The sequence below is a fragment of the Rhodoferax sp. RT4P68 genome (assembly GCF_056521305.1).
This window is the reverse complement of sequence record NZ_JBWMBB010000014.1, coordinates 1-57,671: the sequence shown is the minus strand read 5'-3', so window position 1 is coordinate 57,671 and position 57,671 is coordinate 1. Positions and strand designations below refer to the sequence as shown.

43 protein-coding genes, 3 tRNA genes and 2 pseudogenes (1 of these 48 running past the window's edge) are annotated in these 57,671 nt (G+C 68.4%); 30 read left to right on the top strand and 18 right to left on the bottom strand.

Annotated elements, in window-relative coordinates; all coding sequences use genetic code 11:
• Both AC099J_RS25285 and AC099J_RS25280 read right to left on the bottom strand, forming a co-directional pair.
• On the bottom strand, positions 1-991 hold the start of the coding sequence (locus AC099J_RS25285) for a circularly permuted type 2 ATP-grasp protein (protein ID WP_479618060.1). 1,628 nt of this gene lie to the left of the window's left edge; the window shows 991 of its 2,619 coding nt (coding positions 1-991); it begins with the start codon at positions 989-991; the stop codon falls past the left edge of the window.
• A gap of 44 nt (positions 992-1,035) precedes the next feature.
• A complete protein-coding gene (locus AC099J_RS25280; RefSeq protein ID WP_479618059.1) occupies positions 1,036-4,647 on the bottom strand; it encodes a transglutaminase family protein in 3,612 nt (1,203 codons plus the stop codon).
• Positions 4,648-4,832: 185 nt separating this feature from the next.
• On the opposite strand from AC099J_RS25280, the pseudogene AC099J_RS25275 reads away from it, so the two are divergent.
• The 4 genes and pseudogenes from AC099J_RS25275 (at position 4,833) to AC099J_RS25260 (ending at position 11,149) form a co-directional block, all read left to right on the top strand.
• A pseudogene (locus tag AC099J_RS25275) lies at positions 4,833-7,270 on the top strand (DNA internalization-related competence protein ComEC/Rec2).
• A 103-nt stretch (positions 7,271-7,373) separates the two neighbouring features.
• Positions 7,374-8,546 (top strand): polyphosphate kinase 2, encoded by a 1,173-nt coding sequence (gene ppk2, locus AC099J_RS25270; protein ID WP_479618058.1) that lies wholly within the window; start codon positions 7,374-7,376, stop codon positions 8,544-8,546.
• 120 nt (positions 8,547-8,666) lie between these two features.
• The gene (locus AC099J_RS25265; protein WP_479618057.1) at positions 8,667-10,187 is read left to right on the top strand and encodes a circularly permuted type 2 ATP-grasp protein; all 1,521 of its coding nucleotides are present in this window, start codon (positions 8,667-8,669) and stop codon (positions 10,185-10,187) included.
• 2 nt (positions 10,188-10,189) lie between these two features.
• Positions 10,190-11,149 (top strand): alpha-E domain-containing protein, encoded by a 960-nt coding sequence (locus AC099J_RS25260; RefSeq protein WP_479618056.1) that lies wholly within the window; start codon positions 10,190-10,192, stop codon positions 11,147-11,149.
• Between the two features lie 84 nt (positions 11,150-11,233).
• Here AC099J_RS25260 and AC099J_RS25255 read toward each other — a convergent pair whose 3' ends face one another.
• The 3 genes from AC099J_RS25255 to AC099J_RS25245 form a co-directional block, all read right to left on the bottom strand.
• Positions 11,234-11,479, bottom strand: a complete 246-nt coding sequence (locus AC099J_RS25255) for a hypothetical protein (protein WP_479618055.1) — start codon at positions 11,477-11,479, stop codon at positions 11,234-11,236.
• 77 nt (positions 11,480-11,556) lie between these two features.
• Positions 11,557-11,895, bottom strand: coding sequence for a hypothetical protein (locus AC099J_RS25250; protein ID WP_479618054.1), 339 nt, complete (start codon positions 11,893-11,895; stop codon positions 11,557-11,559).
• 53 nt (positions 11,896-11,948) lie between these two features.
• Positions 11,949-12,086, bottom strand: a complete 138-nt coding sequence (locus AC099J_RS25245) for a hypothetical protein (RefSeq protein WP_479618053.1) — start codon at positions 12,084-12,086, stop codon at positions 11,949-11,951.
• Between the two features lie 180 nt (positions 12,087-12,266).
• On the opposite strand from AC099J_RS25245, the gene AC099J_RS25240 reads away from it, so the two are divergent.
• The gene (locus tag AC099J_RS25240) at positions 12,267-12,602 is read left to right on the top strand and encodes an I78 family peptidase inhibitor (protein ID WP_479618052.1); all 336 of its coding nucleotides are present in this window, start codon (positions 12,267-12,269) and stop codon (positions 12,600-12,602) included.
• A gap of 22 nt (positions 12,603-12,624) precedes the next feature.
• Here AC099J_RS25240 and AC099J_RS25235 read toward each other — a convergent pair whose 3' ends face one another.
• Positions 12,625-12,750, bottom strand: coding sequence for a hypothetical protein (locus AC099J_RS25235; protein WP_479618051.1), 126 nt, complete (start codon positions 12,748-12,750; stop codon positions 12,625-12,627).
• Positions 12,751-12,783: 33 nt separating this feature from the next.
• Positions 12,784-13,197, bottom strand: coding sequence for an RNA-binding S4 domain-containing protein (locus tag AC099J_RS25230; RefSeq protein WP_479618050.1), 414 nt, complete (start codon positions 13,195-13,197; stop codon positions 12,784-12,786).
• Positions 13,198-13,273: 76 nt separating this feature from the next.
• On the opposite strand from AC099J_RS25230, the gene AC099J_RS25225 reads away from it, so the two are divergent.
• Complete coding sequence (locus AC099J_RS25225; RefSeq protein ID WP_479618049.1) at positions 13,274-14,779, top strand: sigma-54 interaction domain-containing protein; 1,506 nt, start codon at positions 13,274-13,276, stop codon at positions 14,777-14,779.
• A gap of 115 nt (positions 14,780-14,894) precedes the next feature.
• Complete coding sequence (locus AC099J_RS25220; protein ID WP_479618048.1) at positions 14,895-18,791, top strand: hypothetical protein; 3,897 nt, start codon at positions 14,895-14,897, stop codon at positions 18,789-18,791.
• A 1-nt stretch (position 18,792) separates the two neighbouring features.
• Here the strand turns inward: AC099J_RS25220 and AC099J_RS25215 are convergent, their stop codons facing one another.
• Positions 18,793-21,756, bottom strand: a complete 2,964-nt coding sequence (locus tag AC099J_RS25215) for an ATP-binding protein (RefSeq protein WP_479618047.1) — start codon at positions 21,754-21,756, stop codon at positions 18,793-18,795.
• A 281-nt stretch (positions 21,757-22,037) separates the two neighbouring features.
• Between AC099J_RS25215 and AC099J_RS25210 the strand changes: the two genes are divergently transcribed.
• From AC099J_RS25210 to AC099J_RS25175, 8 genes are all read left to right on the top strand, one after another.
• Positions 22,038-23,222 carry a substrate-binding domain-containing protein gene (locus tag AC099J_RS25210; RefSeq protein ID WP_479618046.1) on the top strand — a complete coding sequence of 395 codons (1,185 nt, stop codon included), beginning with the start codon at positions 22,038-22,040 and terminating at the stop codon, positions 23,220-23,222.
• 75 nt (positions 23,223-23,297) lie between these two features.
• Entirely contained in the window at positions 23,298-24,773 is a 1,476-nt protein-coding gene (locus tag AC099J_RS25205; RefSeq protein WP_479618045.1) for an extracellular catalytic domain type 2 short-chain-length polyhydroxyalkanoate depolymerase, read from the top strand.
• A 1-nt stretch (position 24,774) separates the two neighbouring features.
• Entirely contained in the window at positions 24,775-25,533 is a 759-nt protein-coding gene (locus AC099J_RS25200; protein ID WP_479618044.1) for an ABC transporter ATP-binding protein, read from the top strand.
• Positions 25,530-26,249, top strand: a complete 720-nt coding sequence (locus AC099J_RS25195) for an ABC transporter ATP-binding protein (protein WP_479618043.1) — start codon at positions 25,530-25,532, stop codon at positions 26,247-26,249. Before AC099J_RS25200 ends, AC099J_RS25195 begins: the two co-directional genes overlap by 4 nt.
• The gene (locus tag AC099J_RS25190; RefSeq protein ID WP_479618042.1) at positions 26,246-27,229 is read left to right on the top strand and encodes a branched-chain amino acid ABC transporter permease; all 984 of its coding nucleotides are present in this window, start codon (positions 26,246-26,248) and stop codon (positions 27,227-27,229) included. Before AC099J_RS25195 ends, AC099J_RS25190 begins: the two co-directional genes overlap by 4 nt.
• Before the next feature lie 196 nt (positions 27,230-27,425).
• Positions 27,426-28,499: a branched-chain amino acid ABC transporter permease gene (locus AC099J_RS25185; RefSeq protein ID WP_479618041.1), complete on the top strand. Its 1,074-nt coding sequence runs from the start codon at positions 27,426-27,428 to the stop codon at positions 28,497-28,499.
• A 23-nt stretch (positions 28,500-28,522) separates the two neighbouring features.
• The gene (locus AC099J_RS25180) at positions 28,523-30,664 is read left to right on the top strand and encodes a 3-hydroxybutyrate oligomer hydrolase family protein (protein ID WP_479618040.1); all 2,142 of its coding nucleotides are present in this window, start codon (positions 28,523-28,525) and stop codon (positions 30,662-30,664) included.
• Position 30,665: 1 nt separating this feature from the next.
• Complete coding sequence (locus AC099J_RS25175; protein WP_479618039.1) at positions 30,666-31,538, top strand: alpha/beta fold hydrolase; 873 nt, start codon at positions 30,666-30,668, stop codon at positions 31,536-31,538.
• Positions 31,539-31,547: 9 nt separating this feature from the next.
• Here the strand turns inward: AC099J_RS25175 and hemH are convergent, their stop codons facing one another.
• Positions 31,548-32,582, bottom strand: a complete 1,035-nt coding sequence (gene hemH, locus AC099J_RS25170) for a ferrochelatase (protein WP_479618038.1) — start codon at positions 32,580-32,582, stop codon at positions 31,548-31,550.
• A gap of 19 nt (positions 32,583-32,601) precedes the next feature.
• Between hemH and AC099J_RS25165 the strand changes: the two genes are divergently transcribed.
• Entirely contained in the window at positions 32,602-33,300 is a 699-nt protein-coding gene (locus AC099J_RS25165; protein WP_479618037.1) for an HAD family hydrolase, read from the top strand.
• 57 nt (positions 33,301-33,357) lie between these two features.
• Here AC099J_RS25165 and hpnE read toward each other — a convergent pair whose 3' ends face one another.
• The 3 genes from hpnE to hpnC all read right to left on the bottom strand — a co-directional run bounded on the left by hpnE (position 33,358) and on the right by hpnC (position 36,508).
• Positions 33,358-34,677, bottom strand: a complete 1,320-nt coding sequence (gene hpnE / locus AC099J_RS25160) for a hydroxysqualene dehydroxylase HpnE (RefSeq protein WP_479618036.1) — start codon at positions 34,675-34,677, stop codon at positions 33,358-33,360.
• A 100-nt stretch (positions 34,678-34,777) separates the two neighbouring features.
• A complete protein-coding gene (gene hpnD / locus AC099J_RS25155) occupies positions 34,778-35,617 on the bottom strand; it encodes a presqualene diphosphate synthase HpnD (protein WP_479618035.1) in 840 nt (279 codons plus the stop codon).
• A gap of 48 nt (positions 35,618-35,665) precedes the next feature.
• Positions 35,666-36,508: a squalene synthase HpnC gene (gene hpnC / locus AC099J_RS25150; protein WP_479618034.1), complete on the bottom strand. Its 843-nt coding sequence runs from the start codon at positions 36,506-36,508 to the stop codon at positions 35,666-35,668.
• Positions 36,509-36,644: 136 nt separating this feature from the next.
• Between hpnC and AC099J_RS25145 the strand changes: the two genes are divergently transcribed.
• The 9 genes from AC099J_RS25145 to AC099J_RS25105 all read left to right on the top strand — a co-directional run bounded on the left by AC099J_RS25145 (position 36,645) and on the right by AC099J_RS25105 (position 47,381).
• Complete coding sequence (locus AC099J_RS25145) at positions 36,645-37,811, top strand: efflux RND transporter periplasmic adaptor subunit (protein WP_479618033.1); 1,167 nt, start codon at positions 36,645-36,647, stop codon at positions 37,809-37,811.
• A gap of 7 nt (positions 37,812-37,818) precedes the next feature.
• A complete protein-coding gene (locus tag AC099J_RS25140; RefSeq protein ID WP_479618032.1) occupies positions 37,819-41,016 on the top strand; it encodes an efflux RND transporter permease subunit in 3,198 nt (1,065 codons plus the stop codon).
• A 65-nt stretch (positions 41,017-41,081) separates the two neighbouring features.
• Positions 41,082-41,168 (top strand) — tRNA-Leu (locus AC099J_RS25135).
• A 24-nt stretch (positions 41,169-41,192) separates the two neighbouring features.
• Positions 41,193-42,506 (top strand): trigger factor, encoded by a 1,314-nt coding sequence (tig, locus tag AC099J_RS25130; RefSeq protein ID WP_479618031.1) that lies wholly within the window; start codon positions 41,193-41,195, stop codon positions 42,504-42,506.
• 75 nt (positions 42,507-42,581) lie between these two features.
• Positions 42,582-43,202 carry an ATP-dependent Clp endopeptidase proteolytic subunit ClpP gene (gene clpP, locus AC099J_RS25125; protein ID WP_479618030.1) on the top strand — a complete coding sequence of 207 codons (621 nt, stop codon included), beginning with the start codon at positions 42,582-42,584 and terminating at the stop codon, positions 43,200-43,202.
• Positions 43,203-43,304: 102 nt separating this feature from the next.
• Positions 43,305-44,570: an ATP-dependent Clp protease ATP-binding subunit ClpX gene (gene clpX, locus AC099J_RS25120; protein ID WP_479618029.1), complete on the top strand. Its 1,266-nt coding sequence runs from the start codon at positions 43,305-43,307 to the stop codon at positions 44,568-44,570.
• Positions 44,571-44,689: 119 nt separating this feature from the next.
• A complete protein-coding gene (gene lon / locus AC099J_RS25115) occupies positions 44,690-47,119 on the top strand; it encodes an endopeptidase La (RefSeq protein WP_479618028.1) in 2,430 nt (809 codons plus the stop codon).
• 70 nt (positions 47,120-47,189) lie between these two features.
• Positions 47,190-47,265, top strand: a tRNA-Gly gene (locus AC099J_RS25110).
• Positions 47,266-47,305: 40 nt separating this feature from the next.
• Positions 47,306-47,381: transfer RNA gene (locus AC099J_RS25105), tRNA-Gly, on the top strand.
• A gap of 97 nt (positions 47,382-47,478) precedes the next feature.
• Here AC099J_RS25105 and mltB read toward each other — a convergent pair.
• From mltB to AC099J_RS25085, 4 genes are read right to left on the bottom strand one after another with little or no spacing between them, the layout of a single operon-like run.
• A complete protein-coding gene (mltB, locus tag AC099J_RS25100) occupies positions 47,479-48,555 on the bottom strand; it encodes a lytic murein transglycosylase B (protein ID WP_479618027.1) in 1,077 nt (358 codons plus the stop codon).
• On the bottom strand, positions 48,552-50,582 hold the full coding sequence (locus tag AC099J_RS25095; RefSeq protein ID WP_479618026.1) for a transglutaminase TgpA family protein: 2,031 nt from the start codon (positions 50,580-50,582) through the stop codon (positions 48,552-48,554). The genes mltB and AC099J_RS25095 overlap by 4 nt, the downstream gene beginning before the upstream one ends.
• Entirely contained in the window at positions 50,576-51,520 is a 945-nt protein-coding gene (locus AC099J_RS25090) for a DUF58 domain-containing protein (RefSeq protein WP_479618200.1), read from the bottom strand. The genes AC099J_RS25095 and AC099J_RS25090 overlap by 7 nt, the downstream gene beginning before the upstream one ends.
• Positions 51,521-51,567: 47 nt before the next feature.
• Positions 51,568-52,488: an AAA family ATPase gene (locus AC099J_RS25085; RefSeq protein ID WP_479618025.1), complete on the bottom strand. Its 921-nt coding sequence runs from the start codon at positions 52,486-52,488 to the stop codon at positions 51,568-51,570.
• 43 nt (positions 52,489-52,531) lie between these two features.
• On the opposite strand from AC099J_RS25085, the gene AC099J_RS25080 reads away from it, so the two are divergent.
• The 3 genes from AC099J_RS25080 (at position 52,532) to AC099J_RS25070 (ending at position 54,967) form a co-directional block, all read left to right on the top strand.
• Positions 52,532-53,485: a histone deacetylase family protein gene (locus tag AC099J_RS25080; RefSeq protein WP_479618024.1), complete on the top strand. Its 954-nt coding sequence runs from the start codon at positions 52,532-52,534 to the stop codon at positions 53,483-53,485.
• 176 nt (positions 53,486-53,661) lie between these two features.
• Entirely contained in the window at positions 53,662-54,345 is a 684-nt protein-coding gene (locus AC099J_RS25075) for a nucleotide-binding protein (RefSeq protein ID WP_479618023.1), read from the top strand.
• Positions 54,338-54,967 carry an ABC transporter ATP-binding protein gene (locus AC099J_RS25070; RefSeq protein ID WP_479618022.1) on the top strand — a complete coding sequence of 210 codons (630 nt, stop codon included), beginning with the start codon at positions 54,338-54,340 and terminating at the stop codon, positions 54,965-54,967. Before AC099J_RS25075 ends, AC099J_RS25070 begins: the two co-directional genes overlap by 8 nt.
• A gap of 25 nt (positions 54,968-54,992) precedes the next feature.
• On the opposite strand, the gene AC099J_RS25065 is transcribed toward AC099J_RS25070, so the two are convergent.
• Entirely contained in the window at positions 54,993-55,973 is a 981-nt protein-coding gene (locus AC099J_RS25065; RefSeq protein ID WP_479618021.1) for an SDR family oxidoreductase, read from the bottom strand.
• 189 nt (positions 55,974-56,162) lie between these two features.
• A complete protein-coding gene (locus tag AC099J_RS25060; protein WP_479618020.1) occupies positions 56,163-56,309 on the bottom strand; it encodes a hypothetical protein in 147 nt (48 codons plus the stop codon).
• Positions 56,310-56,545: 236 nt separating this feature from the next.
• Here AC099J_RS25060 and AC099J_RS25055 point away from each other — a divergent pair, with 236 nt between their 5' ends.
• Together AC099J_RS25055 and AC099J_RS25050 are read left to right on the top strand one after the other, a co-directional pair.
• Positions 56,546-57,295, top strand: coding sequence for an electron transfer flavoprotein subunit beta/FixA family protein (locus AC099J_RS25055; protein WP_479618019.1), 750 nt, complete (start codon positions 56,546-56,548; stop codon positions 57,293-57,295).
• A gap of 13 nt (positions 57,296-57,308) precedes the next feature.
• Positions 57,309-57,671 (top strand): annotated as a pseudogene (locus AC099J_RS25050) (electron transfer flavoprotein subunit alpha/FixB family protein); the annotation flags it as partial.

The following is a 57,671-nucleotide window of genomic DNA, read 5'->3' as shown; positions in this document are numbered from 1 at the left end:
CCAGGCGCGAATCGGGCCGCAGCTCGAGCGGGTCCAGGTACTGGTCGTCCAGCCGCTTGAGCAGGCCGTGCACCGGCTCCAGGCCCTTGAGCGTCTTCAGGTACAGGCGCTGGTCGCGCACGGTCAGGTCGCTGCCTTCGACCAGGGTCAGGCCCAGATAGCGGGCCAGATAGGCGTGCTCGAAGTAGGTCTCGTTGTAGGGGCCGGGCGTCAACAGGGCGATGTGGGCATCTGCACCGGCCGGGCTCATGCGCTTCAAGCCCTGCACCAGCGCGCTGTAGGTGCCGGCCAGCCGCTGCACCTGCAGCGATTCGAAGGCCTGCGGGAACAGGCGCGAAATGGCGAGCCGGTTCTCCAGCAGATACCCCAGGCCGGAGGGTGCCTGCGTGCGCTGCGACACGACCCACCAGTTGCCGTCGGCCCCGTGGGCCAGGTCGAACGCGGCGATGTGCAGGTGCGTCTCGGCACGCGGTGTCCAGCCGTGCATGGAGCGCAGGTAGCCGGGGTGGCCCTGCACCAGCGCGGGCGGCAGCAGCCCCTTGGCGAGCAAACGCTGCGGGCCGTAAACGTCGGCCATGACGCTGTCGAGCACGCGCACGCGCTGCAGCACGCCAGTCTCGATCTGGCGCCAGCTCTCCGGCGTGACGATCAGCGGAAACAGGTCCAGCGACCAGGGCCGCTGCGGGTTGCCGGCATCGGCATAGACGTTGTAGGTGACGCCGTTGTCGCGCAGCTGGCGCTGCAGCTGCGCGGCCCGACGGTCCAGGTCGGCAAAGCCCTCGCGGCCGAGCAGCTCGAAGAACTCGCCCCAGCTTGGGGTCAGGGGCGGGCGCGCTTCGGTGCTGCGGGGCGCGCTGGCGTTGGCAGGTCGCGCCACGCCCCGCAACTCGTCGAAATGCCCGGGCATTGCCTGACGGGCCAGCGCGGAGGCGAACCCTGCAGGGCTCTCCTGCGCTTGGGTATCGAATAGGTTGTTGTTGTACTTGTCCACGTGGCCCGCATTGTCACATCACGGACACCGTCGCTCGTTGCTTCCTACCGACGCAAGTCCAGCGTGAAGGGGAACTCGCGGCTGCCGGCCACGTTGATCGTGGCCGGGGGCACCAACATCGTGCCCGGTGTGTGCCCGATGCGCAGGAAGCGCGACAGGCGCCGGCTTTCGGCTTCGTAGGAGTTGACCGGGAAGGTGTCGTAGTTGCGCCCGCCGGGGTGGGCGACGTGGTACTGGCCACCGCCCAGCGAGCGCTTCATCCAGGTGTCGACGATGTCGAACACCAGGGGGGCGTGCACGCCGATGCTGGGGTGCAGTGCCGATGGCGGGTTCCACGCGCGGTAGCGCACACCACCGACGAATTCGCCCTTGATGCCGGTCGGCTGCAACGACATCGCGCGGCCGTTGCAGGTGACGACGTAGCGGCTCTCGTTCAGGCCGGTCACGCGCACTTCGACGCGCTCCAGTGAAGAATCCACATACCGCGCGGTGCCGCCCGACGTGCCTTCCTCGCCCATCACGTGCCAGGGCTCCAGGGCATTGCGAACGGTCAGCTCCATGCCGCTGGCCTGCACCTGGCCGACGATGGGGAAGCGGAACTCCAGGTGCGGCGCGAACCAGGCGGTGTCGAACGCGTAGCCGGCCTCGCGCATCTCGCGCATGATGTCGGCGAAGTCCATCTGCACGAAGGTGGGCAGCAGAAACTTGTCGTGCAGCTCTGTGCCCCAACGCGTGGCCGGCGCTTTGTACGGGGCGTTCCAGAAGCGGGCGATCAGCGCGCGCAGCAGCAGCTGTTGCACGATGCTCATGCGCGCGTGCGGCGGCATCTCGAAGGCGCGCAGCTCCAACAGGCCCAGGCGGCCGGTGGCCGAATCGGGCGAGTACATCTTGTCGATGCAGAACTCGCTGCGGTGCGTGTTGCCGGTGACGTCGATCAGGATGTTGCGCAGCGTGCGGTCCACCAGCCATGGCGGCATGTCGTTGCCGTAGACCTCACGGTTGCGCGTGATCTCGCGCAGCGCGATCTCCAGCTCGTACAGCTGGTCGTTGCGCGCCTCGTCCACGCGCGGTGCCTGGCTGGTCGGCCCGATGAACATGCCGCTGAACAGGTAGGACAGCGAGGGGTGGTTGTGCCAGTACAGGATCAGGCTGCCCAACAGCTCGGGGCGGCGCAGGAACGGGCTGTCGATCGGCGTGGCCCCGCCCAGCACGAAGTGGTTGCCGCCGCCGGTGCCGGTGTGGCGGCCGTCGGTCATGAACTTTTCGGCCGACAGGCGCGTCTCGAACGCGGCCTGGTAGAGGAACTCGGTGTGCTCCACGAGTTCTGTGAAGTTGTGGGCCGGGTGGATGTTGACTTCGATGACGCCCGGGTCGGGCGTGACCTGCAGCATCTTCAGGCGCGGATCGCGCGGCGGCGGGTAGCCTTCCATGACGATCTTGACGCCCAGATCCTGCGCCGTGGCTTCGATCGCGGCGACCAGCTCCAGGTAGTCCTCCAGGCGCTCCAAAGGCGGCATAAAGATGTAGAGCTGGCCGGACTTGGTGCCGACCTGCTCGGCCTTGGCGCCATTGGCGCGGCGTGGGTCACGGGCTTCCACGCACAGGGCCGTGCGCTTGGTCCAGTGGGCGGATTCGAAGCGGTTGGGCGCCCGGCTGGACGCGGCCGATTCGCCCTGCGACAGGGCTGCAGCACCGGCACGCGTGCCCGTGCCGCCCGCACCAGTGCCGGCGGTGCCACCAACGGCGCCGCCACCAACATCAGCGCCTCCAGCACCGATTCCACCAGCGATGGTTCCACCAGCGAGTCCAGCAACGGCAGCATCGCCGCCTGCGGCCCCGCCGACCCTGGACTGCATGCGTCGCGCCGATTCGTCCGATGCGGGCTGACCCACCAGCATCGCCGGGTCCCGGCCGGCACTCAGCGCGGCCACGTAGCGGGCGCGGATAGCATCGGCCGCCGGCAATGCGTCACGCGGGGCTGTGGGGTCGCGCTCGATCATGTAGGGGAAGTCGCTCTTGCTGATCCAGGGCAGCGAATCGAGCGGCAATCGGTAGCCCATCGGCGAATCGCCCGGCATGAGGTACATGCGCTCGTCACGCAGGAACCACGGGCCGGTGGTCCACTTCGGGCCGGCCAGCGACGGGCCTTCGTCTACCGCAATGGGCAGCACGTAGCCGACCACGGCATCGAGCTTCTGCTCGAACACCCGGCGCAAACGCACACGCTCCATCTCATCGTCCAGCCGCGAATCGAAGGGGTCAACGTTGACGGGCAGGCGGCGCTCGCGCCACAGGTAGTACCAGGTGTCCTCGTAGCCGGGCTCGATGTGTTCGGCGGAGATGTGCAGCTTCCTGGTCAGCAGCTCGGTGAAGCGGCGGGCGTCCTCGCTGCTGTACTGCGCGGGCACACGCTCATCGGCGAACAGGTCGGGGTTGCGCCACACGGGCTGGCCATCGGCACGCCAGAAGATCGACAGCGCCCAGCGCGGCAACTGCTCGCCGGGGTACCACTTGCCCTGGCCGAAATGCAGGAAGCCGCCATCGCCGTATTCCGCGCGCAGCTTCTGCACCAGTTCGGTGGCGTAGCCGCGTTTCGTCGGGCCGAGCGCGTCGGTGTTCCACTCGCCGGCGTCGCGGTCGGTGGTGGCGACGAAGGTGGGCTCGCCGCCCATGGTCAGGCGCACGTCGCCGGCCACCAGCTCGGCGTCCACCTGCTGGCCCAGTGCCAGCACGTCGGCCCATTGCTCTTCGGTGTAGGGCTTGGTGACACGCGGCGATTCGTAGATGCGCGTGACGCCCATGTGGTGCTCGAAGGTGACTTCGGCATCGTCGACCAGGCCCTCGATGGGCGCGGCGCCCGAGGGCTGGGGCGTGCAGGCCAGCGGGATGTGGCCTTCGCCGGCGAGCAGGCCCGAGGTCGCATCCAGGCCGACCCAGCCGGCGCCGGGCAGGTACACCTCACACCAGGCGTGCAGGTCGGTGAAGTCGTGGTCGGTGCCGCTGGGGCCGTCCAGCGCCTTGACGTCGGGCGTCAGCTGGATCAGGTAGCCCGAGACGAAGCGCGCCGCCAGGCCGCAGCGGCGCAACAGTTGCACCAGCAGCCAGCCCGAATCGCGGCACGAGCCGCTGGCGTTGGCAAGCGTCTCCTCGGGCGACTGCACGCCAGGCTCCATGCGGATCAGGTAGCGGATGTCCTTGGCCACCTGCTGGTTGATCGCCACCAGAAAGTCGATGGTGCGGCGCTCGGTGAGGTCGATGGTCTTCAGGTACTTCTCGACCAGCGGCGTCATGGGCTCGAGCGCCAGGTACGGCGCCAGTTCTTCCTTGACCAGTGGCTCGTACTTGAACGGGAAGTTCTCGGCCGCCGGCTCCAGGAAGAAGTCGAACGGGTTGTAGACCGCCATCTCGACGACCAGATCCACCGTGATCTTGAACTCGGTGGACTTTTCCGGGAACACCAGGCGCGCCTGGTAATTGGCAAACGGGTCCTGCTGCCAGTTGATGAAGTGGTTGGCCGGCTCGACCGTCAGCGAGTAGGAGATGACATTGCTGCGGCAATGTGGCGCAGGCCGCAGACGGATGACCTGGGGTCCCAGTTGCACGGGCCGGTCGTAGCGGTAGTGGGTGATGTGGTTCAGCGCTGCGTGTGTGGACATGTGTTGTCTCTTTTGATGCCGAAGAAAGGTTGTGGCCCTCGCCAGCGGTGCTGGATACTAGCTGGAGGATTGCTAAGCAAGAGCCGAGCCAGTGAGCGATGCGGCGTGTGCAACGTGCGCATCCGGCTTGGGGCAAGCCAGTGTAGTGGGGACTCATGTTGGGGCAGACGGAGGGCTGGCGACAAATGCGGGCCGGCGACGTGCGCGCCGGTCTCTGGCTGCCCTCGTGCCTGGGCCTGCCGGCGGGCACGGCCCTGCAGTTGCAGCAGGCCGGGCTGGGGCCGGGTTGGGGCTACGCCGCCTTGCTGCTGGCGGGTGCCGCGGTGGTCGCCTGGGCGGTGTTGGCGGGGCGGGCCAGGCCCGGCATGCGGCAGCTGGCGATGGGCGCGGGCGTGGCGGCGGTTGCCTTCGGTCTGTGCGGCCTGCGCGCGCTGTGGTACCTGGGCTCGGCGCTGGATCCGGCGCTCGAAGGCCGCGATCTGGTGGTGATCGGCACCGTGGCGGCCATGCCGCAGCCTGGTGAGATCGCCACGCGGCTGCGGCTGGATGTCGAGACCGCGCAGCTCGATGGCCGGCCGGTGGCGGTGCCGCCGCGCATCGAACTGTCGTGGTACCACGGCACCCTGTGGACCGCCGCACCGGATGGCTCACCCGATGCGGCGGTGCAGCGCACGGCCGACTGGCGCGCAGGCGACCGCTGGCAGTTGCAGGTTCGCCTGCGTGCGCCGCACGGCCACCGCAACCCGCACGGCTTCGACTACGAACTGCTGCTGTGGGAGCGCGGTGTGCAGGCCACCGGCTATGTGCGGGCCGGCCCGCGCGACCTGCCGCCGCAGCTGCTGGCCCGCAGCTGGCGCCACCCGGTCGAGCGTGCCCGCCACGCGATGCGCGAGGCGATCTTCGCGCGCGTGGCCGACCGTGCGCAGGCCGGCGTGGTGGCCGCGCTGGTCATGGGCGACCAGGGCGCCGTGGAGCGCGCCGATTGGGAGCTGTTCCGCGCGACCGGTGTGGCCCACCTGCTCAGCGTCTCAGGTTTGCACATCACCATGTTCGCCTGGCTGGCCGGGGCGCTGGTGCGGGCCGCATGGCGCCGCCTGGCGTGGCGCGGCTCGCCGGTCAGTCTGTGGTGCCCGGCCCAGCACGCGGGGCTGGTGGGCGGCGTCGTGCTGGCCGGCGCCTATGCGATGTTCAGCGGTTGGGGCGTGCCCGCCCAGCGCACGCTCTGATGTTGGCCACGGTGGCGCTGCTGCGGCTGTCGGGCCGCGCCTGGCCTTGGCCCCTGGTCTGGGCGCTGGCCTGCAGCGCGGTGCTGGTGCTGGACCCGTGGGCGCTGCTGCAGCCCGGCTTCTGGCTCAGCTTCGTCGCAGTGGGCGTCTTGTTCGCCACCGATGCCGGGCGTTCGCACGCGACCGCTGCGGACCTGGCACGGCGCACGGCGGGCGCTTTCTTGCGCATGTTGCGCGAGCAGTGGATCGTGACGCTGGCGCTGGCGCCGCTGTCCCTGCTGCTGTTCCAGCAGGTGTCGCTGGTGGGGCTGGTGGCCAACCTGCTGGCCATTCCCTGGGTCACGCTGGTGCTGACGCCGCTGGCCATTCTCGGTGCGGTGTGGCCGGCCCTGTGGGAAGTGGCGGGCATCGCCGTTGGCCTGCTGGCCGCGGTGCTGCGCGTGATGGCGGGCTGGCCGCTGGCCAGCGTCAGCGCTGCGGCGGTGCCGCTGGCCGTGGGTGCGGCCGCAGTGCTCGGGGCCGTGCTGCTGGTGGTGCGGGCGCCGCTGGCGCTGCGGCTGATCGGTCTGCCCCTGTTGCTGCCGGCGCTGTGGTGGCAGCCGCAGCGGCCATCGCACGGCAGCTTCGAGTTGCTGGCCGTCGACATCGGCCAGGGCAACGCCGTGTTGGTGCGCACGGCACGGCACAGCCTGCTCTACGACACCGGGCCGCGTTACGGTCAGGACAGCGATGCCGGTCACCGTGTGCTGGTGCCACTCCTGCGCGCGCTGGGCGAGCGCCTGGACACGGTGGTCGTGAGCCACAGCGACAGCGACCACAGCGGTGGGGCGCAGGCCGTCCTCGCCATGCAGCCGCAGGCAGCGCTGTTGGCGTCGCTGCCACCGGACCACGCGCTCTTGGCCTTGCGTCCGGGCGCGCCCTGCGCGGCCGGGCAGCACTGGGAGTGGGATGGCGTGGCGTTCACCGTGCTGCATCCGCCTGCAGGCGGCCCACGCAGCGCAAAGGCCAACGCCGACAGCTGCGTGCTGCGCATCGCCACCACGGGCCAGGCGGCGCTGCTGGCGGGGGACATCGAGCAGCCGCAAGAGGCCCGGTTGGTTGCAGCCGGCGAACTGCTGCAGGCCGACGTGCTGCTGGTCCCTCATCACGGCAGCAAAACGTCGTCCAGTGCCGCGTTCCTCAAGCGCGTGGCGCCGCGCATCGCCCTGGTGCAGGCCGGCTACCGCAACCGCTTTGGCCACCCGGCGGCCGACGTGGTGCAGCGCATCGAGGCGCACGGCGCGGCTGTGGTCGGCTCCTCGCGTTGCGGGGCCATCACCTGGTACAGCCAGGCGCCCGATCGCGTGCACTGCGAACGTGCGCAGCGACCGCGCTATTGGCAGCACCGCCCGCCGTGAGCGATGCGGTGTACGTTTGATGTCGATCAACTTGCGGCGCGGCTGGCGCTGCAAGATGGCGGTGTCACCGCACTGTCATCTTCCCGCAGACGCGTACAACAACATGGCCAAAGACAACCCAACCCCAGCACCTTTCCCCCCTACCCGCAATCCGCGCCGCGCAGGCGCCAGACCGCGTCCGGTCAACGCCGGCGACACGCTGGCGCGCCCGGGCCGGCGCGCGGCCGAGGCCGACCGCGTGGCGCGTGGCACCAGTACGGCCGAGACGGTGCAGACTCTGGTCGTCTCCGATCTGCTGGCGCAGGCGGGGAACGGCGCCTCGCAGTCACAGGTGCTGCAGCAACTGCAGACCCTGGCGCGCGGCGCATCACCCGACGAGCTGAAGGCGCTGCGCAGCGCGCTGTTCGCCCCGGCGGCAGATGCGCCCGGCCGCGGCGTCGACCCGGACGCCGAGCTCAGCGCCGGCTGGCGTGAGGGGGCCTACCCCTACAAGAATCTGCTGTCACGCAAAAGTTACGAGCGGCAGAAGTACCGGTTGCAGGTCGAGCTGCTGAAGCTGCAGTCCTGGGTCAAGGAGACCGGCCAGCGCGTCGTCATCGTCTTCGAGGGGCGCGATGCCGCCGGCAAGGGCGGGGCGATCAAGCGTTTCATGGAGCATCTGAACCCGCGTGGCGCGCGCGTCGTGGCGCTCGAGAAACCTAGCGATGTCGAGCGCGGCCAGTGGTACTTCCAGCGTTACATCCAGCACCTTCCCACGCGCGGCGAGATCGTGCTGTTCGATCGCAGCTGGTACAACCGTTCGGGCGTGGAGCGGGTCATGGGCTTCTGCTCCGAACACGAGTACCAGGAGTTTCTGCGCCAGGCGCCGGAGTTCGAGCGCCAGCTGGTGCGTGCGGGCGTGCATGTCGTGAAGTTCTGGTTCTCCGTCAGCCAGGCCGAGCAGCGCCGCCGCTTCAAGGAGCGCGAACTGCACCCGCTCAAGCACTGGAAGCTCAGCCCCATCGACAAGGCCTCGCTCGACAAATGGGACGACTACACGCGTGCCAAGGAGGCCATGTTCGTGCAGTGCGATACCTCGGACGCACCATGGACGGTGATCAAGAGCGACTGCAAGAAGCGAGCGCGGCTCAACGCCATGCGCTATCTGCTGCACCGGCTGCCCTACACCCAGCGCGACCTCGCCACCATTGGTTCGACCGACCCGCTGATCGTCGGCCGACCGGCCCTGGTGCCAGTGCTCGGCGAGGACGCACTGGCCTCCATCGGCGCGACCTAAGCGCGCCCATTTACACCATGCCGCGAGGTCTGTCTTGCGGCTTTTTTTTGCGCCGATGGCGGTGGATGTCGTGAGAAGCTGGCTTGCAACTTGCTATCCTAGCTGTCAGGAGAAGCCCGCATGTTGAAATACGACGAGATGTACACCAAGCTCCCTTACGAATTCTTTTCGAAGGGCGCGCAAATCCGGGATCACTACAAGATCTACGATGACTGGCTCGCACGCCAGCCCGGCGACATGATGGCCAAGCGCAGGTCAGAGGCGGAGATGATCTTCCGCCGTGTCGGCATCACCTTCGCGGTGTATGGCGCCAAGGACGAGGACGGCTCCGGCACCGAGCGCCTGATCCCGTTCGACCTGATCCCACGCATCATCCCGGCCGCCGAATGGGCCGCCATGGAAAAGGGCCTGGTGCAGCGCGTCACGGCGCTGAACCGGTTCATCCACGACGTCTACCACGACCAGGACATCATCAAGGCCGGTCTGATTCCCAGAGAACAGATCGTGAACAACGCCCAGTTCCGCCCGGAGATGGTGGGTGTGGACGTGCCGAACCATGTCTATTCGCACATCGCGGGCGTCGACATCGTGCGTGCGCCCGATGCCCAGGGCAATGGCGAGTACTACGTGCTCGAAGACAACCTGCGCGTGCCCAGCGGCGTGAGCTACATGCTGGAAGACCGCAAGATGATGATGCGGTTGTTCCCCGACCTGTTCAGCCACCACCACGTCGCACCGGTTGCGCACTACCCCGATCTGCTGCTCGAAACGTTGCGCGCCTCGGCGCCGCCGGCCACTGCCGACCCGACGGTGATCGTGCTCACCCCCGGTATGTACAACAGCGCCTATTTCGAGCACGCCTTCCTGGCCCAGCAGATGGGCATCGAGCTGGTCGAGGGCCAGGACCTGATGGTCAAGGACAACTTCGTCTACATGCGCACCACGCGCGGCCCCAAGCGCGTGGACGTGATCTACCGGCGCGTGGACGACGACTTCCTCGACCCCAAGGTGTTCCGCCCCACGTCCACGCTGGGCTGCGCCGGGCTGATGGAGGCGTACAAGGCCGGCAACGTGGTGATCTGCAATGCCGTTGGCACCGGTGTGGCCGACGACAAGTCGATCTACCCCTATGTGCCCAAGATGATCGAGTTCTACCTGGGTGAAAAACCCATTCTGAACAACGTACCGACTTACATGTGCCGCAATGCGGATGACCTGAAGTACGTGCTCGACAACTTGAAGGACCTGGTCGTCAAGGAGGTGCACGGCGCCGGCGGCTACGGCATGCTGGTCGGCCCGGCCGCCACCAAGGCCGAGATCGAAGACTTCCGCAAGGCCGTGCTGGCCAACCCCAGCGGTTACATCGCGCAGCCCACGCTGTCGCTGTCCAGCTGCCCGACCTTCGTCGAATCGGGCATCGCGCCGCGCCACATCGACCTGCGGCCATTCGTGTTGTCGGGCAAAGAGGTGCAGATGGTGCCCGGCGGCCTGACCCGCGTGGCGCTGAAGGATGGTTCGCTGGTGGTCAACTCCTCGCAGGGCGGGGGCACCAAGGACACCTGGATCCTCGAAGAAGACAGCCCCAAGCCACCGCCTGCTGCTGCGCCGGCGCCAAGCCAAAAACAAAGCCAAGGGAAGTAAGCATGCTGAGCCGCACCGCCGACCATTTGTTCTGGATGTCGCGTTACACCGAGCGCGCGGAGAACACCGCCCGCATGTTGGACGTCAACTACCAGTCCTCGCTCTTGCCGCAGTCCGCCGCCGTGGCCCAGCTGGGCTGGCAAGGGCTGCTGTCCATCAGCGAACTGCGTGAAGCCTACGCCAGCAACCACGACGCCATCACCTCGCGCGAGGTCATGGAGTTCATGGTCAAGGACGAGAGCAACCCCTCGTCCATCATCTCGTGCCTGCGCGCTGCGCGCGAGAACGCCCGTGCCGTGCGCGGCAGCCTGACGACGGAAGTCTGGGAGACCGCCAATTCCACCTGGCTGGACGTCAACCGCATGCTGCGCGCCGGCGAATTCGAGTCCGATCCGGCGCAGTTCTTCGAGTGGGTCAAGTTCCGCTCGCACCTGTCGCGCGGCGTCACGCTGGGCACCATGCTGCAGGACGAGGCTTTCTACTTCCTGCGCCTGGGCACGTTCCTGGAGCGGGCCGACAACACGGCGCGCCTGGTCGACGTGAAGTTCCACGCGGTCGAGAGCGACTTCTACGGCGCCGCGAGCGAAAAGGACCAGGAATACGACTTCTACCACTGGAGTGCGATCCTGCGTTCCGTATCGGCGTTCGAGGTCTACCGCAAGGTCTACCGCGATGTGATTCGCCCCGAGCGCGTGGCCGAGTTGCTGATCCTGCGGGCCGACATGCCGCGCTCGCTGCACGCCAGCCTGAACGATGTGCTGATCAACCTGGAGATGGTGACCGCCGACCCGAACAGCGAGACGCTGCGCCGCGCCGGCAAGCTGCGGGCCGACCTGAAGTTCGGCCGCATCGACGAGATCCTGGCGACCGGCCTGCATGCCTTCCTGACGCAGTTTCTGGACCGCGTGAACGAGCTGGGCAGCCACATCAGCCGCGAGTTCCTGGTGCCGGTGACCACCTGACCCTGGCCCGCCGCAAGGCGGGTGCAGCTCAGGCGCGTCGGCGTCTTGTCCCGAGCGCGGTGCACTGTGTGCACCGCGCTCGTTTCATTTCAGATCACCGATGACCGAGTCTGCGGCGTCGCCGTACTTCTCGGTGAACCAGGCCACGCGCGCGGCAGCGCTCGAATCGTAGGGGCAGGCTTCCTGCAGGATCTGCCGCACCTCCAGGGCCGCCTGCCAGCGGCCCATTTCCAGCGCCGTGGCACGGGCCGGCTCGGCGGGACGCGCGCCCCGGATGAAGTGCGCCAGGCGCCGATCGACTTCCAGGATGACGGTGGGCTCAGCTCGCATGGGATGCAAATAGCAATTCCCGGGCCGATGTGATGCGGACCCGGCAGTACCCATCGTGGCGATGCCGGGGCGGTTGGTCAAGCGCTGTCGTCCTTGCTGGCCGGCGGGTTCTGCAGGAACGACCGGATGACGTCGTCGGCCTCGTCGAATTGCGATGGCACCGGCTCGGTCAGCGTCTGATGCAACAAATTGGTGAATTGCTCCAGCACCATTTGGGTGCGCTCGGAAACGCCGTGGTCCTGCGTGGCTTGGCGCACGCCGGGCGCGGCGCGGACCAACGCTTCGAGCAGGACAGCGCGCTGCGGATGCGTCGCGGCCAGCGCCGTGGTGATGGCGCTGAGCGCCGTCACCAGGCCCATGAGGTCTTCGTTGCTGCGTTCGAGCTGGCGCAGGCGTTCTTCGGTGCTGGGTGGCAAGGGGTTCCGTCAGAGGCGATGACCCGGCCGCACCGTGCAATGGGCCTGCACGGTCAGGAGGCCGCCCGCTCGATCAGCGCCGTGATGGCGCCGAGCGCCCCGAGCATGGCCATTGCGTAGAGCGCAAACGCCAGGCGGCTGCCGATGCCGGTCGACAGAAAAGGGCGGGTGTTGGAGGGGGTGGATTTCACGGGTAGGAGGTGTTTCGGGTCCGGGGCGAGGGATTGCACGGGGTGGCGGGTCATGGGCATGCATCAAAAGTGCCAGACCTGCCGTGCAGGCCCCACGGGCAGAGCGTACCAGCCAGCCAGCGTGTGGGGCCTGCTGCACAGCGTCGCCGGTGCGGCCGGCCGCTGGCATAGCATGGCGCCATGCACATGACATCAACCGACAAGACCCACCGGGCGCCGCGCCCGGCCCCGTGGCTGGCAGCAGCGGGCGCCGCGCTGCTGTTGGCAGGCTGCGCCGGCCTGCAGGCACCGGCCACTCCGCCGGCACCCCAGGCCAGCTGTGACGGGGCCGCCGCGCAGTTTGCGTTGGGGCAGTCGTTCAGCCCGCAACTCGAACGCCAGGCTCGCACGCGCTCGGGCGCCAGTGTCGTGCGCTGGCTCAGCCCGGGCCAGGTGGTCACCAAGGAGTTCAATGCCGCGCGGCTCAGCCTGACGCTGGACGGCAACGCGAAGGTGGTTCGGGCGGCCTGCGGCTGAGGCCGGCTGCGGCTGCACGCGCTCAGGACACCGGCCCTGCAGCTTCGGCCTTGGGTGTCGGCAGCGTGGTCGGGTCCTTGGGCGGCCGGGCATCGGGGCACGCGCTCAGCAGCGCCAGAGCGGCCAGCGCGGCGACGAGAGTTTTCATCACGGGTTCTCCTGATGGGGTGCTGCGCGGTGGTCAGCCATCGACCGAGGCGCTCCACCGGTTGCCCCATTGGTCGCTGGCCTCGTCGAGCGAGCGTCGCTGCCGCTTGGTGGGGCGACCGTGGGATTGGGCCAGTGCCGGTTCGGGCGCCAGGCGGTGCTGTTCGGCCGAGCGCTCCCTGGCCGCCAGGCTGTCCGCAGTCTCCGCGTACAAGCCCTGCGCCACCGGTGCCGGCCCCCGGATGCCGCTGACGCCCAGCACCACCACAGTGCGCATGACCGCTCCCTGCCGCACCGAAATGGTGTCCCCGGCCTTGACCTCGCGCGCGGGCTTGACGTCCTGGCCGTTGACCTGCACGCGGCCCCGCCCGACCTCGTCGGCGGACAACGTGCGCGTCTTGTAGAAGCGGGCGGCCCACAGCCACTTGTCGATCCTGACTTTTTCCATCGACGGCCATTGTGCTCCGACTTGCGCGCAATCCGCGCATACCAGATCCACCATCTGCGCCAGCTACTATCCGCCGATGCTGCCCGACCCAAGCCCGAACGCGCTGCCGCTGGAGGCCCAGGGCATCCTGGCGCTGGCGGCGCGCTCGATGTTTCATTTGTTCTCCAGCATGAGCCAGGGCATGTTCTTGGTCGACCGGGCCGGCACCATCGTCTGGGTCAACGAGGGCTACCGCCGCTTCCTTCCGGCGCTGGGCTTCTCGTCGATCGATGAGTTCCAGGGCCACCCGGTCGAAGAGGTGATCCCCAACACGCTGATGCGGCGCGTGCTGGAAACCGGCGAGCCGATCCTGGTCGACCTGTTGACCAACAAGGCCGGCACCTTCGTCGTCAGCCGGCTGCCGCTGCGCGGCGAGGGCGATGCCGTGATCGGCGCCATCGGCATCGTGCTGTTCGACCACCCGGAGACCACGCTCAAGCCGCTGATCGAGAAATTCGCGTTGCTGCAGCGCGACCTGGACGAGGCCCGGCGCGAACTGGCCAGCCAGCGCAGCCGCGCGCTGCTGCAGGGCGATGGCCAGCGCCGCGCCAAGTACACGTTTGCCAGCTTCGTCGGCAGCAGCCCGGCCACGCTGGAGGTCAAGCGCCACGCGCGCCGGGCGGCGCGTTCGTCCAGCCCGGTGCTGCTGCTGGGCGAGACCGGCACCGGCAAAGAATTGCTGGCCCACGCCATCCACACCGCCTCGGCCCGGGCCGACGGCCCGTTCGTCAGCCTGAACATCGCCGCCGTGCCCGACACGCTGCTGGAGGCCGAGTTCTTCGGCGTCGCGCCCGGCGCCTACACCGGGGCCGAGCGGCGCGGGCGCGACGGCAAATTCAAGCTGGCCGATGGCGGCACGCTGTTCCTGGACGAAATCGGCGACATGCCGGTGGGCCTGCAGGCCAAGCTGCTGCGCGCGCTGCAGGAGGGCGAGATCGAGCCACTCGGTTCGAACCGGCTGGTGGCCTTCGATGCGCGCGTTGTCGCCGCCACATCGCGCGACCTGGCGGCGCTGGTGCGCGATGGGCGCTTTCGCGAAGACCTGTACTACCGCCTCAACGTGCTGCCGCTCAAGGTGCCGCCGCTGCGCGAGCGGCGCGGCGACATCCCGGCGCTGATCGAAACCTTGAGCGAAGACCTGGCCCAGCGCAGCGGCGAGGCGCCGCCCGAGCTGCTCCCCGACGCGCTGGCGCTGCTGGCCGGCCAGCACTGGCGCGGCAACATTCGAGAACTGCGCAACGTGCTGGAGCAGCTGGCCATGCGCAGCGACACCGCGCGCGTGGACGCCGACGAGGTGCGCCGCGTGCTGGCCGAGACCGGGCTGCAGACCATCGCCTCGGCCCAGCCGCTGCCGTCTGTCGAAGGGGGCGGTGGCGCAGGGCGCGCCGAGTGCTTGCGGCCGCTGGCCGAACAGGTGGCCGCGCTGGAGGCGCGGGCGATTGCCGCCGCCATGGCCGAGACCGGCGGCAACAAGCTGGCGGCCGCACGCCTGCTGGGCATCTCGCGCGCCACGCTGTATGAGCGGCTGCAGGGCGCGGCCTGACCAGCTGCACCGCCGCGCCGGCGCACTTCATCACTTCAGAGGAGGCGCGATCGTCGCCGACAGGCGGGGCCTGCTAACTTCGCCGACGGGCAAGTGGCCCACACAAGGATCGGCGATGCACCAGGAGCACAGCGGAAACGAGCGCGAGAACGAGCGCGGAAACAAGAGCCCCGGCAGGAGCGGAAACGCGCCGCGTGGCAGCTCGCTGGCAGGAACGACGAACCTCGCATTGCTGGCTCCGGTGCGCGAGGGCGTCCTGGCTGCGGGCTTCGAGCCGATCAGCCACCTGGAGCGCCTGCGTCGCCTGCTCGATGCCATGCATGCCTCGCGCCGCAACGCGCGTGAGTCCGAACTGCGCCCCTCGCCATTTCCCGACCCGATCGGGCGCTTCGGCATCATCAGCAGCTTCCGTTATGCGCTGGTACCGCCAGGGCTGGTCGATTCCACGCGCTGGCACCTGTCGCTGAACGTCAGCTTCGACGGCGGGTGGGAACCCTACATGCGGGTGATCTACCGCGACATCGGCGCGCTGCTCGACGCGCTGCTGTGCCACTGCGTGGGCTACCCGGGTTCGAGCAGCCCGTTTGACGAGTACTGCCGCTGGGTGCGGGGCGCCGAGCTGAACGCCGGCATTTTCTATACCGATTCGGGGGCCTCGCTCGGCGACCAGCGTTACCTGGCCAGCGTGGAGCGGCTGCAGCGTGAGATCCCTGGACCGAGCGTCAAGGCCGGCAAGGCGGCCAACGCGTACCAGGTGGTCAAGGCATCGAAGTCATCGAAGTCGTCGAAGTCGGCCAAGGTGTCCAAGGCGGCCAGGGCCGGCACAGCGGCCGTTGCGCAAGAAGCGCTCGCCGCACTGGCAGCCGCAGTCGCGGTGGCCCGCCACGCCGAGCGCGACGACCAGACCGCGCTGAACATCGGGCTGGACAAGATGCTGGCCAGCCCGAAGGACCATCTGGCGCTGCAGCTGCGCACGCTCAAGGGCTTGTACCGCCTGACCAGTTTCTGGTCCGGCGACGACGGCGAGATCCTGCGGCGCTTTGCCAAGCTGGTGCTCAAGGGCTTCGAGGTCACGTGGGGTGTGCTCCAGGCCCAGGCCCGGTCCCAACCCCAGGGGGATCTCGCGGAGGCGGTTCGGCAGCTGCAGGAGAGGTTCGGCGACGAGCTCGCCTGGTTGAAGCCGCCGCTACAGCCGCGACCCGACGTGCCCGACCCCGCCTGGGAGCCGAGCAAGCTGCAGGCCGCCCTGCTGGACCAGAGTGACAAGGCCACGCACGGCGCCCTCGTGCTGTTGCGTGTGGTGAAGTCGGAGGTTGCCGCCCGGTACCTGGCGGCGCAGGCCACGTACTGCGATGCCCCGATCGCGGCGCCCGCAGGGGGCAAGGACCCGGTGCGTCGGCACGTGGCCTTCACGTACGAGGGTCTGCGCGCGCTCGGCATCCACCCCAGTCGCCTGGAGCGGCTGCCCGCGGAATTCCGCGACGGCATGGAGGCGCGCGCCGGCACGCTGGGTGACGTGCGCGGCAACCACCCTGACCATTGGCATCGGCCGCTGCGCCACGGGGTCGACCCGGCACGCGAGGACCGCATCGACCTGGCGGTCGTGCACGTGGCCGTCATGCTGCGCCTGGTGGACCCGGGCAACCCCGGCCATGCCCTGCACCCGGCCCTGGCGCCGGCGGTGGCGGCGCTGGGCGATCCCGGCACCGGCATGACCATCCTGGCCGTGGAGCCGACGCGCAGCCGCACGGCGGACTCCGGCCGCGAGCACTTCGGTTTTGTCGACGGCATCAGCCAGCCGGTCGTCGACCCGGCAGCGCCACGCTTTGCAGACCTGCAGATCCAGCCGCCCAACGCAGCCCGCGCGCAGCGTGTCTATAGCGACACGGTGCCGCCCGGTGAGCTGGTGCTCGGCTTTTCCAACAGCCGGGGCGATGGCCCCGCCCCTGCGGACGCGCTGCTCAACCATGGCAGCTTTCTCGTCGTGCGCAAACTGCGCCAGCGGCTCGACCATCTGCAGGCGACGCTCCACGCGTTCGACCCGAAGGACAAGACCCGCCGGGACGACCTGCTGGCGCACATGATGGGCCGCCGGCTCGACGGCGCCCCGCTGGTCGCGCCGGCCAGCACGCCCAAAAGCGGGCCATCCAACGACTTCGACTATCGCGGCGCTGGCGGGGCGCAATGCCCCTTTGCCTCGCACGCGCGGCGCACCAACCCGCGCGACGGCAGGCCGGCCATGCCGCGCCTGTTGCGCCGTGGCATGGGCTACGGCCCAGCGTCCACGCAGGGCACGCTGCAGGACGACCGGGGCACGCTGTTCATGGCGTACTGCGCCAGCATTGCAGAGCAGTTCGAGACCATCCAGGGCTGGATTGCAGGGGGCAACAGCAGCGGCGTCGGGTCCGAGCAGTCCGACCCGTTCCTGGGCGTGCCGCGCGCTGGCGATCTGCGCCCGTTTCGCTGGCTGGATGCCCAGGGCCACGTACAGCGCGCGAACCTGCACGACAAGGCTTTCGTCGAACTGCAGTGGGGGCTGTACCTGTTCGTGCCCTCGCTGCCGGTGTTGAGGCAACTGCACGCGCTGTACACCGCTGCGCCACCACGTGAGATGGACGAGCCGAAGGCGCCCGATCCCCATGCGGCCATGGAGGCATGGCGCGCCCGGCTGGAAGACCGCGACAACGGCCGCGCCGCCTGGGCCAAGGTGCGCGCCGAGGGCGGTCACCAGGATGCCGCGCCGTACGGTCAGCTGGTCGGTTCCGCCGGCGCTGTGTTCGACGCGCTGGCCGATGCGCACGCCCAGCGCGTGTCGGTCAAGGGGTTCGGCGAGCGCATGCGCAGCACCATCGGCATCAACCACCTGGGGATGGACCCGGCCGACGGGCACGCGGACATCGCCCCGGTGGTCAATGGCGCCATCGCCAGGATCGACGAGCGCAAAGCCTTCGACGCGGCGTGGTGGGTCGCCAGGCAGGTGCTGGCGGCAACCATCCATGCCTTTGACACGGACATGGCCATGCGGCACCCGGACGGACGCCTGCGCGTGCCACTGGACCTGATGAACTTCTCAGACCAGGTGGTCGGCCGGTTGGCCCGGCAGTGGTTCGGACTGCCGGACGAGCACGAGCAGTACGTGCAGATCGGCGGGCGCACGCCGGTGCCCGATGCGGATGCAGGCGTGAAGGCCCGTTGCCCGGGCCACATCATCGGGCCCTCGCGCATGATCTTCGGCGCGAAGCCGCGCAGTGCCGTGGAGGGTGAGGGACTGACCCGCGGCAACAAGCTGCGCGCGGCCGTCCGCGATGGCGTGGCAGGCGGCGTGCGCGGCACCGTGCTGGACGAATTGCGCAGCCCGCTGCAGGCGCTGGCGGGCAAGTACGGGCAGGACGTGCTGGCCGATGCGCTGGCCGGCCTGCTGCTGGGCTTCGCGCCCACCGTCCAAGGCAACTTCCTCACCGTCATGCGCAACTGGATCGACAGCCAGAGCCTGTGGAATCTGCAGCAGGATCTGGCCCAGGCCGCCCAGGGCGGCCAAGTCACGCACGGCATCGCCCAGGCGGTGCTGCGCCGCACCACGCTGGACACCATGCAACACGAGCCCGTGCCACCGATGGTGTGGCGCTGTCCGGTTGGCAAGGGCGGGCCGGACATGGACGCCCCGCCCATCGTTCTCGGCCTGGCCTCAGCCATCGAAGACCTGGGCACCTCATGCGAGAACCAGAACCGCCGTGACGCGCTCCTGTTCGGCGGCGACTACTTTGCCAACAAGAAGTCGGACCGATGGGGCCTGCACGCCTGCCCCGGCGCGCCCATGGGTCTGGGCGTCATGATGGCCATGGCGGCGGCGCTGCTCGATGCCGGCACGCTGCGGCCTGCGGGTTCGCCCGTGCTGCTGATCCTGACGCCCAAGCTGCCGCTGCCGACGTCTCACACGTCTTCTGCTGGGTCGGAAGCGCCCGACGCGCCTGAACCGCCTGCAGGATCAGCGCCGCCCGCGACGGCCACTTGAATCACAGCTGCGCCTGCAGCTGCAACGCCCGGCCCAGGTGCCAGTGCATCTCCATCTGATCGAACGCGGCCAACGCCTCGTCCAGCAGGGCGCGGGCCTGCTCGGGGTTGCCCCGGGCCTGGACGAGCTCGGCCTCCAGCAACTGGGTGACCGCCTTCTCGTGCGCCGATGCGCGCCCGCGCGCCGCGCGGTAGGCGCTGGCCAGCTGGCGTTGCATGACATGTTGCTTGCCGTTCGCGTGCGCGTCGCGCGCCATCGCACGGCAGGCCATCGCCAGGCCGAAGCGGTCGCCCTGGCGGGCCCGCTGCAGCGCCTGCAGCGCATGGCGCCGCGCCTGGTCGGGGTGGCCGAGCGACAGCAGACTGTCGGCCAGCCAGCCGTGGTTGAACGAACGGAACAGCCCGCTGTCATGCGGCAGCAGCCAGTCGGTGACGGTCACGATGGTGTCGACCGCCTCGGCCCGCCCGGTGTCCATCCAGTCCGCATAGGCGGCGATGGCGCGGGCGATCGACACCTGCCACAGCGCGTGCGTCTGCTCGGCAATGCGCGCCGACTCTTCGGCCTGCACACGCGCGGCCGCCCAGCGGCCCTGCCACAGCAGGACGGCGGCGCGCCAGCCATGCACGCTGGCGCCGATCTGGTGGGTGCCGACGACGCAGTCCTGCGCCTGGTCGAAGCACGCCGCCGCCTGCGCAAACTGGCCCTGGTCGCCGAACACCGCGCCACGGCAGACCAGGGCATACGTCAGGCCGGCGTTGGTGTGGCGCCCGCTGCGATGCTGGCGCTTGATGGCGATCGCCCGGTCCAGCAGCTCGGCGGCGCGCGGGTACTGGCCGGCGGCGGTGTGGGCCGCGCCCAGCCAGGCCTCGGTCTGCACCGCAAGGGGCCCGTCCCCAGCCTGGTCGGCCTCGCGCAGGGCGCGCTCGCCGTGCACGATGGCCTGGCGCGGCTCGCCCAGGGCATGGCAGACGCAGCCCAGCCAGTGGCGCGCGCGCGCCACGCAGCCCACGTCGCCATGGCGTTCGGCCAGCACCAGCGCCCGCTCTGCCACCTCGATCTGGCGGCGCTCGGGGTCGAACATGCACACCATCGCCAGGCGGTGGGCGATGCCCACCCAGTGCAGCGCGCGCTCACCGGTCAGCTCGCCGCGTTCCAGGGCGGCCAGCGCGGCCCGGTACTGCGCCCGCGCCCGGTCCAGGGCCGAGGCCGCCAGCGCCCGGTCGCCGGCCAGCTCGGCGTAGTGCGCCTCCAGCGCCGGGTCGCCGCCGGCGCCGAAGTGCAGCGCCAACGCTTCCGCGTCCTCCGGCGCACCGCTGGTGGCGTGTTGCATCAGCGCCGCGCCGATGCGCAGGTGCAGCACCTGGCGCTGCAACAGGCCGACCGTGCCATACACGACGTCGCGCGTCACGCCGTGCTTGAAGCGCAGCGTGCCCACCTGCTCGCCGGGGAACAAGAAGTCGTGGTCGGCCAGGGCCCGCACCTGCGGGCTGTCGGGTGCGCAACCGGTGATGCGCGACAGCAGCCAGGCCGGCACCACGTTGCCGATGACGGCGGCCGTGCGCACGATCTCCACCAGCGCCGGCCCCAGGCTCTGCACGCGCGATTCGATCAGCTGGTTCAGCCAGCCTGCGGGGCTGGCCGGCGCGCTCAGGCGCCCGCCATCGCCGCGTGCGGCCGAATGGCACAGCTCGTCGATGAACAGCGGGTTGCCCCCCGCGCGCGCGCAGATCTGCGCCACCACGAAGGGGTCGGCTCCCGGCAGCTGGGCGGCGACCGCCTGGGCGGCCATGCGCTCGTGCAGCGGCCCCAGCAGCACCTGCGCAAAGCCTGCCGGCGGTGCGCCAGGCGCAGCGTCGGCGCGCCGCGTCACCAACAGCAGCAGGCGCGCGCCTGTCAGGCGCTGGGTGTCGGTCAGCACCTGCTGCGAGGCACCATCGGCCCACTGCCAGTCGTCGATGAACATCACCAGCGGCTGCGAGTCGGCCAGCCCGGCAAAGGCCTCCACGTAGGCGCCCGCGCGCGTCGGCAGCTCGGCCACGTCCAGCGACTGCAGCATCTGCCGAAACGGCTGCAGGGGCGCGCTGCCCAGGCCGCCCTCGCAACTGCCGCGCAGCACCCGGCATTCGCGCTGGTGTGCGTGGTGCAGAAACTCTTCGACCAGGCGGGTCTTGCCGATGCCGGCCGGGCCGACGACTTCCAGCGCACACGTGTGGCCGGCACACGCCTGGTCCAGCGTCTGCACGAGGCGGTCGAACTCATGCTGGCGGCCGACCAGGCGCGAACGCGGCCGGTGGCTGTGCGGGGTGTCGGCACCGCTTTCGAGCCGCGCCTCGATCCGGTGCACCAGGATCGGCTCCTCGCGGCCCTTCACCCGCAGCATGCTGGGCGCGCCAGCGCCGAAGAAGCGGCGCGCCGGCCCAAGCGTCTCGTCGCTGACCACGATCTCGTGCGGCCCGGCCGCGTCCGACAAGCGTGCGGCGATGTTGGGCACAGTGCCCATGAGCTCGAAGCGGCCACGTTCGATGTCGCCGGTGCTGACCAGCACCAGCCCGGCGTGGATGCCGGTGTGCAGATTCAGCTCGAAGCCGGGCGGCAGGCGCGGCGCCAGCCGGCGCACGGCATGGTGCAGGCCGAGCGCTGCCTCGACGGCGCGGCGGCCGGCGTCCTCCTGCGCGATGGGGTGGCCGAACATGGCCAGCAGCCCATCGCCCTGCACGCGCACGATGCTGCCGCCCCAGCGCGGCACGGTCTCCTGGTAGGCGATGCGCAGCGTGGCCAGCAGCGCGGCGTACTGCTCCGCCTCCATGGCGCCGGCCAGTTCGGTCGAGCGCGAGAGGTCGGAAAACAGCAGCGTGACGTAGTGGCGGTGGGGCGCCGGCCCGGGCCCTGCCGGCTCGCTTTCGGGGGGAGCCGGTTCTCCCGTGATCGTCGCCGTGTCTGCGCGGCGTCCCAGAGCGTCGGACATGTGGCTGACCCGGTTGTGAATGCGGCGGCGATGATGGCACAGCCACCGAACGGCAGCCGGTCCCGCGCGGGACCGGAGCGACAAGCGGCCACGCCCGGCCTGCGCATAGCCCATGAAAACCCTGCGCACGATCCGTCCAATTGTCTGAAAGTCAGGCAATCGAAATGCCTGGACTTCGGCATCGCCGAGTCGGATGTTTGAAAAACTCTTTGTGAATCAGCGATGTGATGGCTGGCACGCACTGTGCAATATTCAGTCATCGCCACTGAGGAGACATTCCCATGAACCGCCGCCATCTCGTTGCCCTCGCTGTGCTGGCCGTTTGCGCCAGCGCCACAGCCCAGGCCCAGGACATCCGCATCGCCCACGTCTACGGCAAGACCGGCCCGCTGGAGGCTTACGGCAAGCAGACGCAGATCGGCTTTGCCATGGGCTTGAACTACGCCACCGGCGGCTCGATGGCGGTCAACGGCAAGAAGCTGGTCGTCATCGAGAAGGACGACCAGGGCAAGCCTGACCTGGGCAAGTCGCTGCTGGCCGCCGCCTATGCCGACGACAAGGCCGACCTGGCCGTGGGCACCACCGGTTCGGGCGTGGCGCTGGCCATGCTGCCGGTGGCCGAGGAATACAAAAAGATCCTCATCGTGGAGCCGGCCGTGGCCGATTCCATCACCGGCGACAAGTGGAACAAGTACATCTTCCGCACCGGCCGCAACTCCAGCCAGGACGCCATCAGCAACGCCGTGGCCATCGACAAGGAGGGCGTAAACATCGTCATGCTGGCGCAGGACTGGGCGTTCGGCAAAGACGGCGTAAAGGCCTTTAAGGACGCGCTGAAGAAGTCGAAGATCGTGCACGAGGAATACCTGCCACCGGCCACGACCGACTTCACGGCCGGCATCCAGCGCCTGGTCGACCAGCTCAAGGACAAGCCGGGCCGCAAAATCATCATGGTGGTGTGGGCCGGCGCCACGACGCCCTTCAACGCGCTGGCCGATGCCGACCTGACCAGGCGCTTCAACATCGAAGTGGCCACGGGCGGCAACATCCTGCCGGCCATGACGGCGTACAAGCGCTTCCCCGGCATGGAAGGCGCCACCTACTACTACTTCGGCCTGCCCAAGAACCCGGTCAACGAAGCCCTGGTGGCGGCCCACTACAAGGAATACAAGACCCCGCCGGACTTCTTCACGGCCGGCGGCTTCTCGGCCGCGATGGCGGTGGTCACGGCCCTGAAGAAGACCGGTGGCGACACCAACACCAACAAGCTCATCAGCGCCATGGAGGGCATGAGCTTCGACACGCCCAAGGGCACCATGACCTTCCGCAAGGAAGACCACCAGGCGATGCAGTCCATGTACCACTTCCGCATCAAGCAGGACCCGGCGTTCACCTGGGGCGTGCCGGAGCTGGTGCGCGAGATCAAGCCCGACGAAATGGCGATTCCCGTCAAGAACAAGCGCTGATCGCGGTGCCGTTGCCCACGGCCGCATCATCGGCCAGCCAGCGTTTCGCGCAGCCATGAGCAGGAGGAGACAGCGATGCCAGCGACACGATCGGTTTGGAAAGGGCCCGCCGCGGCGGTGATGGCCATGGCGGCGCTCACGGCGCTCACGGCCCCCACCGCCATGGCGGCGCTGCCATTGCCGGCACTGGGCGCCAACCCGGCCGAGGCCAGCGTTTCGGGCCTGTCGTCCGGCGGCTTCATGGCCGTGCAGCTGCACGTGGCGTATTCGGCCACCTTCCAACGCGGCGCGGGCGTGGTGGCCGGCGGGCCGTTCTACTGCGCAGAAGGCTCGATCGTCAACGCGACCGGGCGCTGCATGACGCGCAGCAGCGCCATCCCCGTGGCGTCGCTGGTCAGCACCACGCGCAGCTGGGCTGGCAGCGGGCTGATCGATCCTGTGTCCCACCTGGCGGCCTCACGGGTCTACCTGTTCGCAGGCACGGCGGACAACACCGTGAAGCCGGCCGTCATGGACGACCTGAAGACGTACTACCAAAACTTCGTGCCGGCCGCCAACATCGTCTACAGGAACAACCTGGCCGCCGGCCACGCGATGGTGACGGACGACTACGGCGGCAGTTGTGGCACGACCGCCTCGCCCTACATCAACAACTGCGGCTTCGATCTGGCGGGCGCCATCCTGCAGCAGCTCTATGGCCCTTTGAACCCACGCAACAACGGCGTGCTTTCCGGCACGTTCACCGAGTTCAACCAGGGCGAGTTCATCAGCGGCCATGGCATGGCCGCCACCGGCTGGGTGTATGTGCCGCAGGCCTGCACCGGCAGCGCGTGCCGCGTGCATGTGGTGCTGCATGGCTGCAAGCAGAACACCGCCTCGGTGGGCGACCGGTACGTGCGCAACACCGGCTACAACCGCTGGGCCGACACCAACGGCATCGTGCTGCTCTACCCGCAGACCAGCAACACCGCCACGAATGGCTGCTGGGACTGGTGGGGCTACGACAGCGCCAACTACGCGAAGAAGTCCGGCCCGCAGATGGTGGCGCTGAAAGCCATGGTCGACCGGCTCTCCGGCGCGGGGGGTGGCACTGGCGCGTTGCCGGCGCCCACGGGCGTGGGCACTTCCGGCGCCACCAGCAGTTCCATGGTGATCGCCTGGAGCGGCGTGGCCGGTGCGAGCGGCTACAACGTCTACCGCGCCGGCAGCAAGGCCAACGCGGCGCCGGTGGCCGGCACCAGTTTCACCGACACAGGATTGGCCGCATCGACCACCTACCAGTGGACGGTCTCGTCGCTGGACGCCGCCAATGTCGAAGGCGCCATGTCGCAACCGGCCACGGGCGCGACGTCGGCGGCATCCGGCGGTGGCGGCACCGGCGCCTGCACCACGGCCAGCAACTACGCGCACACGCTGGCCCGGCGCGCCTATGCGCTGTACGGCCGTGCCTACGCGGTCGGCTCGAACCAGGCCATGGGACTGTGGAACATCTTCAGCACGACCACGCTGAAGCAGACCGGCAACAACCACTACGTGATCGGTACTTGCTGACATGCTGGAGACCCGCGACCTCACCATCCGCTTTGGCGGCCATGTCGCCGTCGACGCGGTGAGCTGCACCTTCGCGCCCGGCACGCTGACGGCCATCGTCGGGCCGAACGGCGCGGGCAAGACCACCTACTTCAACCTGATCTCGGGCCAGCTCAAGGCCAGCGCGGGCACGGTGTCGCTGAACGGCCGCGAGCTGTCTGGCCTTGCGCCCTCGGCCCGCACGCGCGCGGGGCTGGGCCGGGCTTTTCAGCTGACCAACCTGTTCCCGCATCTGACGGTGCACGAGAACGTGCGCCTGGCGGTGCAGGCCACGCAGGCCGGCGGCCACCGGCGCGGGCTGAACCTGTGGAGCATCTGGAGCGACCACCGCGCTCTGCTGGAGCAGGCCGACGCGATCCTGGCCGAGGTGGCGCTGAGCCCGCGCGCGCAAGACCCGGTGGCCAGCCTGCCGCATGGCGACCAGCGCAAGCTGGAGGTGGCGCTGCTCATGGCGCTGCAGCCGCTGGTCTTCATGTTCGACGAGCCCACGGCGGGCATGAACGCGGCCGAGGCGCCGGTGATCCTCGATCTGATCCGCAAGCTCAAGCGCGACAAGACCAAGACCATCCTGCTCGTGGAGCACAAGATGGACGTGGTGCGTGAGCTGGCCGACCGCATCATCGTGCTGCACAACGGCCAGCTGGTGGCCGATGGCGACCCGGCCGAAGTCATCGCCTCGCCGATCGTGCAAGAGGCTTACCTGGGGGTGGCCAAGGCATGAACCTGCTTGAACTGACGGGCGTGCACACGCACATCGGTGCGTATCACATCCTGCATGGCGTGGACCTCGCGGTGCCGCAAGGCCAGGTCACGATGCTGCTGGGCCGCAACGGCGCCGGCAAATCGACCACGTTGCGCACGGTGATGGGCCTGTGGCACGCCTCGCAGGGCAGGGTGCAGCTGGCGGGGCAGGACGTGACGGTTGCGACCACGCCGCAGATCGCCATGCTGGGCGTGGCCTACGTGCCCGAGAACATGGGCATCTTCGCCGACCTCACGGTCAAGGAAAACATGCTGCTCGCCGCCCGCGGTGCCAAGCGCGCCGATCAGATGGACGCGGCGCGCCTGCAGTGGATTTTCAAGATGTTCCCGGCCGTCGAGAAATTCTGGAACCACCCCGCCGGCAAACTATCGGGCGGCCAAAAGCAGATGCTGGCCGTGGCCCGCGCCATCGTCGAGCCGCGCCGATTGTTGATCGTGGACGAGCCCAGCAAGGGCCTGGCCCCGGCCATCATCGAGAACATGATCGCCGCCTTCGCCGAGCTGAAGGCGCAGGGCGTGACCATCCTGCTGGTCGAGCAGAACCTGAACTTCGCGCGGCGCCTGGGCGACACGGTGGCCGTGATGGACAACGGCCGCGTCGTGCACTCGGGCGGCATGGCCGAGTTCGCGGCCGACGCGACGCTGCAGCATGCGCTGCTGGGGTTGGCAATATGACGGCGCACGGTTTCGACTGGAAGCCACTGGCCCTGGTGCCGCTGCTCGCGCTGCTGGCCTTACCGCTGGTGGGCTCGCCTTCCACCTGGCTCACGCTCACCGTGGCGGGCCTGGCCATGGGCATGATCGTCTTCATCATCGCCTCGGGCCTGACGCTGATCTTCGGCCTGATGGACGTGCTGAACTTCGGCCACGGCCTGTTCATCGCGCTCGGCGCCTTCGTGGCCAGCAGCGTGCTGGGGCTGATGGGCGACTGGACGGGCTCGCAGGAGCTGTGGCGCAACCTGGTGGCCGTGTTCCCCGCCATGTTGGTGGCCATGGCCGTGGCCGCTGCCGTGGGCCTGGCGTTCGAGCGCTTCATCGTGCGGCCGGTCTACGGCCAGCACCTGAAGCAGATCCTCATCACCATGGGCGGCATGATCATCGGCGAGGAGCTGATCAAGATGATCTGGGGCCCGGCGCAGATCCCCTTGCCGCTGCCAGAGGCCCTGCGCGGCTCGCTCTTTTGGGGCGATGCGGCGATCAGCAAATACCGCTTGATGGCCGTGGCCGTGGGCATCGTGGTGTTCGCGTTGCTGGCCTTCACGCTGGCGCGCACCAAGATCGGCCTGTTGATCCGCGCCGGCGTGCAGGACCGCGAGATGGTCGAGTCGCTCGGCTACCGCATCGGGCGGCTGTTCGTCGGCGTGTTCGTGGCCGGCAGCGCGCTGGCGGGCCTGGGCGGCGTGATGTGGGGGCTGTTCCAGCAGAACCTGATTCCGCAGATGGGCGCGCAGGTCAACGTGCTGATCTTCATCGTCATCATCATCGGCGGGCTGGGCTCGACCACGGGCGCGCTGATCGGCGCGTTGCTGGTGGGGCTGCTGGTCAACTACGTGGGCTTCGTGCTGCCGGTGGCCACGCAGTTCGCCAGCATCGCGCTGATGGTGGCCGTGCTGATGTGGCGGCCGCAGGGCGTCTACCCGGTGGTGAAGGTATGAGCGCAGCGCCGGGCCGCCCCAAGCAAGCTCGCTCCCGCTCGGCGGGACAGGCCGCAGGCCGAAGGGTGCACCAGTGAGTGCCGTGCCGGGCCGCCCCAAGCAAGCTCGCTCCGAAGGCGAAGCCGAAGGCACGTCAGTGCGTGCCGTGCAGTTGCCCAAGGAAGTTCGTACCGCCGCCCGTCTGGAAGGTTCCTGGATGAACATGTCCCGCCTGCTGTCGCACGACCTGCCGCGCAGCCGCGTGCTGGCGCTCGTCCTCGTCGCGCTGGTCCTGGGGCTGGCGTTCGCGCCGTTCCTGTTCCCCGGTGTCAAGGCGCTGAACGTGGCCGCCAAGGTGCTGGTGTTCGTGGTGCTGGTCGCCAGCTTCGACCTGCTGCTGGGCTACACCGGCATCGTCAGCTTCGCGCACACCATGTTCTTCGGTATCGGCGCGTATGGCGTGGCGATTGCGTCCACACGCATGGGGCCGGGCTGGGGCGCGCTGGCCTTGGGCATCGGCGCGGCGTTGCTGTTGTCACTGCTGCTGTCGCTGGCGATCGGGCTGTTCTCGCTGCGCGTGCGGGCGATCTTCTTCGCCATGATCACGCTGGCCGTGGCATCGGCGTTTCAGACGCTGGCCTCGCAGCTGTCGGAGTTCACGGGCGGCGAGGATGGGCTCACCTTCAAGATGCCCGAGCTGATCTCGCCCAGCTTCGAGTTTGCCGAGGCGCCGTTCCTCGGTGCCTCGCTCGACGGCCGGCTGCTGTGCTACTACCTGCTGTTCGTGCTGGCCGTGGTGCTGGTGCTGGGGCTGCTGCGCATCGTCAACTCGCCGTTCGGCCGCGTGCTGCAGGCGATCCGCGAGAACGAGTTCCGGGCCGAGGCCATCGGCTACCGCGTCGTGGTCTACCGCACCACCGCCGCCGTGCTGTCGGCACTGTTCGCCACGCTGGCCGGCGCGATGCTGGCCATCTGGTTGCGCTACAACGGGCCGGACACCTCGCTCAGCTTCGAGATCATGGTGGACATCCTGCTGATCGTCGTCATCGGCGGCATGGGCACGATCTACGGCGCGGCCATCGGGGCGGCGCTGTTCGTCGTCGCGCAGAGCTACCTGCAGGACTTGCTGCGCCTGGCACACGAGGCCGTGGCCGGTGTGCCGTGGCTGGCCGCCGTGTTCACGCCAGACCGCTGGCTGCTGTGGCTGGGGCTGCTGTTCGTGCTCTCGGTCTACCACTTTCCCACCGGCATCGTCGGCAGGCTGCGTGCGCGCGCGGCGGCGCGGCGCTGAACGCTTTTTAACCAGGAGGAGACATGCGCATGACACACAAGAACACCCCGAGGTTCACGCTGGCCGCCACGGCCTTGGCGGCGGCAGCGCTGGTGGCGGCCTGCGGTGGCGACAGTGGCGTCAAGGCCAATGAGAAGCCCAGCTTCGTCGGCAACGTGCAGGCCACCGAGTACGACGGCAACACCGACGACCTGCTGACCGCTGGCCTGGGCAAGACCGGGCTGGGCGGCGTGGCGCCCGTCTACGCCAACCCCAGCGCGCCCACCGCGGCCGAGCTGCGGCGCAACGCCATCCACAACAACTACCGCTCGCTGCTGGACATGACGGCCGCTGGCGGCTATGGCCTCTTCTACGGCCCCAACGTCACGGCCGACGGCACCGTCACCGTCGGCGAGGGCAAGATTGCCGGCGGCGAGTACATCACGTTCAGCGACGACGGCACGGGTCAGCGCAACGTGACGCTGATGGTGCAGGTGCCGGCCACGTTCGACACGGCCAGGCCCTGCATCGTGACGGCGACATCCTCTGGCTCGCGCGGTGTCTACGGCGCCATGTCGGCCGGTGAATGGGGCTTGAAGCGTGGCTGCGCCGTGGCCTACACCGACAAGGGCACGGGCGGGGCACCGCACGACCTGCAGAACGACACGGTGCCGCTGATCGACGGCACGCGCACCAGCGCAGCGGCCGCCGGCACGGCGGCGGCCTTCAAGGCGGCGCTGACGCCGGCCGAGCTGGCCACCTTCAACGCGGCGACGCCGAACCGCTTCGCCTTCAAGCATGCGCATTCGCAGCAGAACCCCGAGAAGGACTGGGGCCGCTTCACGCTGCAGGCCGTGCAGTTCGCCTTCTATGTGCTGAACGAACGCCTGGGCGTCACGGCAACGAACGGCACGCGGCTGCAGACCATCACGCGCGGCAACACCATCGTGATCGCCTCCAGCGCGTCCAACGGCGGCGGCGCGGCGCTGGCCGCGGCCGAGCTCGACGACGAGGGCTGGATCGACGGCGTGGCGGTGTCCGAGCCGGCCGTCGAGTTGCCGGCTGACCCGGGCGTCAGCATCCGCCGTGGCAGCACGGCTGTGCCCATCAGCGCCCGGACGCTGATCGACTACACCACCTTCGCGCAGGTGTACCAGCCGTGCGCCTCGCTGGCGGCCAGCCTGGCGGGCATGCCGTTTCAGGCGGCCTACGTGGCCGGCTTCGGCGCGCTTGCCGGGGTGCGCTGCAGCGCGCTGCAGGCCAAGGGTCTGCTGACGGCCACGACGACGGCCGCGCAGGCCGAAGAAGCCTTGGCCAAGCTGCGCGCCTACGGTTGGGAAGACGAAGCCCAGCGGCTGCACCCCTCGCTGGCCGCCTTCGAGGTGGCGCCCGCGGTGGCGGTGACATTCGCCAACGCGCTGGCGCGTGCCGGCGTGCAGGAGCGTTTGTGCGGCTACGGCTTCGGCGCGACCAGCGCAGGCGGCGTGCCGCAGGCGCTCGATGCCGCCTCGCTGGCCGGCATGTTCGCCACCGGCAACGGCGTGCCGCCCACCAGCAACGTGCAGCTGATCAACGAGCGCAACGCCGCCGGCCCGGTGCGCGACCTGTTCTCGCGTTCGCCCTCGACGGGCTTGACCGATCTGAACCTGGACGGCGCGCTGTGCCTGCGCGCGCTGGCCGACCCGGACCAACCGGCCGCCACCACGCTGGCGCAGCGCCTGCGCGCCGGTGTGGACGAGACGCGCCGCAACGGCAACCTGCGTGGCAAGCCGGCCATCATCGTGCACGGGCGCGACGATGCGCTGCTGCCGGCCTCGCACACCTCGCGCCCGTACTACGCGCTGAACCGCAAGGTCGAGGGTGCTGCCAGCAAGCTCAGCTACATCGAGGTCACCAACGCGCAGCACTTCGACAGTTTCATCGGCCTGCCGGCCATCCTGCCGGGCTACGACAGCCGCTATATCCCGCTGCATGTGTACCTGAACCGGGCCATGGACGCGGTCTGGGCCAACCTCACCAGCGGCACCGCGCTGCCGGCCAGCCAGGTGCTGCGCACCGTGCCGCGTGGCGGCACGGCGGGCGCGGCGCCGGCCATCACCGCCGCCAACGTGCCGCCGATCGCGGCCGTGCCGGCGGCGGCCGACAGCATCAGCTTCAGCGCCAATGTGCTGACGATCCCAGAGTGACATGACGCCGCAATCGCGCTATGTGGTCTGTGCGGGCCGCGAAGTCCACGTCACCGAATGGGGCGCGGCCGATGCGCCGGTCGTGGTGGCGTGGCACGGCCTGGCGCGCACCGGCCGCGACATGGACGAGCTGGCCGCCCATCTGGCGGGCCGCTACCGCGTGGTGTGCCCGGACACCATCGGCCGCGGCTTCTCGCAGTGGAGTCCGCAGCCGCAGGCCGAGTACTGCCTGGCGTTCTACGCGCAGCTGGCGCAGGCGCTGTTCGACGCGCTGGGCATCGCGCAGGCGCATTGGGTCGGCACCTCGATGGGCGGCGCTGTCGGCACCGTGTGCGCCGGTGGGCTCGCGCTGCCGGCGATGCAGGGGCGCATCTTGAGCCTGACGCTGAACGACAGCGCGCCCGCGCTGGCCGCGCCGGCCATCGAGCGCATCAAGGCCTATGCCGGCAACCCGCCGGCCTTTGCCACGATGGCCGAGCTGGAGGCCTTCTATCGGCAGGCTTACAAACCCTTCGGCTGGCTCAGCGATGCGCAGTGGCGCCGGCTGGTCGAGACCTCCACCCGCCGGCTGCCCGATGGCCGCGTGACGCCGCACTACGACCCGGCCATCGTGGGCCAGTTCACACACTACCCGGACGACTACCAGCTGTGGGCGCATTACGACGCCATCACTGCGCCGGTGCTGTGCCTGCGGGGCGAGGCATCCGACCTGGTGCTGCCCGAGGCACTGACGCAGATGCGCACGCGCGGCCCAGGGGCGGCGGGGCGCCTGCAGGTGGTCGAGGTGCCGGGCTGCGGGCATGCGCCGGCGCTGAACGTTCCCCTGCAGCTGGACGTGGTGGCCGCATTCATCGACGCCGCTGCACGCGGCTGAGCATGGCCGTCAGGCGCCGCGCGTGTCCCAGCCGGCCAGGTTACGCTCGGCGATGTCGGCCAGCGCGGTGATCCACGCCGGGCTGTCGTTCATGCAAGGGATGTAGCTGAACGCCTCGCCGCCCGATTCCAGAAAGGCCTCGCGCGCCTCCATGGCGATCTCTTCCAGCGTTTCCAGGCAGTCGACGGGGAAGCCGGGGCACATCACGTCCACGCGCTTGAGCCCCTCTTGCGCGAGCGTGCGCAGCGTGGGCTCGGTGTAGGGCTCCAGCCACTTGGCGCGGCCGAAGCGCGACTGGAAGGTGACGCGGTGCTGCGCGTCCGACAGGCCCAGGCGTTGCGCCAGCAGGCGCGCGGTCTCCAGGCATTGCTGCTGGTACGGGTCGCCCAGCGCGATGTTGCGGGCGGGGATGCCGTGAAAGCTCATCACCAGCAGCTCGCCGCGCCCCTGCTGGGCCCAGTGGTGCTCGACCCCTTGCGCCAGTGCCTCAATGTAGCCGGCGTCCTGGTGGTAGTCGGCGACGAAGCGCAGTTCGGGGATGCGGCGCTGGCGGCCACACCAGGCGTTGACGGCGTCGATGACGCTGGCCGTGGTGGTGCCCGAATACTGGGGGTAGGCCTGCAGCACCAGCACGCGCGTGACGCCCCCGGCCATCAGCGCGTCCAGTTGCGGGGCGATGCCGGGGTTGCCATAGCGCATGCCGGTGTGCACGCCCACGCGGTGCCCGCGCTCGCCCAGCCAGCCGCGCAGCATCAGCGTCTGCTTCTCGGTCTCGACCTTCAGCGCCGAGCCCTGCGCGGTCCACACGCTGGCGTACTTGGCGGCCGACTTGGCAGGCCGCACGCGCAGGATGATGCCGTGCAGGATGGGCCACCACAGGGCTTTGGGGATCTCCACCACGCGCGGGTCCGCCAGGAACTCGGCCAGATAGCGACGCACGGCGGGAGCCGTGGGGGCATCCGGTGTGCCCAGGTTGCAATACAGGATCGCGGTCTTGTCGACGGGACGGGCAGTGGCGGCGGCGGGCGCGGGGCTGGTGGGCATGCCGTATTCTCCAGCACCCATGCAACAGACTCTGAACCTCGCAGACGTTCGCGCCATCACGTTGGACCTGGACGACACGCTGTGGCCGATCTGGCCGACCATCGCCCGGGCCGAGTCGGTGCTGGCGCGCTGGCTGGCCGCGCACGCGCCACAGACGGCCGCCCTGTACGCCAGCGTGCAGACGCGGCTCGCGTTGCGCGACCAGGCCGCGCTGACCTTGGCCGACCAGGCGCACGACATGAGCGCGCTGCGGCGCGAGTCGCTCCGGCTGGCGCTGCTGGGCGCGGGCGAAGACCCGGCCCTGGCCGGGCCGGCGTTCGAAGTCTTTTTTGCCGAGCGCCAGCGCGTGGATCTGTACGCGGACGTCGAGGAGTCGCTGGAGTTCCTGGCTGCGCGCTTTCCACTGGTGGCCGTGTCCAACGGCAATGCCGACCTGGAGCGCGTGGGGCTGGCGCGCTATTTCCGCGCGGGCATCAGCGCCTCGACCTTCGGCGTGGCCAAGCCCGACGCGCGCATCTTCCTGGCGGGTGCGCAGGCGGCGGGTGTGCCGGCGGCGCAGGTGCTGCATGTGGGCGACGACGCGGCGCTGGACGTGCTGGGCGCGCATGCGGCAGGCATGCAGACGGTGTGGGTCAACCGGGGCGAGGATGCCTGGACCCATGCCGTCCAGCCGCATGTGAGCGTGGCCGACCTGCGCGCGCTGTGCGCCTTGTTCTGAGCCTTGGGCGCGCGCGTGCGCTGCAGAACCGCCGCTCAAGCTCCACCCACAGCGCCACTACAGCGCTGCAACCGCCTCCAGCGCGCTGCGCACCGCGCCCTCGATCGTGCCCGGGTACGGCCCATCCACGTATTCGCCGCAGGCCAGCAGTCCCGGGGCAATGCGCGTGCCAGGGCGCACCAGGGCGGGTGTGCAGGCGAAGGTGGCGCGCTTCTCCACCACGGTGGTCACTGGTTGCAGATCGTCCAGGCCCAGCTGGCGGCGCCCCTGCAGCAGGACTTTCTGCTCCAGTTCTTCGCGCGTGCCGACGCTTGCGCTGACGACAAAGGCCAACAGGCCATCGGCATCGGCCAGATGGCGCCGGTCGAACACGAACTGTGCGGGCGACTGCGGGTCACTGTGCAGCGCCGTCATGGCGCGCGGTAGGCGCGTGGCGCTGCGGGCGTAGACGGTGGTGATGGGCTCGAACGCCAGCGCATCGGCCAGTGCCAGCCAGGGTGCGGCTTCGGGCGCGGCTGTGGCGGTGGCTTCGGGCGCGACCTTGGGCGCGGCGTCGCGCGCGGCGGAGGGCGCGGCATCAGGCGCGGCCGTGCGGACCAGGCGCGCGGCTTCCCAGGCCGGGCAGGCCAGCAGCACGCGGTCGACGTCCTGGCCGTCGATACGCCAGCTGGCGGCGTGGCGCTCGAGGGCTGACACGCGGTGGCCCAGGTGCACGGCCTGGCCACGGGCCTGCAGCCAGCCCATCGCCGGCTCCGGGAACAGCCGGCCCAGCGGCAGACGCGGGATCAGCAGGTTGGAGCCACCGCGCCCGCCCAGCAGCGCGTCGCGCAACACGCGCAGGAAGACCTGGGCACTGGCTTGCGCCGGCGCCGTGTTCAGGGCGGACAGGCACAAGGGTTCGATGAAGCGCTGCTGCACGCGTGCGGACAGGCCCTCGCACAGCGCCGCCACGGTGAGATCGGGCGCGCAGCGAAACCCTGCCAGCTGCCAGCGCGTGGTGGCGGCCAGCAGGGCGGCCCGGTCGCGCCAGGTCCAGCCGCGCGCGCGCACGATGCCGGCTAGCGCATCCCAGGGCGGCGCCATGTCGGGCAGCACGATGCCGCAGCCGTCGGCGTCGCGCAGGTCCAGTGGCAGGCGCAGCAAGGCGGTGGCCGGATCGACGCCGACGGTGCGCAACAGCGCCAGCGTCTGCACATAGGCGCCGATCAGGATGTGTTGGCCGTTGTCCAGCACCAGGGCATCGCCGTGCGCCATGCTGCGCGCCCGGCCCCCGGCCGTGCGGGCTGATTCGAACACCGTGACGGCATGGCCGGCCTGCACCGCAGCGACTGCGGCCGCCAGGCCAGCCCAGCCGGCACCGACGATGGCGAGCCTCACGGAGGCTGCGCGCCGGGCCACCGTGCGCCGGCCGCGCCGCCCCCACGGGGCGTGGCGTGAAGCGTCCGCAAGGCGCAAAAGCTCGGGGCGCGCACCGTCTTCACAGCTTGCCCAGCGCCTGCACTCGCCAGGCCAGCCAGAGCTTGCGCAGGGGTGTCAGGCTGACGCGCTGGTGCAGCACGGCAAAGTCATCGCGCTCGATCTCGCGCAGCAGCGTGCGGTAGATGCTGGCCATCATCAGCCCGGGCTTTTGTGAGCGCCGATCGGCAGCGGGCAGCGCGGCCAGGGCCTCGTCGTAGTAGCGGTGTGCACGCTCGGCCTGAAAGCGCATCAGCGCGACGAAGCGCTCGGAGTGCACGCGGCTCAGGATCTCGTGCGCCTTCACGTCGAAGCGCTTCAGCTCGTCGATGGGCAGGTAGATGCGCCCCCGCATCGCGTCTTCGCCCACGTCGCGGATGATGTTCGTCAGCTGGAACGCCAGCCCCAGCGTGTGGGCATAGCGCGTGGTGGCCGGGTCGGTCTGGCCGAAGATCAGCGCCGAGACTTCCCCCACCACGCCGGCCACCAGGTGGCAATAGCGCTGCAGGCCGAGGAAGTCCAGGTAGCGCGTCTGCTCCAGGTCCATCTGGCAACCATCGATGATCGCCTGCAGCTGGCGCTGTTCGATGCCGAACACCGGCACCATCGGCATCAGGGCCTGCATCACCGGGTGCGTGGGCTGGCCGGCGAACGACTTGGCGACCTCGGCCTGCCACCAGGCCAGCTTGGTGCGCGCCACCGACGGATCGGCCACTTCATCGACAACGTCGTCGACCTCGCGGCAGAAGGCATAGAACGCTGTGATCGCGGCGCGGCGCTGCTTGGGCAGGAACAGGAAGGCGTAGTAGAAGCTGCTGCCCGAGGCTGCGGCCTTTTGTTGCACGTACTGCTCAGGTGTCATGGGCGGCGATTCTCACATCCGTGGCCTCGGTCATTTCGGTCGGTCGCATCACATGCGCAGACTGCGCGCCAGCATCAGCGCCACATCCCACGGGCGCAACCGGGGCCGGGCACGCCAGGTGGTGAAATCCAGGGCCTCGATCTTGTCCAGGATGCGCAGGCCGCCTTGCACCACGAGGCGCAGCTCCCAGCCGATGCGCCCCGGCAGGGCGTGGACCAGCGGCGCGCCTTGCAGCATCAGCGCACGCGCCGCCTGCACCTGCTCGCGCACCAGCGGCTGGTTCGGTGCGGTCTGCGTCGTGCCATGGGCGGCGCAGCGGTCTTGCGGCAGGTAGTAGCGCCCGCGCGGCAGGTCGACCGAGAGGTCTTGCCAGAAGTTGATCAACTGCAGCGCATTGCAGATGGCATCGCTGTGCCCCAGGGCGCGCGCATCGACCACGCCGTACAGGTGCAGCATCAGGCGACCCACGGGCGCGGCGGAGCGGCGGCAGTAGTCCAGCAGCTCGGCCTGGTCGGCATAGCCCTGGCCGGCGGAGTTCTTGCGCACGTCCTGGGCGAACGCGTCCAGCAGGTCGGCCAGTGGCTGCTCGGGCAGGCCGTAGCGGGCAATGGCCTGCCGCATCGGCCCGAAGACCGCGGGCCAGCGTGTCGAAACAGGGCCATCGGCATAGAGCGCGGCGAGGTCGGCCCGGTAGGCGGCCAGGTCGGCCAGCCGTTGGTCCGCGCTATCCAGCCCTTCGTCGGCGATGTCGTCCGCCGTGCGCGCGTACCAGTACAAAGCAGCCACGGCCGGCCGCAGGGCCGCAGGGCACAGCCAGGAGGCGACGGGGAAGTTTTCGTAATGGTCGACGGCCGGCACGGGGGCCGGCGCAGGGGCAGGGGAGGCGCTCACGGCGCGGATTGTCGCGTCGTTTTTCGGCGCCTCGTTCGGTTGACAAGGTGTGCACTTTTACCTAGATTACTAACCCGCTAGTCATTAGCAATTCGGGCGCCCACCCAGCAAGGGCGCGTCGTTCTCGGGATCTTCCATGTCACACCAGCCCTGGCGCGTCTGCCGCTTTTTATTGCCGCGCGCGGCCCTCGTGGTCCCGGCCCTGATCGCCGCCCTGGTGGCGGGATGTTCCAAGCCGCCGCCGCCAGCCGAGCCGGTGCGCGCCGTGAAGCTGCTGACCGTGGCAACCGGGGCTTACGAGTCTGGCGTGGAGTATGCGGGCGAGGTGCGTGCGCGCGTCGAGTCGCGGCTGGGCTTTCGTGTGGCGGGCAAGATCGTGCGGCGCCAGGTCGAGGTGGGCCAGACTGTCCGCGTCGGCCAGGTGCTGGCCGAACTGGACGCAAGCGATCTGCGGCTGGCGGCCGACGCCGCGCGCGCCCAGGTGGCCGCAGCCACCACCAACCGCGACCTGGCCCAGGCCGATCTGAAGCGCTACCAGGAATTGCGCGCCCAGAGCTTCATCAGCGGCGCCGAGCTGGAGCGCCGCGATGCGTCCTACAAGGCAGCGCAGGCGCAGCTGGACCAGGCGCAGGCCCAGCTGTCCGCGCAAGGCAACCAGACCGCCTACGCGCGGCTCGTGGCCGACGTGGCGGGCGTGGTGACCGCTGTCGAGGCCGAGCCCGGCCAGGTCGTCAGCGCCGGCGCGCCGGTGGTGCGGGTGGCGCAGAGTGGCGTGCGCGATGTGGTGTTCGCCGTGCCGGAGGACCGGGTGGACGCGGTCACGGTCGGCTCGGCAGTGCAGGTGCGGCCCTGGAATTCGGATGTCGAGATCCCCGGGCGCATCCGCGAGTTGGCCGCCAGCGCCGACGCGGCCACACGTACCTTCCAGGTCAAGGTGGCGCTGAACACCAAGACGCCGCCACCGCTGGGCACCACGGTGAGCGTGGTGCCGCAGTCGCTGGGCTACGTGGGGGTGCCGGTGATCAAAGTGCCCAGCAGCGCGCTCAAGCGCGACAGCGCGGGAGTGACGGCCGTATGGGTGCTGGACGCCGCCAGCATGACGGTGAAGTCGGTCCCGGTGGAGGTGGCATCGGCCGATGGCAACGAGGTCGTGATCGCATCCGGGCTGGAGCCCGGCATGCTGGTGGTGGCGGCCGGCGTGCATGTGCTGTCGCCGGGGCAGAAGGTGACCATCTACAAACCCCGCGTCGCGCCTGCCGGCCAGGCCGAGCCGGCCGCGGCTGGTGCATCCGCCACCCGCTGAGCCGACGATGAGCGACAGCAAACCCCTGGACCAGCCCAAGGCTGGTTTCAATCTCTCGCGCTGGGCGCTGGACCACCCGGCCCTGACCCGCTATTTGATGGTCGTGCTGATGCTGCTGGGCTTTGCGTCCTACTACCAGCTCGGCCAGGACGAAGATCCGCCGTTCACCTTTCGCGCGATGGTGATGCGCACCTACTGGCCTGGCGCGACGGCGCAGCAGGTGGCCGAGCAGGTCACCGACAAGCTCGAGCGCACACTGCAGGAGGTGCCCTATGGCTTTCGCGTGCGCAGCTATTCCAAGCCGGGCGAGTCGCAGATCATCTTCGAGCTCAAGGACAACTCGCCGCCCAAGGATGTGGCCAACCTGTGGTACGTGGTGCGCAAGAAGGTCGGCGACATGCGCCACACGTTGCCGGCGGGGGTGCAGGGCCCGTTCTTCAACGACGACTTCGGCGACGTGTATGGCGTGATCTATGCGCTGTCGGCCGACGGCTTCAGCTATGCCGAGCTCAAGACTTTTGCCGACGATGCCCGCCAGACGCTGCTGCGTGTGCCCGACGTGGCCAAGGTCGAGCTGTTCGGCGTGCAGGACGAGAAGGTCTACATCGAGGTCTCGCAGCGCCGCCTTGCGCAGCTGGGGCTGGATTTCAACCAGGTGCTGTCGCAGCTGGGCCAGCAGAACGCGGTGGAGAACGCGGGTGCGGTGCAGACACCGCTGGACGTGGTGCAGCTGCGCGTGACCGGCCAGTTCACTGCTGTAGAAGAGTTGCGCTCGATGCCGATCCGCGGGCCGTCCGGCGCGCAGCTGCGCCTGGGCGACATCGCCGAGATCACGCGCGGCTATGTCGATCCGCCGACCGTCAAGGTGCGGCATCAGGGCAAGGAAGTCATCGCGCTGGGCGTCTCCATGACCAAGGGCGGCGACATCATCGCGCTCGGCAAGTCGCTGCAATCGGCGTTCGTGAAGATCGAGCAGGGCCTTCCGGCCGGCATCAGCCTGTCCCAGGTGCAGAACCAGCCGGTTGCGGTTGCCAGCTCGGTCAACGAGTTTGTCAGCGTGCTGATCGAGGCCGTGGTCATCGTGCTGGCCGTGAGCTTCATCGCGCTGGGGTTCCATTCCCGGCCGCATGAGCAGCGTTGGTGGCGCCGCTACTACATCGACATCCGGCCCGGCCTGGTCGTGGGCATCACGATCCCGCTGGTGCTGGCGGTGACCTTCCTGGCGATGTGGTACTTCAACATCGGGCTGCACAAGATCTCGCTGGGCTCGCTGATCATTGCGCTGGGGCTGCTGGTGGACGACGCCATCATTGCGGTGGAGATGATGGTGCGCAAGATGGAGGAGGGCTACGACAAGGTCCGTGCCGCCACCTTCGCCTACGAGATCACGGCCATGCCGATGCTGACCGGCACGTTGATCACGGCCGTGGGCTTTCTGCCGATCGGCATCGCCAAATCGGTGACCGGCGAGTACACCTTCGCCATCTTCGCGGTGACCGTGATCGCGCTGGTGTTGAGCTGGATCGTCTCGGTGTATTTCGTGCCCTACCTGGGCACGCTGCTGCTCAAGCGCCATGACCACCATGGCGATGTGGACGGCACGGGCCAGCCGCACGAGATGTTCGACTCGGGCTTCTACAACGGCTTTCGGCGCGCCGTGACCTGGTGCGTGGCGCATCGCTGGCTGACGATCCTGGCGACGCTCCTGATCTTCGCGCTCGGCATCGTCGGCATGGGGCGCGTGCAGCAGCAGTTCTTTCCCGATTCGAGCCGGCCGGAGATCCTGGTGGACATCTGGTTCCCCGAAGGCACGTCGTTTGCGGCGAACGAGACCACCGCCAAGCGCGTCGAGCAGCGGCTGATGCAGGAGCCTGGCGTCTCCACCGTGAGCACCTGGGTGGGCTCGGGCGTGCCGCGCTTCTACCTGCCGCTGGACCAGGTGTTCCCGCAGACCAACGTTTCGCAGTTCATCGTGCTGTCGCAGGACCTGAAGGTGCGCGAGACGCTGCGCGTGCGGCTGCCGGCGCTGCTGGCCGAAGAATTTCCTGAAGTGCGCGGCCGCGTCAAGCTGTTGCCCAACGGCCCGCCGGTGCCCTACCCGGTGCAGTTCCGCGTCGTCGGGGCCGATCCGCTGGTGCTGCGCCTGCGCGCCGATGAGGTCAAGGCCGTGATGCGCGACAGCCCGAACACGCGCGGGGTCAATGACAACTGGAACGAGTCGGTCAAGATCGTGCGGCTGGAGGTTGACCAATCCAAGGCCCGGGCGCTCGGTGTGACCAGCCAGAGCATCGCGCAGGCCAGCCGCACGCTGCTGTCGGGCACGCCGATCGGCCAGTTCCGCGAACAGGACAAACTCATCGACATCGTGCTGCGCCAGCCCGAGTCCGAGCGCGGTGTGATCACGGCCTTGGCCAATGCCTATGTCCCGACGGCATCGGGCCGGCTGATCCCGCTGACGCAGATCGCCAAGCCCGTGTTCGACTGGGAGCCCGGCGTCATGTGGCGCGAGAACCGCGACTACGCGATCACCGTGCAGAGCGACATCTCCGAGGGCATGCAAGGCGCAACGGTCACCAACGAGCTGCTGCCGCGTCTGCGCGCGTTGGAGGCGCAGTGGCAGCAGCAAGGCCTGGCTGGCTACGCCATCGAGGTGGCCGGTGCGGTCGAGGAAAGCAGCCGCGGCTCGGCGTCGATCGCAGCCGGCGTGCCGGTGATGCTGTTCTTCACGTTCACGCTGCTGATGCTGCAGCTGCACAGCTTCAGCCGCGCGATGCTGGTGTTTCTGACCGGCCCGCTGGGCATCGCCGGCGTGGCCGGGGCCCTGCTGGTGCTGGGCCGGCCGTTCGGGTTCGTCGCCTTGCTGGGTGTGATCGCCTTGATGGGCATGATCCAGCGCAATTCGGTGATTCTGATCGACCAGATCGAGAAGGACCGTGCGCGCGGCGTGCCGACCTGGGATGCCATCGTCGAATCGGCCGTCCGGCGCCTGCGACCCATCGTGCTGACGGCGTTGGCCGCCGTGCTGGCCATGATTCCGCTGTCACGTTCGGTGTTCTGGGGGCCGATGGCGGTCGCCATCATGGGCGGGCTGATCGTGGCGACGGTGCTCACGCTGCTGGCGTTGCCCGCCATGTACGCCGCCTGGTTCCGCGTCAAGAAGCCGACCGACGAGGAGCGTCGGCTGTCGCCAGTCGCGACTGGTTGAGCCCTCACACAGGTCCGCTCGGGGAGTCATTCTCCGAGCGGCTAAAATCGTGGGTTGACCGAAACGCGCGGGTGGCGAAATTGGTAGACGCACCAGGTTTAGGTCCTGACGCCAGCAATGGTGTGGGGGTTCGAGTCCCCCCCCGCGCACCACATATTCCTTTATCCGAGACCACCATGGCCGTAACTGTTGAAACCCTCGAAAAGCTGGAACGCAAGATCACCTTGTCTCTGCCGGTGGATGTGATCCAGACCGAAGTCAACAACCGACTGAAGAAGATGGCCCGCACCGTCAAGATGGACGGCTTTCGTCCGGGCAAGGTGCCGATGACGGTGGTGGCCCAGCGCTATGGCTACTCGGTGCATTTCGAGGTCATGAACGACAAGGTGGGCGAGGCATTTGCGACGGCCGCCAACGAAGCCAATCTGCGCGTAGCCGGCCAGCCCCGCATCAGCGAGAAGGAAAACCCGGCCGAGGGTCGGATGGACTTCGACGCTGTGTTCGAGGTGTTTCCCGAAGTCGTCATCGGCGATCTGGCAACGGCGGAGATCGACCGTTTCAGCGCCGAGGTGACCGACGCTGCCATCGACAAGACGCTGGACATTCTGCGCAAGCAGCGCCGCAGCTTCGCCCAGCGCGCGCAGGACGCCGCCGCCGAAGAGAACGACCGCGTGACCGTGGACTTCGAAGGCAAGATCGACGGTGAGCCGTTCCAGGGCGGCAAGGCCGAAGACTTCCAGTTCGTCGTGGGCGAAGGCCAGATGCTCAAGGAGTTCGAAGAGGCCGTGCGCGGCATGAAGCTGGGCGAGAGCCGCACCTTCCCGCTGGCCTTCCCGGCTGACTACCACGGCAAGGACGTGGCTGGCAAGCAAGCCGACTTCATGGTCACGCTGAAGAAGATCGAAGCCAGCCACCTGCCCGAAGTGGACGATGCGTTCGCCAAATCCCTGGGCATTGCCGACAGCACGGTCGACGGCCTGCGTGCCGATGTCCGCAAGAATCTGGAGCGCGAAGTCAAGTTCCGCCTGCTGGCACGCAACAAGCAGGCCGTCATGGACGCGCTGGTGGCCAAGTCCGAACTCGACCTGCCCAACGCCAGCGTCAATGCCGAGGTGGCCCGCATGATCGAAGGCGCCCGTGCCGATCTGAAGAGCCGCGGCGTCAAGGACGCAGACAAAGCCCCGATTCCCGAGGAACTGGTGCGCCCGCAGGCCGAGCGCCGCGTGCGCCTGGGCCTGGTGGTGGCCGAATTGGTGCGCGGGCAAGATTTGCAGGCCAAGCCGGAGCAGGTCAAGGCGCACATCGACGAGCTGGCCGCCAGCTACGAAAAGCCGGCGGACGTGGTGCGCTGGTACTACGGCGATCGCCAGCGGCTGTCCGATGTCGAGGCGGCGGTGATGGAGAACAACGTCACCGACTACGTGCTGAGCAAGGCCAAGGTCAACGACAAGAGCATCGGCTTCGACGAATTGATGGCGCAGCAGGGTTGATGCAGGCGGGGCTTGCGATGTGGAACGCGGCCCCCATCTGATCCATTGCGATACCCCTCACACACTGGAGAAAACATGGCCATCCACAACAGTTCGCTCGACACCCAGGGCCTTGGCATGGTGCCGATGGTCATCGAGCAGTCGGGCCGCGGCGAGCGTTCCTACGACATCTATTCGCGCCTGCTGAAGGAGCGAGTGATTTTTCTGGTGGGCGAGGTCAACGACCAGACGGCCAACCTGGTCGTGGCGCAGTTGCTGTTCCTGGAGAGCGAGAACCCGGACAAGGACATCTCGTTCTACATCAACTCGCCCGGCGGCAGCGTCACGGCGGGCATGGCGATTTACGACACCATGCAGTTCATCAAGCCGGACGTGTCCACGCTGTGCGTGGGCTTTGCGGCCAGCATGGGCGCCTTCCTGCTGGCGGCCGGCGCCAAGGGCAAACGGTTCTCGCTGCCGAACTCCAAGGTCATGATCCACCAGGTGCTGGGCGGTGCCCGGGGCCAGGCGACAGACATCGAGATCCACGCGCGCGACATCCTGCGCACCAAGGACCAGATGAACCGCATCCTGGCCGAGCGCACGGGCCAGGCCTTGGAAAAGGTCAAGCACGACACCGAGCGTGACTACTTTCTGACCGCTGACGAGGCCAAGGATTACGGCCTGGTCGACCAGGTGATCGCTAAACGCTCCTGACCGAATCCCGGCGCGAATGCGCGGAAAACGGCGCCTTTTCCAGGGAAAGGCGCCGTTTCCATTTGGTTATCATTGCTCCACGTCCTTAAAGGCACTCCTTACATGGCCGAGAAAAAAGGCTCTTCCAGCGAGAAAACCCTGTACTGCTCCTTCTGCGGGAAGAGTCAGCACGAGGTCAAAAAGCTCATCGCCGGACCATCGGTGTTCATTTGCGATGAGTGCATCGACCTGTGCAACGAAATCATCCGAGACGAGTTGCCACCGGGTGGTGAGTCGCGTGAGGCCCGTGGTGATCTGCCCACGCCGCTGGAGATCAAGAACAACCTGGACAACTATGTGGTCGGCCAGGAAGTGGCCAAGCGAACGCTCTCGGTGGCGGTCTACAACCACTACAAGCGCCTGCGGTACAAGGAAAAGTCCAAGAAGGACGATGTCGAGCTGTCCAAGAGCAACATCCTGCTGATCGGCCCCACGGGGTCCGGCAAGACGCTGCTCGCGCAGACCCTTGCGCGCATGCTCGATGTGCCCTTCGTGATGGCCGACGCGACGACGCTGACCGAAGCTGGCTACGTGGGCGAAGACGTCGAGAACATCGTCGCCAAGCTGCTGCAAAGCTGCAATTACGACGTCGAGCGGGCGCAGCGCGGCATCGTGTACATCGACGAGATCGACAAGATCTCGCGCAAGTCCGACAACCCCTCGATCACGCGCGACGTGTCGGGCGAAGGGGTCCAACAGGCACTGCTGAAGCTGATCGAAGGCACCATGGCCAGCGTGCCGCCGCAGGGCGGGCGCAAGCATCCGAACCAGGATTTCCTGCAGATCGACACGACGAACATCCTGTTCATCTGTGGTGGAGCGTTCTCGGGCCTGGAGAAGGTCATCGGCAACCGCACGGAGTCGTCGGGCATCGGCTTCGGTGCCGCCGTCAAGAGCAAGAAGGAGCGCGCGCTGACCGAGGTGTTCCGTGACGTGGAGCCGGAAGACCTGATCAAGTTCGGGCTGATTCCCGAACTCGTGGGCCGCATGCCCGTGGTGGCCACGTTGGCAGAGCTGACGGAAGACGCGCTGGTGCAGATCCTGACAGAGCCCAAGAACGCGCTGATCAAGCAATACGCCAAGCTGCTGTCGATGGAAGACGTGGACCTGGAGATCAGGCCATCGGCCCTGAAGGCTATCGCCCGCAAAGCCTTGCTGCGCAAGACGGGCGCGCGTGGTCTGCGTTCCATCCTGGAGCAGTCGCTGATCGACACGATGTTCGAATTGCCCAATACGGCCAATGTCGACAAGGTGGTCGTGGACGAGTCCACGATCGAAGAGAACAAGCCGCCGCTACTGGTCTACCGCGAGGCGGCGAAGAAAGCCTGACCGCGCAGCCGGCTCCTCGCTTGGAGCCGGTCTTTCAACCCTGCGGTGGGCTGCTTGCGGCCCGCGCTTGAAAATGTGACCCTGGCGACCATATTCGACGGGTCACTCAAAGGATCTTCATGTCCGGTCAAACCCCCTTGCCCCCCATACCGCTGGAACTGCCGTTGCTGCCTTTGCGCGACGTCGTGGTGTTCCCGCATATGGTGATCCCGCTGTTCGTCGGCCGACCCAAAAGCATCAAGGCGCTTGAAGCTGCGATGGAGGCCGAGCGCCGCATCATGCTGGTCGCTCAGAAGGCCGCCGCCAAGGATGAGCCCCTTGTCACCGACATGTTCGACGTCGGCTGCATCTCCACCATCTTGCAGATGCTGAAACTGCCGGACGGTACGGTCAAAGTGCTGGTCGAAGGCCAGCAGCGCGCGCGTGTGAACCACATCGAGGACGGTGAGCTGCACTTCAGCGCAAACCTGACGCCGATCGAGGTGCCTGAGACGGCACAGAAAAATACCGAGGTCGAGGCCCTGCGCCGCGCCGTGATGCAGCAGTTCGACCAGTACGTCAAACTGAACAAGAAGATCCCGCCCGAGATTCTGACGTCGATCTCCAGCATCGACGATGCCGGCCGCCTGGCCGACACCATCGCCGCGCACTTGCCGCTCAAGCTGGACAACAAGCAGGTCGTGCTCGATCTATCGGACGTGCGCGAGCGGCTCGAAAACCTGTTCGGCCAGCTCGAGCGCGAAGTCGACATCCTCAACGTCGACAAGAAAATCCGCGGCCGCGTGAAGCGCCAGATGGAGAAAAACCAGCGCGATTTCTACCTCAACGAGCAGGTCAAGGCCATCCAGAAGGAATTGGGCGAGGGCGAGGAGGGCGCCGACATCGAGGAGATCGAGAAGAAGATCCGCCTGGCCAAGATGTCCAAGGAAGCGCTCAAGAAAGCGGAAGGCGAGCTCAAGAAGCTCAAGCTGATGTCGCCCATGTCGGCCGAGGCGACGGTGGTGCGCAACTACATCGACGTGCTGATCAACCTGCCGTGGAGCAAGAAGACCAAGATCAAGCACGATCTGGGCAACGCCGAGGCGGTGCTCAACGAAGACCATTACGGGCTTGAGAAGGTCAAGGACCGCATCCTGGAATACCTCGCGGTGCAGCAACGCGTGGACAAGGTCAAGGCACCGATCCTGTGCCTGGTCGGCCCACCAGGTGTGGGCAAGACGTCGCTCGGCCAGTCGGTGGCCAAGGCGACCGGGCGCAAGTACGTGCGCATGGCGCTAGGCGGCATGCGCGACGAAGCCGAGATCCGCGGGCACCGCCGCACCTACATCGGCGCGCTGCCGGGCAAGGTGTTGCAGAGTCTGTCCAAGGTCGGCACGCGCAACCCGCTGTTCCTGCTCGATGAGATCGACAAGCTGGGCACGGACTTCCGGGGTGACCCGTCCAGCGCGCTGCTCGAAGTGCTCGACCCGGAGCAGAACCACACCTTCGGCGACCACTACGTCGAGGTCGACTTCGATCTGTCGGACGTCATGTTTGTGGCGACTTCGAACTCCATGAACATCCCGCCGGCGCTTCTGGACCGGATGGAGGTGATTCGCCTTTCGGGCTACACCGAGGAGGAGAAGGTCAACATCGCGCTGCGCTATCTGCTGCCCAAGCAGTTGAAGAACAACGGCGTGAAGGAAGAGGAACTGCTGGTCGCCGAAGATGCCGTGCGCGACATCGTGCGCTACTACACGCGTGAGGCGGGCGTGCGTTCACTGGAGCGCGAGCTGTCCAAGATCTGCCGCAAGGTCGTCAAAGCGCTGCAGCTGAAGAAGATGACGCCGCAGGTGGTGGTCAATGCCGAGAACCTGAACGATTTCCTGGGCGTGCGCAAGTACAGCTACGGCCGTGCCGAGCAGCAGAACCAGATCGGCCAGGTGGTGGGTCTGGCGTGGACCGAGGTTGGCGGCGATCTGCTGACCATCGAGGCCGCCACCATGCCCGGCAAGGGCGTGATCACGCGCACGGGTTCGCTGGGCGACGTGATGAAGGAATCGGTGGAGGCCGCGCGCACGGTGGTGCGCAGCCGCTCGCGCCGGCTGGGCATCAAGGATGAGGTGTTCGAGAAGCGCGACATCCACATCCATGTGCCCGATGGCGCAACGCCCAAGGACGGCCCGAGTGCGGGCGCTGCGATGACGACGGCCTTCGTGTCCGCGTTGACGGGCATTCCCGTGCGCAGCGATGTCGCCATGACGGGCGAGATCACGCTGCGCGGCGAGGTGACGGCCATCGGCGGCTTGAAGGAAAAGCTGCTGGCAGCGCTGCGCGGCGGCATCAAGACCGTGTTGATCCCCGAAGAGAACGCCAAGGACTTGCAGGAGATTCCCGAGAACGTGAAAAACGGTCTGGAAATCGTGCCGGTCAAGTGGATCGATCAGGTGTTGGAAGTGGCACTGGAGCGCATGCCCACTGCGTTGGCCGATGACGAGGCTGGTGCGACGCCGGCAGCACTGGAGGTCGGCGTGGAAGCCACGCCCCCCGTGCCGTCGACCAAGCACTGAAGGCGCGGCAAAATAAGTCGGCGCAGTTGCCAAAGCTTGGTAAACCGCGCTATACTTTGAGGCTTGAATCGCGGGAGTAGCTCAGTTGGTAGAGCGCAACCTTGCCAAGGTTGAGGTCGAGAGTTCGAGACTCTTCTCCCGCTCCAGGTTTCATGAGATGGCTGTGTGATCGAACACGGCTTCAATGCGGGAATAGCTCAGTTGGTAGAGCGCAACCTTGCCAAGGTTGAGGTCGAGAGTTCGAGACTCTTTTCCCGCTCCAGTTTTCGAACAAAGCGCTTAGGCGCTTTTTTCGTTTCTAGCTTTGGTCGCGGCTGCGGCGGCGGCGCGGCACTCCGCTGCCGGCCAGTGCGGCGGCCTTACCGCTCCATTGCCGCCTTCACTTCGCGCCCCAGTTCCAGAACCGCCATGGCGTAGTAGCTCGACCAGTTGTAGCGCGTGATCACATAGAAGTTTTCGGTGCCGGCCACGTACTGCGCGGGCTCGGACCCGTTCTGCAACTCGATCAACGCGAGTTGACCAGGGTGTTGCAGCGCCGCGCCCTCCAGCACAGCCCCATGGGCCACGAAACTTGCCACGCTGAACGTGGGCAGGATGTCGGGCGCCATCAACGCGTCCAAGTCCAGCCGCGCAGGGTCGAACGCTACCGGGTAGTACGAGGGCATGCCGGGCTGCCAGCCGAACGCCCTGAAGTAGTTTGCGACCGAGCCGATCACGTCATCCGCGTTGTTCGATAGATCCACCTGCCCGTCGCCGTCGTAGTCGACCGCGTACCGCACCCAGCTGGATGGCATGAACTGCGGCATGCCCATGGCACCCGCGTAGCTGCCACGCCAGCGGTGCGGATCGGTGTTGGTGCGGTGCGAAAGCGTCAGCAGCTGCTCCAGCTCACCCTTGAAGAATGCACTGCGCTCGGCTGCGCGTGGATGCACCTGCGGGAAGTCGAACGCCAGCGTTGCCAGCGCATCGATGACCGGAAAACTGCCGGTCTGTTGGCCGTAGATCGTTTCCACACCGATGATGCCGACGACGATTTCGGCCGGCACGCCGAACTCCTGCTCCGCACGCTCCAGCGTGTCGCGGTGGTCTTGCCAGAAACGCACCCCGGCCCGGATGCGCACCGGGTCGATGAACCGGCTGCGGTAGACGCGCCAGTTCTTTGGCGTGCCCCGCGGCGCTGGCGTGATCAGGCGTACCACGCTGGGCAGCAGCCGTGCCTGGCCAATGGCCTGGCGCACCCATTCGCGGTCGAGGTCGCGGCGCAAGGCGATGTCGTCCGCCTCGCGCATCACCTCGGCGCGCGTGGCGTACAACGGCCCCGGAGCCGGCGCAGTCGAGAGGCGATTGGAGCGCGGGGGTGTGGTCTGAGCCAAGACACCGGTGCACAGCACGGCGAGGGTCAGCAGCGCAAAGCTACGGCGAAAGGAAGGGATCATGGACGGGGTGGGGCGGAAGACGAGGCGGCAGCTGGCCAGGACAGCTGCCTGAAAGTACGGCGCAATGCAGGCAGTGTGTCGGTGGCATCGCGCGCGTAGCGTTGCGCCTCCATCCGCAGCAGCCACTCGCGCAATGCGAGTGCCTGCACATTGTCGGGGCTGCCCGGGCCGAGGGCCTGGGCCATCTGCCGTGGCGCTGCGTGGTCCGGCAGCGCAAAGCCGGCGGTGCGCAGGCGGCTGCGGGCCTGATCGACCAGCCGCAGCCAGGGATCGTGCTGGCGCCGGTCCCACAGGGCCCAGCCGGCACCACCCACGCTGGCGGCCACGAGCAGGCCCAGCAGCACGGTGCTGAGGTCCTGCCAGTCCGGCGATGAGAAGCCCAACGCGCGCAGCAGGTCGAGCTGGCGGCTCTGGGTGTAGTTCAGCACCCACTGGTTCCAGCGGTTGTTGACGGCTTCCCAGCCGGCGCGCAGGCGCGCTGCGATGTCCGGGCTGACGGTACCGATGGCCGTTGCCAGCAGACCGGCCGGCGCCTGCAACCGCTGCAGGCTGCCGATGCGCCCGGGCGCGACCGCGCCCGTGGGGTCCACGCGCACCCAGCCGCGCCCGGCTTGCCAGACCTCGACCCAGGCATGGGCGTCGCTTTGGCGTACCGTCCAGTAGCCGTCCACAGCGTTCATGTCGCCGCCCTGGTAGCCGGTGACGATGCGGGCCGGCACATCCAGTGCGCGCATCAGCACCACGAAGGCCGATGCGATGTGTTCGCAAAAGCCCTGCTTGCGGTCGAACCAGAATTCGTCGGCCGTGTGCTGGCCGTAGACGCCAGGCTCCAGTGTGTAGACATAGCCGCCGCTGCGCAGGCGCTCCATCGCCGCGCCGACCAGCACGGCGGCGCCGGCTTCTGCGTAGCGCGGCTCGCGGCGCATCTCGGCGGCCAGCGCCAGGGTGCGTGGGTTGAAGCCGGGCGGCAGGCGCAGATCAGGTTCCAGTGCCGCCGTGCGGGTCGTTGGGCCGTAGCGGAAATCGGCATGGCTCTGCGCGCGGTAGCGCAGCAGATCGGTCACCGGCCGGGTCGTCAGCCACTGCAGGTCCGTGGTCTGCAAGGTGTTCATGCCGCTCAGCTCGGGGCGGTCCGACGCAGCGTCCATCACCATCAACCAGGGCCGGTTGTGCGGCTCCAGCGTGACCTCGTATCGTATCGGCGCGCCGAATACCTGCAGGCCGCGGCGGGGCGGCGCGTTGAAGCTGAAATCGCTGCGGCCCTGGCGCCATTCGCGGCCGTCGAAATCGGACATCACCGGTCCGCGGAAGTACAGGTCCTGCTGGGGCGGCGGCGTGCCTTCGAAGCGGATGCGCATGGCGATGCCGTCGTCCAGCGCCAGACTGGCCAGATTGCCCACCACCATGCTGGAGGACAGCCCGCTGCGCCCGCTCATCGCGTCGCTGGGAATGCCCCACAACGGCGCCAGCCGCGGGAACAGCAGGAAGAGCAGCAGCATGACCGGTGCGCCCGCCAGCGCCATCCAGCCGGCCATGCGGGCCGCCCTTGCAAGCGGTGGGCGGCCGACCGGCATGTGCGCATTGACCAGCGCCGTCAGCAGACCGAGCAACGCCACCAGCATGGCCAGCGCCGTCAGCAACGATTGCGAGAAAAAGAAGTTCGTGAGCATCGTGAAGAAGCCCAGGAAGAACACCACGAACGCGTCGCGCCGCGCCCGCAGTTCCAGGGTCTTCAGCGCCAGCAGCACCACGATCAGCGTGACCCCGGCATCGCGCCCCAGCAGTGTGCGGTGCGAGAGGTAGGTCAGCGCCAGGGTGGCCGCCAGCAGCCCCAGCAGCCACCACCGCGACGGCAGCGGCGCCGCATGCCATGCGAGCCAGCCACGCCACAGCAGCACGCCGGCCACCAGTGCGCTGCACCACAGCGGCAGCAACCGCACCTGCGGCAGCACGATCCAGGCGATCACCAGCAGAAGAAACAAGGTGTCGCGGCCCTCGCGCGGCAAGGCGGCCAGCCGCTTCAGCATGTGGCCAGTGCCTCCAGGCAGCGTCGGCGATGCGCCTCGCCGCTGGCTGGCCGCACTTCGACCCCGGGCATGCGCAGGCCGTAGGGCAGGTCCAAGTGGTCGGCTTGGAGCACCCACGCGCACAACCGCGACAGGCGCTGCTCGTGGTCCAGCGGCCCGGTTTGCGCCAGGTCCAGCCACAGTTCATGGCGCTGCGCCTGCTGGCTGTCGCGGCTAACGAGTTCACCAGCCTTGGCCGCCTTTTTCCACACCACCAGCTTGAGCGGATCGCCGCGCCGGTAGCCGCGCACACCGTCGTACTCGCCGACGGCCTGCGACTGGCGCGCCATGGCGCCATGCGAGCGCGCCTCGCCGGGCGGCAGCGGCGGCGGGTGCGGCTCGGCCCGGGGGTAGACCAGCACCTGCGCTGCGGGCCGCCAGATGGCCCAGACGCGGAACGTGCCGAGCGGAAAGCGCGTCTCCAGCGTCAGCGTGGGCACGGGCTGCAGGCCGCGCCGCGTCGGGCTGAAGGCCACCTGCAGCGGCGCCGTGCCACCGGCCGGCACGTCGGCCAGCGCCCAATGCGGGGTATCCAACAGGCTGATGCCGATAGCGTGGCGCGGCGTCGCGCGGGTGCTGGCCAGTTGCACCGTGAGCGGCGTACTGGCACCGAGGAACTGCGGCTCAGGCGGCAAGAGATGAAGTTGGAGGCCCCGCAGCGTCGCGTGCCCCACGTGCATGCCGACCAACGCACAGCCTGCCAGCAGAAAGGTGAGCAGGTAGCCCAGGTTCAGCTGGTAGTTGATTGAGGCCAGCAGCAGCAACAGCACGGTGGCGCCGAGCATCAGCCCGGCCGGGGTGGGCAGGATGTAGACGTTGCGCTGCGTCAGCACCAGGGTGTCGGTGCGCGGCAGGCGCGCTTCCCACCAGCGTCGAAAGCCCGCACGCACGCTGGGCATGCGACGCCGGATCGGCGCTGCCGCGACGCCGGGCGGTGCCGAGGTTGTCACGACAGCGGCACGGCCTCGACCATGGCGCGCACCTGCTCGACCGCACCGCGCCCGGCATCGCCGACCGGTACCAGACGATGGGCGATCGTCTGCGGCAGCACGGCCTGCACATCGTCGGGTGCCACGTAGTCGCGACTGGCCAGCAGAGCCTGCGCCTTGGCTGCGCGCACCACGGCGATGCCGGCGCGCGGCGACAGGCCTTGCAGGAACCAGCGCCCCGAGCGCGTGGCGGCGATCAGATCCTGCACGTAGTCCAGCAACGAAGGTGCCGCGTGCACATCCAGCACCCGCTGCTGCAGCGCCTGCAGTTCCTCGGCATTCAGCAGCGCGGGCAATGCATCGACCAGGTCGCGGCGGTCATGGCCGCTGAGCAGCTGGCGCTCCGCCGCGCGGTCGGGGTAGCCCAGCGAGATGCGCATCAGGAAGCGGTCCAGCTGCGACTCGGGCAGGGCGAAGGTGCCCAGTTGATCCTGCGGGTTCTGCGTGGCGATGACGAAAAACGGGCGCGGCAGCGGGCGCGTCGCACCTTCCACCGTCACCTGCTTCTCCTCCATGGCCTCCAGCAGCGCGCTTTGTGTCTTGGGGCTGGCGCGGTTGATCTCGTCGGCCAGCAGCACCTGGGCAAACATCGGCCCGGGGTGGAAGACGAAGGCCTCCTTGCCGCGCTCATACACCGAGACGCCCGACAGGTCGCTGGGCATCAGGTCCGAGGTGAACTGCACGCGCGAGAACTGCAGGCCGAAGGTGCGGGCCAAGGCGTGGGCCAGCGTGGTCTTGCCCACGCCCGGCACATCCTCGATCAGCAGATGGCCGCCCGCCAGCAGGCAGGCCACGCAGTCCTGCACCTGAGTCGGCTTGCCGACGATCACGCCATTGAGTTGACGCAATAGGGCCGCGACTTTCTCTTGTACGATCATGTCGAAACCTTACCGTAAAAACCCGTATCAACGGGCGACGACCTTGAACACCACTGGATACTTCAGCCACCGCGACTGCTGGAAGCACGAGATGGGGGCAGGCCACCCCGAGTGCCCCGAGCGGCTGGACGCGATCGAGGACCGCTTGCTGGTCACCGGCGTGGGCGATGCGCTCGACCGGCGTGACGCGCCGCTGGCGTCGGTCACAGATCTCGAGCGCGCCCACTCGCGCATGCACGTGGCCGCGTTGCGCGGCATGACCGATCAGCTCCAGGAGCAGATCATCGCCGGCGGTCCCGAGCACGCGCAGATCGACCCGGACACCAGCCTCAATGTCCACACCTGGAGTGCCGCGCTGCGGGCAGCGGGTGCCGCGCTGGCGGCCACGGATGCGGTGATGGCCGGCGAGATGGAAAACGCCTTCTGCGCAGTGCGCCCACCCGGCCACCACGCGTGCCGCAGCGAGGCCGGCGGGTTTTGCTTCTTCAACAACGTGGCGGTGGCGGCCCGCCATGCGCTGGAGAGGCACGGCCTGTCGCGCGTGGCGATCATCGATTTCGACGTGCACCACGGCAACGGCACCGAAGACATCGTGGCCGGCGACCCGCGCATCCTGATGGCCAGCTTCTACCAGCACCCGTTCTACCCGTACGGCGCGGCCTTTTCGGATGCCGCCAACCTGGTGAACATGCCGGTACCCGCGTACACGCGCGGCATGGACATCCGCGAGATGATCGAGCAGGCATGGATCCCGAGGCTGGAAGCACACCAACCCGAGATGATCTTCATCAGTGCCGGCTTTGACGCGCACCGCGAGGACGAGATGGGCCAGCTGGGCCTTGTCGAGCAGGATTACGCCTGGATCACCAGCCGCATCAAGGACGTTGCGCGCCGCCACGCCAAGGGCCGCATCGTCAGCTGCCTGGAGGGCGGCTACCACCTGGGCGCGTTGGCGCGCAGCGTGGAAGCCCACATCCGCGTGCTCGCGGATCTCTGAGCGTCGTGCGGCCGCCTGGGTCGGCCCTCATCGCCACGGGCATTGGGCACGCGCCCATGGGCGCCGCCCGGCCACTCGGGTGCGTCAACGGCATGCCGCGCCATTACCATTCGCCTGTGTGCCTGCGGGGGGACGTGGGCACGCATCACAAACCAACATATTCAGGGGGTTCACACATGGCCAACATCCACTTCATCGGCGGCGAAAAAGGCGGCGTCGGCAAATCGCTGACCGCGCGCGTCCTCGCGCAGTACTTCATCGACCGGCAGCTGCCCTTCGTCGGCTTTGACACCGACCGATCGCACGGCGCACTGATGCGCTTTTACGCCGACTTCGCATCGCCCGTTGCGGTCGATCGCGCCGAGGCGCTGGACACCATCGTCGAGACCGCCGCCAGCAACCCCGAGCAACGCGTGCTGGTCGACCTGGCAGCGCAAACCCACGAGACGCTGGCCCAGTGGATGGAAGAAGTCAGCCTGCTGACCGTCGCCGCCGAAGAGGGTCTGCAGATCACCTACTGGCACGTCATGGATTCCGGCAAGGACTCGGCCGACCTGCTCGGCAAGCTGCTCGACCGGTTCGGCGGTGGCCTGCGTTACGTGCTGGTGCGCAACCAGGTCCGTGGCAGCGACTTTTCGATCCTGGAGAAGTCGGGCCAGCAGGCGCGTGCCATCGAGCTCGGCGCCCAGGTCGTCACGCTGAAGAAGCTGAGCGAAAGCGCGCTGCTGAAGATCGACGACGCCAACAGCAGCTTCTGGAAGGCCAGCGTGGCCGGCGGCGGTCTGGGCCTGTTGGACCGCCAGCGCCTGAAGACCTGGCTGGCCGACCTGTACCGCGAGATCGACAAAGTCGGTGTCTGAACCGCTGCTGCGCATCGACGCCCTGCAGGTCGGCTACGCGGGTGATGTGCCGCTGGTGCGCGGCTGGTCGGCGCACATTGGCGCCGGCATCACCCAGTTGTATGGCGACACCGGCAGTGGCAAGACCAGCCTGTTGCGCGTGCTGGCCGGCGAGGTGCCGGCCATTGCGGGGCAGCTGCAACTCGGCGGCGCCGTCTTCAGCGACAACGCCGAGCGCTACCGCGCGCAGGTGTTCCACGTCGACGCCCGCACGGACCGCTACGACCAGATGACGGGCCGCGCCTGCCTGGCAGCGCTGGCGCACGGCGATCGGGCCGTCGATGAGGCCTTGCGCGAAAGCCTGGTGGCGGACTTCGGCCTGCTCCCGCACATCGACAAGCCGCTCTACATGCTGTCCACCGGATCGAAGCGCAAAGTCTGGCTGGCGGCTGCGCTCACTTGCGGGCGGCCACTGACGCTGCTCGACGAGCCCACCGCGGCGCTGGACTCCGGTTCGCGCGAGCGGCTATGGCAGGCGCTGGCGCAGATCGCGCGGCAGGAGGACAGGGCCATCATCGTGGCCAGCAGCGAGCGCATCGATGCCGTGCCCCTGGCGGCCTGCATCGCACTGCCGATCACCTGAGCGCGCCACGGCGCGCGCCATGCGTTCAGTCGCGCGAGCGCGACCGGCTCAGCAACACCGCACCCAGCGCTACGGCGCCCACCACCGCAGCACCGACCAGCAGCTTGTTGTGCGGACGTGCGGGCGCGCGGGGCGCTCCATGCACCGCGGGGAAGCGCGACATCTCGAACAGATTGCCCTGTGAAATCGGCGTGCGCGGGGCCCGGACCAAGGCCCTGTCCAGCACCCAGCGGCTGAGGCGACCCACCAGACCGGGCGCCGCTGCCTGCGCGATCACGCCGGGCAGTGCAGGGGCGCCCAGCCACACCGTGTCGCGAGGGCGTCGTGCCAGCCGCACGATGGTGGCGGCCACGCGATCCGGATCGATCAGCCCCGGTGGCGGCTGCAGCTGCCGGCCGGTGAAGTTGGCGCCGTGCCGCAGGCCGGGCGTATCGACGAAGGTCGGCGCGACATCGCAGACGTACACACCCGGTGTGTCGGACAGCTCGGCCCGCAGCGCGGCCGACCAGCCGCGCAACCCGAACTTGCTTGCCACATACGCCCCGGCATACGGCGTGGGCACCCATCCACCCATCGAGATCATGTTGATCAGCACGCCGCTGCCCTGGCTGCGAAAGTGCGGCAGCACCGCGTGAGCGCCGTGCATGTGGCCGAGCAGGTTCGATTCGATCACTCGGCGGTGGGCCTCCATGGGCGTCACCTCGAAGCGTCCGACCGCGCCGACGCCCACGATGTTCACCCACACGTCGATGCCACCAAAGCGCCGCAGCGAAGCGGCGGCCAGTGCGCGCACGGCTTTGGGGTCGCAGACATCGGTCGGCGCGACCAGAGTCTGCGCGCCCAGCTGCGCGCACTGCGCGGCCACGCGCTCCAGTGCTTCGCCGTTGCGCGCTGCCAGGACCACGCGCGCATGGGTGCGCGCGAAGGCGAGGGCGGTGGCGCGGCCGATGCCGCTGGAGGCGCCTGTCACGACGACGACGGGGGAAGAGGGCAGGTGTGATCGCATGTCAGGTCGCGGGCCTCTTGGGGCCGTAGTTGTCCGGTGCGCAAGCATAGAGGTAATGCGGGGCGTTTGCGCCTGCGGTCTCCCGCAACACGCGCAAGCGCGCCGGCTTCCGACGTGGGGCGTGCGCCTTGCCCTACACGTGCCTGGCGGGTGCCCCCGTCACGATGTGGCATGGCTGCCACGAGCACTTTACCCAGGGTCCGAAACCCCGTCGTCCAGGCTGCGGTGGAACAAGCGCAGAAGCGCGTCGGTGCGCTGCTGCAGGAACTCGAGTTCGAAACGGGGGCTGATGTTCAGAGCATCGGCCTGGAAGATCTCGTGGATACCGACCCGCACAGTGGCAGACCCGTGCTCCGCAAATCTGTGGACATTCACGTACGCCAGCGCCCAGAACGCAGCTGGGTGCGTTGACCGTTCGCCGTGGCTCCGCCATTTGCGTGGCGGCTCTTCTGCCATTGCCCTTGGTCGTCGCCTAGGTATCAAACCCCTCCGTGGAGCCGGAGTGGGCCGCATAGAATCGGCCGCTTTGTCTCAGTCTTTGCCCCCCAAGCACTATTAGAGGAGTCGCAACAATGAAGATCCTGGTCCCCGTCAAACGCGTGGTCGACTACAACGTGAAAGTTCGCGTCAAGTCCGACGGCACCGGCGTCGACATCGCCAACGTCAAGATGAGCATGAACCCGTTCGACGAGATCGCGATCGAGGAAGCCGTGCGCTTGAGAGAAAAGGGCCTGGCGACCGAAGTCATTGCCATCTCCTGCGGCGTGCAGCAGTGCCAGGAAACCCTGCGTACCGCCATGGCCATCGGCGCCGACCGCGCCATCCTCGTGCTGACCGATGCAGAGCTGCAGCCCCTGGCCGTGGCCAAGCTCCTGAAGGCCGTGGTCGACAAGGAACAACCCGGCCTCGTCATCCTCGGCAAGCAGGCCATCGACGACGACTGCAACCAGACCGGCCAGATGCTGGCCGCCCTGGCCGACCTGCCGCAAGCCACCTTCGCCAGCAAGATCGAACTGGCCGACGGCAAAGTCAGCGTCACGCGTGAAGTCGACGGTGGCCTGGAGACGCTGAGCCTGTCCACGCCCGCCGTCATCACCACCGACCTGCGCCTGAACGAGCCGCGCTACGTCACGCTGCCCAACATCATGAAGGCCAAGAAGAAGCAGCTGGACACCTTCAAGCCCGAAGACCTGGGCGTGGACGTTGCCAGCAAGCTCAAGACCCTGAAGGTCAGCGAGCCGCCCAAGCGCAGCGCCGGCATCAAGGTGCCCGACGTGGCCACCCTGGTCGCCAAGCTCAAGAACGAAGCCAAGGTCATCTAAGGAGAACCACCACATGACCATCCTCGTCATCGCAGAACACGACAACGCCTCCATCAAGGGCGCCACGCTGAACACCGTCGCCGCCGCCGTCGCCTGCGGGGGTGACGTGCACGTCCTCATCGCCGGCCACAACGCCGCTGCCGCAGCGCAGGCCGCCAGCCAGATTGCCGGCGTCGCCAAGGTGCTGCACGCAGAAAGCCCCGGCCTTGCGCACGGCCTGGCCGAAAACGTCGCCGCGCAGGTGTTGGCCATTGCTTCTGGCTACAGCCACCTGCTGTTCCCCGCCACCGCCAGCGGCAAGAACATCGCCCCGCGCGTGGCCGCCAAGCTGGACGTGAGCCAGATCAGCGAGATCACCAAGGTGGACAGCCCCGAC

Coding starts and splice junctions, on each gene's coding strand:
- AC099J_RS25280 (WP_479618059.1), bottom strand. CDS start 4,647: ATGTCCACACACGCAGCGCTGAACCACATCACCCACTACCGCTACGAC.
- ppk2 (WP_479618058.1), top strand. CDS start 7,374: ATGGCCAAAGACAACCCAACCCCAGCACCTTTCCCCCCTACCCGCAAT.
- AC099J_RS25265 (WP_479618057.1), top strand. CDS start 8,667: ATGTTGAAATACGACGAGATGTACACCAAGCTCCCTTACGAATTCTTT.
- AC099J_RS25260 (WP_479618056.1), top strand. CDS start 10,190: ATGCTGAGCCGCACCGCCGACCATTTGTTCTGGATGTCGCGTTACACC.
- AC099J_RS25255 (WP_479618055.1), bottom strand. CDS start 11,479: ATGCGAGCTGAGCCCACCGTCATCCTGGAAGTCGATCGGCGCCTGGCG.
- AC099J_RS25240 (WP_479618052.1), top strand. CDS start 12,267: ATGCACATGACATCAACCGACAAGACCCACCGGGCGCCGCGCCCGGCC.
- AC099J_RS25235 (WP_479618051.1), bottom strand. CDS start 12,750: ATGAAAACTCTCGTCGCCGCGCTGGCCGCTCTGGCGCTGCTGAGCGCG.
- AC099J_RS25230 (WP_479618050.1), bottom strand. CDS start 13,197: ATGGAAAAAGTCAGGATCGACAAGTGGCTGTGGGCCGCCCGCTTCTAC.
- AC099J_RS25225 (WP_479618049.1), top strand. CDS start 13,274: ATGCTGCCCGACCCAAGCCCGAACGCGCTGCCGCTGGAGGCCCAGGGC.
- AC099J_RS25220 (WP_479618048.1), top strand. CDS start 14,895: ATGCACCAGGAGCACAGCGGAAACGAGCGCGAGAACGAGCGCGGAAAC.
- AC099J_RS25215 (WP_479618047.1), bottom strand. CDS start 21,756: ATGTCCGACGCTCTGGGACGCCGCGCAGACACGGCGACGATCACGGGA.
- AC099J_RS25210 (WP_479618046.1), top strand. CDS start 22,038: ATGAACCGCCGCCATCTCGTTGCCCTCGCTGTGCTGGCCGTTTGCGCC.
- AC099J_RS25205 (WP_479618045.1), top strand. CDS start 23,298: ATGCCAGCGACACGATCGGTTTGGAAAGGGCCCGCCGCGGCGGTGATG.
- AC099J_RS25200 (WP_479618044.1), top strand. CDS start 24,775: ATGCTGGAGACCCGCGACCTCACCATCCGCTTTGGCGGCCATGTCGCC.
- AC099J_RS25195 (WP_479618043.1), top strand. CDS start 25,530: ATGAACCTGCTTGAACTGACGGGCGTGCACACGCACATCGGTGCGTAT.
- AC099J_RS25190 (WP_479618042.1), top strand. CDS start 26,246: ATGACGGCGCACGGTTTCGACTGGAAGCCACTGGCCCTGGTGCCGCTG.
- AC099J_RS25185 (WP_479618041.1), top strand. CDS start 27,426: ATGAACATGTCCCGCCTGCTGTCGCACGACCTGCCGCGCAGCCGCGTG.
- AC099J_RS25180 (WP_479618040.1), top strand. CDS start 28,523: ATGCGCATGACACACAAGAACACCCCGAGGTTCACGCTGGCCGCCACG.
- AC099J_RS25175 (WP_479618039.1), top strand. CDS start 30,666: ATGACGCCGCAATCGCGCTATGTGGTCTGTGCGGGCCGCGAAGTCCAC.
- hemH (WP_479618038.1), bottom strand. CDS start 32,582: ATGCCCACCAGCCCCGCGCCCGCCGCCGCCACTGCCCGTCCCGTCGAC.
- AC099J_RS25165 (WP_479618037.1), top strand. CDS start 32,602: ATGCAACAGACTCTGAACCTCGCAGACGTTCGCGCCATCACGTTGGAC.
- hpnD (WP_479618035.1), bottom strand. CDS start 35,617: ATGACACCTGAGCAGTACGTGCAACAAAAGGCCGCAGCCTCGGGCAGC.
- AC099J_RS25145 (WP_479618033.1), top strand. CDS start 36,645: ATGTCACACCAGCCCTGGCGCGTCTGCCGCTTTTTATTGCCGCGCGCG.
- AC099J_RS25140 (WP_479618032.1), top strand. CDS start 37,819: ATGAGCGACAGCAAACCCCTGGACCAGCCCAAGGCTGGTTTCAATCTC.
- tig (WP_479618031.1), top strand. CDS start 41,193: ATGGCCGTAACTGTTGAAACCCTCGAAAAGCTGGAACGCAAGATCACC.
- clpP (WP_479618030.1), top strand. CDS start 42,582: ATGGCCATCCACAACAGTTCGCTCGACACCCAGGGCCTTGGCATGGTG.
- clpX (WP_479618029.1), top strand. CDS start 43,305: ATGGCCGAGAAAAAAGGCTCTTCCAGCGAGAAAACCCTGTACTGCTCC.
- lon (WP_479618028.1), top strand. CDS start 44,690: ATGTCCGGTCAAACCCCCTTGCCCCCCATACCGCTGGAACTGCCGTTG.
- mltB (WP_479618027.1), bottom strand. CDS start 48,555: ATGATCCCTTCCTTTCGCCGTAGCTTTGCGCTGCTGACCCTCGCCGTG.
- AC099J_RS25095 (WP_479618026.1), bottom strand. CDS start 50,582: ATGCTGAAGCGGCTGGCCGCCTTGCCGCGCGAGGGCCGCGACACCTTG.
- AC099J_RS25090 (WP_479618200.1), bottom strand. CDS start 51,520: ATGCCCAGCGTGCGTGCGGGCTTTCGACGCTGGTGGGAAGCGCGCCTG.
- AC099J_RS25085 (WP_479618025.1), bottom strand. CDS start 52,488: ATGATCGTACAAGAGAAAGTCGCGGCCCTATTGCGTCAACTCAATGGC.
- AC099J_RS25075 (WP_479618023.1), top strand. CDS start 53,662: ATGGCCAACATCCACTTCATCGGCGGCGAAAAAGGCGGCGTCGGCAAA.
- AC099J_RS25065 (WP_479618021.1), bottom strand. CDS start 55,973: ATGCGATCACACCTGCCCTCTTCCCCCGTCGTCGTCGTGACAGGCGCC.
- AC099J_RS25055 (WP_479618019.1), top strand. CDS start 56,546: ATGAAGATCCTGGTCCCCGTCAAACGCGTGGTCGACTACAACGTGAAA.